We start from the raw sequence: 55259 nt of genomic DNA on the forward strand, positions 1-55259 counted from the left end.
GGAGTCCAGTGAGCGACAGCGAACGGGACTCAGGAGCGCCCGTGAACGAGCGCAGCGAGTGAGCGGGCACGACGGGAGTCCAGTGAGCGACAGCGAACGGGACTCAGGAGCGCCCGTGAACGAGCGCAGCGAGTGAGCGGGCACGACGGGATTCGAACCACGCGACGGCCGGATACGGGATCCGGTACTCTGTCCTGACTGAGTTACGTGCCCGCCTTCGACAGATGTGACAGAATGATATAACTATTGCGTAGTTGACCGCTTCGTGACGGGACCGATCAGCGCTCGTCGATCGGAACGAACTCCTGGTCCTCGGGGCCGACGTAGCGCGCCCGTGGGCGCATGATCCGGTTGCCCTCGTACTGTTCTGCGACGTGGGCCGTCCACCCGCCGACGCGCGAGAGCGCGAAGATCGGGGTGTACAGGTCGATCGGGACGCCCATCTGGTAGTAGGTGGTCGCGGAGTAGAAGTCGACGTTCGGGGCGATTCCCTTTTCCTCTTGCATGAACTCCTCAATGGCGACGCTGTAGTCGTACCACTTCATGTCGCCGGCCTCCTCGGCGAGCGACTCCGAGAAGTCCCCGAGGATATAGGCTCGAGGATCCTTGACGTCGTAGACGCGGTGGCCGAACCCGGCGACCCGCCGGCCCGAGTCGAGGGCGTCGCGAACCCATTTGACGGGGTCCTTGTCGCTCTCGTCGACCTCGAGCAGCATCTCCATGACGTTCTGGTTCGCGCCGCCGTGGAGCCCTCCCTTGAGGGTGCCGATCGCGCTCGTGACCGCGCTGTGGACGTCCGAGAGGGTGCTCGCGGTCACCATCGCCGAGAACGTCGAGGCGTTCAGCCCGTGGTCGGCGTGGAGGACGAGCGCCGCGTCGAACGTCTCGGCGGCGGTCTCGTCGGGTTCCTCGCCGTTGAGCATGTAGAGGAAGTTCTCGGCGTGGTTCAGGTCGTCGCGCGGAGGGACGGGGTCGTCCCCGTCACGGAGACGGGCGAACGCCGCGATGATCGTCGGGACCTTGGCCGTGATCCGTCGGCTCTTTTCCAGGGTGGCGTCTCGGTCCTGCGGGTCGGTCTCGCCGGCGGGGTCGGTCGTCGAGAGCTGTGAGACGATCGTGCGGAGGGCAGCCATCGGTTCGGCGTCGGCCGCGGCGAGCGCCTCCACGGTGTCGAGGATCGCGTCGTCGAGCGCCCGCTCGGCGACCATCTCCCGATTGAAGGCCTCGAGCTGCTCGCGCGTGGGGAGCTCGCCCTCCCAGAGCAGGTAGAGCACCTCCTCGTAGCTCGCCTCGCGGGCCAGGTCCTCGATGGCGTAGCCGCGATAGATGAGCGTCCCCTCCTCCCCGTCGATGTGGCTGAGTGAGGATTCGGCGACCAACACACCTTCGAGCCCCTCTTTCAGGTCGTCTGCCATACCCAGGGTTGATGACCATCCCGGTTAAGCATTATCGTTTCTCAGTCGATCGTCCGGGCGCGTCGAACCGCCGAGACGGCCGTGAGGACGACCGCGACGAGCGCCGCAACCGAGACCGCGAGCGTCACCGCGAGGACGCCGAAGAGCAGGGGGGAGCTCTCGACGCCGGGTGCGGGGTCGACGACGACGATCCGGTAGACGTACGCGAGGGTCGCGACGACGACGCCGACCGCCAGCCCGATCGCGGCGTTACGACGGACGTGGAGGGCGATCAGCAACGTCGCGAGCGACGGGTCCTCCGGTGTGCTGTCGCTCACGGTCGGCGTTGGCGACGAGCGGAGAAAGGCTCCCCGGTTCGTCACGCGAGTCGCCGTGAACGGTACTCGAGAGCCGCGGCGGGGACCCCGGACGGATCGTTACAGCTGAGTGTGTAATCGAACGGCTAAAGAGCGTGGCCCCGTCGTCTAGTGGTAATGACGAGCCTCGGAACGGCGGAGGCCGCCCCCGGCGAGACCGACACGGGGCGGCTCGTCGTCGGCGAGACGCGCGATGGCGGGGAGGTCGGCCTTCCGGTCGCGGTGATAAACGGCGACCGGGACGGAGGGACGCTCTATCTGCAGGCCGCGAGCGACGGCGACGAGTTGAACGGGATCGGCGTGATCCAGCGGGCCGTCCCACGGATCGACCCCGCCGAACTCTCCGGTACCGTACTCGCGGTCGGAATCGTCAACTACCACGGCTTTCAGGTCGCGGAACACAGGAACCCGATCGACGACACGAAGATGAACCGCACCTACCCCGGCGACAGCGAGGGGTCCTCCTCCGAACGCATCTCCGCCGCGACGTTCGACGTCGCACGGGAGGCCGACATGATCCTCGACCTCCACCAGGGCTCGACCAGCCGGATGCTGAACGAGGTCCGAGTGCGCTGTGGGACGCGCCACCGCCTCCACGAGCAGTGTCTCACGCTGGCGAAGGTGTTCGGCTGCGGGTACGTCCTCGACCAGAAGGGACCGAGCGGCCAGCTCGCCCGCGTCGGCCCCGACGAGGGGATCCCCACCGTCGACCCCGAACTCGGGGGATCGGTCGGCTGGGACGAACGGAGCATCGAGTACGGCGTCCGGGGGATCTTCAACGTGCTCCGGTACTACGGCTTTCTCGACGGCGAGGTCACCCCCGAAGAGCAGACCCGCGCCAGCGGGTTCGACCAGTACGGCTCGCCCTCCGGCGGGCTCGTCCGGTTCGAGAAGGACCTGGGCGAGCGGGTCTCCCGCGGCGAGACCCTCTTCACCGTGCGGGGCGTCTTCGGGACGATCAAGGCCGACGTGACCGCCGACGGAAACGGGATCTTCTGGCGCTCACGGCGACTCCCCCAGGTGGCGACGGGCGAGTACGTCTGCTCGGTCGCCACCGGGATCGACACCTACTGATGGTCTCGAACCTCGTCTGTCCGGTCTGCGAGCGGACCTACCCCGCGAGCGTCGACGAGCCGTGGCGCTGTTCCTGCGGGCACCCCCTCGAACTCGCCGATCGGCCGCTTCCGGACGGCCCGCCCCCGGCGATCGGCGACCTCGACACCCGCCGGGGACTGTGGGCCTTCTCGGCGTTCCTTCCGATCGCCCGCGAGGTCTCCCTCGGCGAGGGGTGGACGCCGCTGGTCCCGGCCCCCGAGTGGGACGCCGCGTTCAAACTGGAGTACGTCTTCCCGACGGGGAGCTTCAAGGACCGCGGGGCGACGATGGTCCTCTCGCGGACGGCCGAACTGGGCGTCGAGCGGGTGATCGAGGACTCCTCGGGCAACGCGGGCGCCGCGATCGCCACCTACGCCGCCCGCGCGGTGATCGACGCCGAGATCTACGTGCCCGCCTCGGTCAAGGCCTCGAAGGTCGCCGCCATCGAACGGGCCGGCGGAACCGTGGTGAAAATCGGCGGCGGACGGGGGGCGGTCACCGAGGCGTGCATCGAGGCCGTCGAGGCCGGTGACGGGTGGTATGCGAGCCACGCGTGGAACCCCGCCTTCTTCGCCGGCACGCAGACCGTGGCCTTCGAGATCGCCGCCCAGCGCGACTGGGGCGTGCCCGACGCGGTCGTCCTGCCGCTCGGCCACGGCACCCTCTTTCTCGGCGCGTACCGGGGCTTCCGGGCGCTCCGCGAGGCGGGCTGGACCGATTCCGTGCCTCGGCTGCTCGGTGCGCAGGCCGCCGGCTACGCCCCGATCGCCGGGGCGCTCGGCGACGAAACGGCGGGCGAAAACGACGTCGCCGACGGCGTTCAGATCCGCGAGCCGGTCCGTCGCGAGGAGATCCGCGAGGCGATCGCACAGACGGGCGGCGACGCGATCGCCATCGGCGAGCGCGAGACCGAACGCGAACTCGACCGGCTCCACCGCGCGGGCTTCTACGTCGAGCCGACGAGCGCGCTCGGCCCCGCCGCCCTCCGCGAGTACCGCGAGCGCGGCGTGCTCGACGGCGACGACGTGGTGGTCCCGCTGACCGGAAGCGGGTTGAAGGCCGAGTGGGGCTGATGGGGAGTATCGAGCCAGCCGGAGCCACGGCGTGTCCCGACTGGATCCGGTGTTCGAGTCTCACCGCGGGACTCTCTGCACTCCCATGAACTGCGGGTAGCGAGCGACGTGCAAGCTCAATCCTTATCAGTATAATTGCCCCTTAGTCGGACACAAGCAACCCTTACATGAGCACGACCAACTATTTCGAGCGGTCGGTGGTGCAGACGAAGCAGTTCGTTCGTCGGTACGGGCTCGGGCTCCTGTTCGCGGCGAACGTCTTCGGCGCGGGCTCGGTGTACATCCTCTCGGAGGCCGGCAGCGGCTTCGGCTTCGCCCTGCTGTGGGTCCTGCCGCTGGCGCTGCTCGCGGGCCTCGCGATGCACGAGATGTCGGCGCGGCTGGCCGCCGCCGACCGGCCGCTGATGGTCTTCATCAGGGACCGCATCGGCGAGACCGCCGCGAAGCCGTTCGCCGTGTTCGTCGCGTTCATCATGCACTTCTGGAGCGTCGCGAACTACGCGCTCGCGGGCGCGGCGTTCGTCTACCTCACGCCGCTTTCGAACCTCTACATCGGCACGATCGTCGTGGCGGCGCTCGGACTCGGGCTGGTCGAACTGCGCCTGTACGACCGGATCGAGGGGGTCATCTCGGCGCTCGTGCTCGCCATCTTCGGCTCGTATCTCGTGATCATTCTCGGGCTGGACTTCCCGGTCGGGAAGGTCGCGGGCGGGTTCGTCCCGTCGCTCGTCTCGGAGGTCGGCTACCTGACGATGGTGATCGCGCTGCTGGGGACGACCGTCTACTACCCCAACTTCTTCATCCAGACCAGCATGTCCGGGACGAAGGACTGGGACGTGGTCTCGCGCTATCGGCGCGATCACACCCTCGGGCTGGTCGCCGTGATCGCGCTGAGCATGGCCGTGATGGCCGTCGCGGCCTTGACGGTTCCCAGCGGGGAGCTGACGCTGACCGATCCCGGCGAGCCGCTCGCGTCGGCGATCGGCCCGTGGGCGCTCGACGTGTTCGTCATCGCGGCGGGGGCGGCCTCCTTTACGAGCGCCACCGGCACGCTGTTCGGCGCGGGGTTCATGCTCCCGCAGGCGTACGGCCACGAGACGCGCTTCGGCGACTACCGCTTCCGGCGGGTGGTCAACGTCCTGATCGTCCTCTCGGTGCTGCTCGCGCTGGCGCTGCTGGCGTTCACCGGCTTCACGCCGGTCACGCTCGCGATCACGATGCCGGCGATAAACGGCGTGATCGGGCTACCGATCACGGCCGTCGCGCTGTACGCCGCCGTCACGCGCTACTTCGATCCGTCCCGACTCGAGCGCGCCGCCTTCCTCGCGGTCGTGCTCGTGTTGTTCGTCGGGGCGGCCCTGACGGCACAGGACCTCGCGGGAACGATCGCCGGCTACCTCTAGTCGTCGATCGAGAGGGCGTAGGAGACGGTCCACAGCCCGGCGAGCGTGCCGAGCGCACAGACGAGGAAGACGAGGGCCGCCGGGAGCCCGGCGGTCGGGGCGAATCGCGGGGCGACGGCCGTCCCGAGAAGCCCGACCACCGCCGCCGCGAGGAGGGCGAATCGGTTCATGGGGGACGTGGACGGGGGAGGGATATAGTGCTTAGAGGTCGACGCGGTCGAACCGGATCAGCCCGACGGCCAGCGGGATCGCGGCCCACAGCGCCAGGAGGACGAGGCCGAACCACGGCTCCGCGACGATCGGCAGGCCACCCTCGATCAGCCCCTGCGTCTCGAAGGAGCCGGCGGTCGTGAAGCCGGTCTCGCCGAGGGCGGCACCGATCGCCGAGCCGTAGGCGGGTCCCGGCGGCAGCGAGAGGAAGGCGACGTACCAGCCGGGGATCGGCGGCTCGGGGAAGACCGACCCCGAGGTCAGATAGAGCAGCAGTTGGGCGATGACCCCCCAGAGCAGCCAGAACAGCCCGAGCAAGCCGAACGCGCCGATCGCGGCGCGCGTGGTCGAACGCGTCATCGACGAGAGGCCGACGCCGATGCAGACGTAGACGAAGCCCAGCCCGATGGTGAGCAGGGTGAACACGAGGTACTCGAGCGGGGAGATCGACCCGGTGAACGCGAAGATGGCGACGATACCGACGGCGAAGCCGATCAGGATCGAGACCGCGACGACCGCGGTTCGGCCCACGACCTTCCCGAGGACGACGTCACGGCGCGTGTGGGGCAGTCCCAGCAGGAACTTCAGGCTGCCGCTCTCGCGCTCGCCGGCGACCGCCCCGTAGCCGATCAGCAGGGCGATGATCGGGACCAGGAAGCTCGCGGGCGTCTGGAGGGCGACGATCAGGTCGAGCGTGCTCTCGCCCTCGCCGCCGAGCAGCCCCGCGATCTGCGTCGAGACGTACGCCCCGCCGACGGTGAACAGCACGAAAATCACGGTCAGCGCGATCAGCCCGCGGGAGCGAACCGCGTCCCGGAAGTCCTTCTTCGCGACGGCGATCGCGCTCACGCGGTCGCCTCCGTCGTGTAGCTGATGAAGAGGTCCTCGAGCGAGGACTCCTCGGTCTCGAAGTCCTCGACGGTCGCGCCCGCCTCCTCGAACGCCCTGAGGACCTTCGTCTTCGCGTCGTCGCGGCAGGTGACGGTCGCGACCGACCCCCGGGTCGTCACGCGCGAGACGCCGTCGAGCGCGGCGACCCGCTCGGTCGCCCCGTCGGGAAGCGAGTCGAGTTCGACCACCAGCGTCGTCTCGTCGGTGGTCGCGTCGCGCAGGCCGGAGACGGTGTCCTCGGCGACGAGTTCGCCCTCGCGGAGGATGCCGACGCGATCACAGACCGCGTCGACCTGTTCGAGGATGTGCGAGGAGAAAAACACCGTCGCGCCCCGATCGCGCTCCGCGCGAATGATCTCGCGCATCCGACGGGCACCCGCCGGATCCAGCCCCGTCGAGGGCTCGTCGAGGATCAGCAGGTCCGGTTCGCCCGCGATCGCCGCCGCGAGCGCGAGGCGCTGGGTCATCCCCTTCGAGTAGCCCCCGACCCGTTTGTCGGCGGCGTCCGGAATGCCGACGCGTTCGAGCAGCGCGTCTGGGTCGTCGCCCGTCCCCTTCGACTCGATGGCGAACTCGAGGTGCTGGCGGCCGGTCAGCCGATCGTAGAGCGAAAAGCCCTCGGGGAGGATGCCCGTCCGCTCCCTGATCGCGAGCCCCTCGTCCCCTGCGTCGTGACCGAAGACGCGGACCTCGCCCGAGGTGGGTCGGACGAAGTCCAGCAGGAGGTTGATCGTCGTCGACTTGCCCGCGCCGTTGGGCCCGAGAAAGCCGTATATCTCGCCCTCCTTCACCGCGAGATCCAGCCCCGAAAGGGCAGTCTCCTCGCCGTATCGTTTCGTGACGTCCGTGAGTTGGATTGCAGTCACAGTTTTAATCGCCTTGATGTTATGAAAGAAAATACATAGGTCTTGCCACTACTGTTACCGCCCTGATACCAAGTCCCGGAGATTGGAAACGGAGGCGTCGACGACGGAACCGATACCGTGCCTCGCATCACGAGGTCCCGGCGTCGATCGGTCGGGTGGCTATCGCTCGGGGTGGACCGGCCCGTCGAACCCGCCCCTGACGAGCGGTTTCGCGACGTGTCGCCGCGCGGTGGGCGGCACCTCGTACCACCCCCTGTCGAGGTCCCGATCGACCTCGATTTCTGCCTTCCGTTCGGCGCTCGTTCCACATCGCCGGCAGCGATAGCCCTGCCCGCGGCCTGCGCTCTCCATCGAGCGCCCGCAGTCGGGACACCGCGGGTTCCTGTACTCGATTCGGTTCAACTCCCGAACCGCGAACTTCTCTAGTTTCAGCGTGCCCTCCGAGACCTCCCCACAGACGGTGAGCCGGTCGCCCATCCGGAGCGCGCGCACCCGGTCGCGAAACCGTTTCGTGGGCTCGAACGCCGCACACCGCAGGCGGTCGTCACCCTCGCCGATCTCGAGGAAGACGTGGCCGCCACGTCGGGTCTCGGGCGGGTTCGAAACGGTCCCGTCGAGCCGATAGGCGTGGTCGTTCTCGACCGCACCGATCGTGCCCTCGCGGAGGTGGGCGTCGGTCCCCTGGTTCGTGACGAACAGCGTTCGGCGGGCGACCGGTTCGCTCTCGATTCGCTCGGCGACCCGCCCGATCGCCCCGGGATCGTCGCCGCGGATGCCGTAGAGGACGGGCCCCGGCGTGCGGGGCACGCAGACCGTATCGCCGGTTCCCCGGTCGACCGTGTCCCAGACGTCGGGGTACTCGGTCTCGGCGGCGGCGAAGACGGAGTCGGGGTCGACTTCTCGGGGGGTGCCCCACCGCTCGCGCTCGCGGTACGCGATCAGTTCGTAGGTCCGCTCGGAGAGGGCGCGGTGTGCGCCGACCGCGGCGAGCGCGCCGATCCGTCCCCGTCCGCCCGCCCAGCCCCGATGGGAGTAGCCCGCCTCGTCCAGTAGCACCAGCGCCTCCTCGAGCGCGAGATGCTCGCCGACCGCTCGGCGGGCGAACTCGACGACGGCGGAGGGGAGTTCCGCGGGGTCGCCCGGCGCGACGACGAGGCCGGGCTGGGTGTTCGGGTCGTCGGTTTCACTCAGGTTCCCGATCCGTTCGCGGGCGAGTTCGAAGGTCTGCTCGGGATCGCAGTCGGTGTGGATCGCGAGGGCGGCGTTTCCCCGCGTCTTGTGCTCGATCGCGGGGTTGAGCCGAACGAGCAAAAGGCGGTCGACGCTCGCGCCCTCGGCTACGAGCGCGTCGGCTACCTCGCTCGCGAGGTGGGTCGTACACATCCCGCGCATGCGCGAGTCGGTATCGTCGATGCCGACGACGGTCATCGCCGACCCTATTCCTCGAACCGGCTAACGGGTTTCGGCTCGAACGGAACATATACTTCCGGGGGAGGGAGAGAAAACCCGGCGCGGACGCGCCGCACCGTCACAACACATATATGGGTCGAATGACTTATATAGGAATATGTCTCGGTCAGCACTGGTCGGGAACGTGACCGCGATGCTCGAGGACGCGGGCTTCGCCGTGAGCGACCGGTGTGCGATCCGCCCGAAGAGTTTCGACGTCGCCGCCCGCCGTGGCGAGGACCTGATCCTCGTGAAGATACTGGGCAACGTCGACGGGTTCGACGGCGCGACCGGCGCGGAGATGCGCCGCCTCGGAACCTACCTGAACGCAACCCCGTTTGTCATCGGGCTGCGCACCCGCGACGAGGACCTCAAACCCGGCGTGGTCTACTTCCGCCACGGCGTGCCGGTGTTCAACCCCGACACCGCGATGGACCTGTTCGTCGAGAACGTTCCACCCCTCATCTACGCCGCCCCCGGCGGGCTGTACGTCAGCATCGACAGCGACATCCTCGCGGACGAGCGCGAGAAACGCGGCTGGAGCCTGGGCCAGCTCGCCACCGAACTCGGCGTTTCCAGACGAACGGTCTCGAAGTACGAGGACGGCATGAACGCCTCGATCGAGGTGGCGATGGCCCTGGAGGACCTCTTCGATGCGCCCCTCACGAGCCCCGTCGACGTGATGGACGGCGCGGAGACGGTCCGCGACGCCGAACCCACCCCCGAGGACCCTGCGGTCGACCCCGAGGACGAGGGAATCACCGCCGTGCTCACCCGGGCGGGCTTCGACGTCCACCCGACGACGCGCGCGCCGTTCAAGGCCGTCGGCGAGGACACGGGCGAGGAGGAGAGCCTTCTCACTGGTAACTCCACGTTCACGAAGACCGCCGAAAAACGCGCCCGGATCATGGGCTCGCTCGGGAGGGTCACGCTGACCCGCTCGGTCTACTTCGTCGACAAAGCTCCCAAAGAGGAGGTCGACGGAACGGCGATCGTCGAGCGCCAGGAGGCCGAATCGACGCGCGACGGCGAGGAACTCAGGGAACTGATCCGCGAGCGGACCACGCCCCCCGAGGAACACGCTTAGGCGTACGTCTCCTCGAGATAGGCGACGATGTCGTCGCTCTCTGCCATCCCCTCGACCCCGTGGTCGGGATCGACGATCATCGGCACCTCGGTCTGGCCGCTGATCTCTTTCACCTCGGTGCGCTCGGCGTGGCTGGCCGGGACCATGTGCGAGTCGTACTCGACGCCGAGTTCGTCGAGCTTGCCCTTCACTTTCGCACAGAACGGACAGCCCTGCAGTTCGTAGAGTTGGATGGGTGCCATCGACGGCGATAGGGTCCGAAGCCAAAAGAGCCCACGGGTACGCCGCGGACGGGACGGCCGACCCTACAGCAACATCCCGCTGGTCTGGACGTAGAAGTAGCCCACGAGCGCCGCCGCGAGGGCCCACTGGCCGGGGCGCACCTCGCCCGCGTCGCCCATCGCGGTCTTGATGACCGGGTAGGCGACGATCCCCGCCGCCAGTCCGTTCGCGATCGAGTAGGTGAGGGGCATCACGGTAATGGTGAGTCCGCCCGAGACGGCCCACGCGGGGTCGTTCCACCGCACGTCGAGGACGCCCTGGAGCATGATGATCCCGACCACCACGAGCGCGATGTAGGAGGCGTAGGCGGGGATCGCCGCGATCAGCGGGACGGCGACGAGCGAGACCAGAAAGAGCGCGGCGACGATCAGCGCGGTCAGCCCCGTCCGACCGCCCTCCTCGACGCCCGTCGAGGACTCGATGTAGGTCGTCACCGTCGAGGTGCCGAGCATCGCGCCGACGGTGGTCCCCACGGCGTCGGCCATCAGGGGCTTCTCGATCTCGGGCAGGTCGCCCTCCTCGTCGAGGAAGCCCCCGAACTGCGAGACGCCGATCAGCGTCCCGGCCGTGTCGAAGAAGTCGACGAAGAAGAAGGTGAAGACGACGAGCGCGAAGGTGAGGGGGTCGATGTCGACGAACCCGTCGAGGAAGGCCCCCGCGAGCGGGGTGATGTCGTACTGGGGGCTCGCGAGCGTCTCGGGGGTGACGACCCCCCGGGGAAAGACGCCCGCGAACGTGAGCGCCCACCCCGTCAGGGCCGTCCCCAGGATGCCGATGACGATCGCACCCTTGATTCCGCGCGCCCAGAGGACGAACGTGGCGGCCAGTCCGAGGACGCCCAGCCCGGCGACGGGGCTCGCGGCGACGTCCCCGAGGGTCACGAGCGTCGCCTCGTCGGCGACGACCAACTGCATCTCCTGGAGGCCGATGAACAGCAGAAAGACCCCGATCCCCGCGCCGACGGCGAACTTCACGGGTTCGGGGAAGAGTTCGATGACGTACTTGCGGGCGCCGACGGCGGTGATGGCGACGAAGATCAGCCCCTCGACGAACACCGCCGCGAGCGCGGTCTGCCACGGGACGCCGAGCCCGAGGACCACGGTAAAGGCGAAGAAGGCGTTGAGGCCCATGCCCGGCGCGAGCGCGAACGGTCGGCGCGCGTAGAACGCCATCACGAGCGTCGCGACGAACGCCGAGAGGATCGTCGCGATGGCGATCATCTGCTGGACGTCGGTCTGCGAGTACCCCTCGACCGTGATCGCCTCCGAGAGGATGGCCGGGTTGACCAGGACGATGTACGACATCGCCAGAAACGTCGTGATCCCGGCGATGGTCTCGGTCCGAACGTCGCTCCCCTGCCCCTCGACGTCGAAATGCGCGCTCAGGCGCTCACCGATCCCCATGATACACGAGTGAGCATAGCGTCAGAGGGTTATTTAACTATTTTCGTCTACGCCGGGCGCATCTATGCACAGGTATGGGTATCACTCGATCTGCGAGAGCGCGCCGACGGGCGCGTCGGTTCGGGCACGGGCGCGCTCGATCCCCTCGTCGCCGGCGGCGATCAGCGCGAAGACGCCGCAGACCCGGGCACCGGCCCCGGTGGCGATGTCGAGCAGGAGTTCCTGGGTCTCGCCCGAGCGGATGAGGTCGTCGACGACCAGCACCGTCTCGCCCGCCGCGAGCGCCGAGGCCGGCAGGTAGTAGGTGAGTTCGATCCCCGAGTCGAGGCGGTCGCGGGCCTCGATGAACTCCTCGATCGCCGTCTCCTTGGATTTCTTGGCGTAGGCACACCGGGCGTCGAAGTACCGCGCCATCGCCGCCGCGATCGTGATTCCATCGGTCGCGGCCGTCAACACCACGTCCGGGCGCTCGAAGCCGAACGACTCGGCGGCGACCGGCGCGAGCAGGTCGAGAAACGGCTGGTCGAAGACGATTCCCGAGTTGTCGACGTACCCCTCCGAGTCGAGTTCGATCCGCGCGTCGAGTTCCGCCGCGAGGGTGTCGCGGCCGACGCCGTCGATCACCGCCCGGGCGCGGTCCGTACCCGGCAGGACGTGCCCGTTGACGTACCGGTTGAGATCGCCCGCCGGCAGACCCGTCAGATCGGCGAGTTCGTCGTACGTGCGCGTCTCCTTCAGCATCCCCAACACGGAGACCGCCTGCAACTGGAGGGCGGCCTTCTCGGCGCGGTTCATATCCGGAGAGGTATCTACACGAACTTGAACATCTCGAATCGAACCGGCAGAAAAACACGCACGGGAGCGGATACTACCGGTCGAGGAGTTCCGTGGCCGTGAGCAGTGCATCGAGTTCGAGGGCGTGGTCGGCGAGCAGTTCCCGCGCGCCCTCCTCGCGGTCGACGACGACCAGCACGCGCTCGACGCGGGCGCCGGCCTCCCGGAGGGCTTCCGCGGCGTCGACGGCGCTTTGCCCGGTCGTCGCGATGTCCTCCAGAACGAGCACCTCCTCGCCCTCCTCCAGTTCACCTTCGATCAGGTTCCCCGTGCCGTACTCCTTCTGTTGCTTGCGCGCGATGACGTAGGGCAGGCCGGTCTCGACGCTCGTGACCGCCACGAGGGGAACGGCCCCGAGGGCGACGCCCGCGAGTTTCGGCTCGTCGATCCGCTCGGCGAACGCCGCCGCGATCAGCGAGAGGCATCGAGGATCGGTCTCGAAGCGGTACTTATCGACGTAGTAGTCGCTCGTCCCGCCGTGCGAGAGCTCGAACTCGCCGTACTGGACGGCGTCGGCCTCGCGCAGCGCCGCGATGAGTTCCGTGTCGGTCATGGTCGGGTTCTCGCATGGCAGGACAAAAGGGGTGCGATCCATCCAGCGGAACGTACGGGAAAGCAGGAATGGAGAGACGGGCACGATAGGGGTCCCGCGAGCGAACGAAGTGAGCGAGCGGCCTTTTTAGCGTAGCTTTTTACGGCGAGTGGTGCCCGCAGCGCGTCAGCGCGAGGACACCCGAACCGAAAAAAGGTGCATGGGCACGAGGGAATTCGAACCCCGGTCGGACGTGCTCGCTTCGCTGCGCGCGACCTCCCTGCTTCGAATCCATCTCGATTCGCTGTTCGCTCGTCGCGTCCGCTCCTCGCAGAACAGCGGGCACGATGGGATTCGAACCCACGACCGTCGGATTAGAAGTCCGACGCTCTATCCGGACTGAGCTACGTGCCCCGAGAGTCTCGCAGTCGGCGTCTACTCCTCGACCCGGTTTATACCCTTTGACTGGGCAGTTTCGGCCGGATCGGCCGCTCGTTCCCACTGTGGGATCTCACCCGAGCGAGATGTCGAGATAGAGCATGACGATCGCCCCGAGAATCGTCCCGAGAGTGGCGATGCGCTCGTTACCCTTCGTGTGCGTCTCGGGAACGATCTCGTCGGAGATGACGAACAGCATGGCTCCGGCGGCAAAGCCCATCGCGTACGGCAACAGCGAGGAGATCGTCTGGACCGCGTACGCGCCGAGAACGGCCAGGGGGACCTCGACGGCTCCCGCGCGGATCCCCGCGAGCACGGCGTAAAAGCGCTTGTCCAGTCCGGCGTTGATGGCGGCCACCGAGACGGCCAGCCCCTCGGGGACGTTCTGGATCCCGATGGCGAGCATCAGGGGGATCGCGGTGGCGACGTCGCCGCTGCCGAACCCGACGCCGACGGCGAGCCCTTCGGGCATGTTGTGGAGCGTGATCGCGAGGATGAACAGCACCACGCCGGCGAGACGCTCGTCGTCCACCGGGAGTTCGTCGCCCGGGTTCGCGGCGTCCCGTCGTCGCCGCCCCGAGAGGAGGAAGTGGGCGTGGGGAACGAGCAGGTCGGAACGGTCGAGAGCGAGCGCGCCGAGCGCCACGCCGAGGAGGACGGGGATCGGATTCCCGTCGGAGTAGACCTCGATGCCGGGGAGGATGAGGCTCGTGAAACTCGCGGCGAGCATCACGCCGGCGGCGAACCCGAGCGCGCCGTCCATCGCACGGACGGAGGGGTCGCGCCAGACGAATACCAGCGACGCACCGAGGAGGTTGAGGACCGCTATGAACAGCCCCCCGACGAGCCCGTGAACGACCGGGTTCTGCCCGAACAGTCCGACGAACGGTTCGGCTACCACCCGCCACACCTCGAGTCGGAAAGCGCCATGGGTGTACGCCGGAACGGTTTCCGGGCCACGATTATCGATCTATCGCCCTCGGCTGATACGCCCCTCGAACGATCACCGTCGGCGGTGAGGAGGTCACCGTTCGGAGAGCGGGCGGACCCGGAGGACTTATTCGCCGACCGCGTCTATCGCCGCCGAATGCGCGTCATCGGAACCGTCGGCCTGCCGGGCAGCGGGAAGGGTGAGGCCGCCGCCGTCGCCCGCGAGGAGGGGGTCCCCGTCGTCACGATGGGCGACGTCATCCGTCGGGAGTGCCGAGAGCGGGGCCTCGACCCCGCCGACCACCACGGCGAGGTCGCGAAGGCGCTGCGCGAGGAGGACGGCCCCCTCGCGATCGCCGAGCGCTCCCTGCCGCTGATCGAGGAGCGCCTTGAGGAGGGCGGGGTCGTCCTCGTCGACGGGCTTCGCTCGGGCGCGGAGGCGAAGCGTTTCGAGGAGGCCTTCGGCGAGGCCTTTTCGCTCGTCGCGATCGAGGCACCCTTCGAACTCCGCGAGGAACGTCTCGGAACCCGCGGGCGGGACAACCCCGAAACCGAATCGCTGGAGACCCGCGACGAGCGCGAACTGGGCTTCGGGATGGGCGAGGCGATCGAGCGTGCGGACGTGACCATCGAGAACACCGACTCGCTCGAACGCTTTCGCGAGCGGATCCGCGCGGTGCTCTCCGAGGAGGCGATCGAGCGGTGATCTACCGGATCGAGGCCACCGTTCGGGTGCCGGTCCGTGACACCGAGGTCACCGACAGAGTCAAAGACGCCGTGATGAACCTGTTTCCGAACGCCGAACTCGAGACCCGGGAGGGGGAACTCGCCGGGACGACCCACTCGCTGGATCACCTCTCCGAACTGCTCCACCGCCAGGAGATCCTCGACACGGCCCGAAGCGAGTTCTTCCGCCGCCAGTCGGGACGGTACTTCTCCTTCTCGCTCAAGAAACAGGCCGCCTTCCAGGGCGTCGTGAACTTCGCGGTCGGCGAGGAGGGCGAACTCGGCGAGATCGACGTCGAGGTCCGCGTGGACGACCCCGACGTGGAGTCGTACATCGATCACGTCGCGCCGCCGACCGAGGACGGACGGCCAGTCGAACCGTAGTCACTGGCCGTCCGACAGCCACCCGAAGAGCAGTTCCCTCGTCGTGTCGCTGGTTCCGACCGCGTCGTGGTCGGCCCCGTCCAGAACGACGTTCTCCGCCCCGTCGAGTTCGGGGCTAGTCGGTCGCGTCCGGAAGAAGTCGTCGTCGGTTCCCCGGATCGTGTAGTACTCGGTGGGGCCCGGCGTCTCGTCCGCGTTGAGTTCGTAGAGCGGTCGGCCCGGCGTATCGGCACAGGCGTGAGAGAGGAAATCACAGATCCGGGCTGAGCCGGGACCGGCCACACAGCCCGGTCCGCAGGTCCACGTCCCGTGGTTCGCGCCGGCGAGCCCCACCATCGAATCGACCCACTCGTAGCGGTCGTCCTCGGCCAGCCAGTAGCGAATCCCCGTGACGCCGAGGCTGTGGCCCACCAGATCGACGCGTTCCGTGTCCGTGTATCGACGGACCCGTTCAACGAACGAATCCAGTTGCTCGCGCATCTCGGCGTGCGTGCTCGTTTCGCGCCCGAACGTGATCGCCCAGAGCGCGTCGCCCGAGTAGCCGCGCTCGACGAAGTACCCGGCGTGTCCGTCGAAGTCACACGCGTCGCGGCCGTTACCGTGGACGAACACGATCGGCCGGTGGGAGAGACCGGCGGCCGTCCCGTGGTGCGTGTGGCCGCCCCAGCCGCCGTACTCCTCGCCCGAATCGAACGGCAGCGCGGCGTCGTCGGCTCGGTCGCGGGAGCACGACGAGGCGCTCTCGGGGAGGCCGGGGTCGGGATCGCCGCCGCCGTCGTCCAGACACCCCGTGAGCGGAGTCGAAACGCCGACTCCGCCGACCGCCCGCAGGAGGTCGCGGCGTCGAACTGCCCGCGGATCGCGCTCGCGCGCCCCGCCCTCGGCGCCCGTTCGGGAGGAGTCGCTCACGGGCGTGCGCTCAGAACAGCCCGCCCATGCCGCCGCCACCGCCGCCCTGTTTCTCCATCTGTTTCATCATCCGCTCCATGTCCATGTTGCCCTGGCCCATGCCCTGGAACTGCTTGAGGGTGCGCTCCATCATCTTGTGCTGCTGGAGCAGTTCCCTCACCGTCTCCTCGTCCGTTCCGGAGCCCCGGGCGATGCGCTCGATCTGGCTCTGGCCGATCGCGCGGGGATGTTCCATCTCGGCGTCGGTCATCGAGTCCATGACGTACTCGAAGCGTCGCAGTCGCTCCTGGGTGACGTCCATCGCGTCGTCCGGTAGCTGGTCCATGAGCCCGCCGCCCAGTCCGGGGATCATGTCCATGATCTGGTCCAGCGGGCCCATGCGGTTCATCGCGTTCATCTGCTTTCGCATGTCGTGGAGCGTAAAGGTGCCAGAAAGCAGGTCCTCGGGGTCCCAGTCCTCTTCCTCCTCCTGGGTTTCCGCCATCGCGCGCTCGACGCGCTCGGTGAGCTGTTTGAGGTCGCCCATCCCGAGCAGGCGAGAGATGAAGCCGTTTGGCTCGAAGCGCTCGATGTCCTCGACCTCCTCGCCGGTCCCGAGGAAGGCGATGGTCGAGTCGGTCTCGTTGACCGCGGTCAGTGCTCCACCACCCTTCGCGGTCCCGTCGAGTTTCGTGATCGCCACCCCCTGAATGCCGATCGACTCCTCGAACCGGCGGGCCTGTTCTTTCGCCCCCTGCCCGATGGCGGCGTCGAGCACCAGCAGCGAGCGGTCGGGCTGGACGACCCCCGCGATCGCCTCGATCTCCTCGATCAGGTCGTCCTCGAGGGCGTGGCGACCCGCGGTGTCGACGATGTGGACGTCGGCGTCGGCGGTCTCCTCCATGCCCGCGCGGGCGATCTCGACGGGGTCGTCGGCGTCGGGGTCGCCGTAGAACTCGACCTCGGCGCGTTCGCACATCTGTTTGGCCTGGTCGTACGCGCCCGGGCGGAAGGTGTCGGTCTGGATCACCGCGGGCCGGAGCCCCTTCTTCGAGAACCACCACGCCATCTTCGCCGCGGTCGTGGTCTTCCCCGACCCCTGCAGGCCCGCCAGCAGGATCGTCTGCTCCTCGAGCGGGAGGTCCGTCGAGTCGCCCACGAGCGCGACGAGTTCCTCGTAGACGATCCGCAGGACGTGATCGCGGGCCGTGGTACCGGCGGGCGGGTCCTCTTCGAGCGCCCTCGTCTTGATCGAGTCGGAGAGGCCCATCACCAGCGAGACGTCGACGTCGGCCTGCAACAGCGAGCGCTGGATCTCCTTGACGACCGCCTGCACGTCGTCCTCGGTGAGCCGGGACTTCCCGCGGAGGTCCTCCAGAGTCCCCCTGAGCGAGGTCCCGAGGTCGTCGAGTACCATTTGCTTCGAGTAGGCGACCGAGGCGCTAAAGGCTTTGTTCGTTGGCCGCGTCGGCCTCACCGCTCACAGAGGGTGACGTCGCCGTTGTCGTAGCCGATGGTGCGGGTGCCACACATCTCCTCGATGTTCGTCTGGCGGACGTGGTCCCGGCCGTCGGCGGTCTCGAAGCGCGGCGCGCCGTCGCGCTGGTAGTCCCGATAGACGATGGTCTCGTGGTCGGGTGGCTCGCCGTCGACGGTGGCCGAACTGAATCGCTCTTCTCCGCCGTAACGGTTCAGCACGCTGGTGTAGGGGCTGTCGCTGTAGATGGGGTTCTCGGCGCTACTGTCGGTCGTCTCGACGAGCGTCTCCATCGCCGTCACCTCCGCGGGCGAGTAGCCGTAGCGGACGTTCTCCTCGGGGAAGGCGGGGGCGTCCTGCGTCGCGTCGCTCGCCAGCACCATCCCCCCCGAGAACGTGAGCGCGAACACGAGCACGACCGCCGCGAGCACCTGTGGGGAACAGTCCCGGCGCAGGCGGTCGAAGCCGACGGCGGTGAGTATCGCCATCACCGCGTAGAGGAAGGCGAACCACCGCCCGGGCAGGAAGTTCCGCAGGCCGAACAGCGGCGGGACGAGCGTGAAGACCATCATGACCCCGGCGGCGACGATGAGCGTGAGTCCCGGCTGGCTCGTGCGCTCGCGCCCGAGGAGGTAGAGGCTGCCGACGACGGTCCCGAACAGGAAGACGAGGAAGCCGGTGTGGTCGATCAGCGGGATGAGCGTCTCGCCCAGGAACGAGCCGGGTTCGCCGCCGCTGGCCGCGCCCGCGGCGTCGCTGCGGTCGAACAGCCCGCTGCCCTCGATCGACCCCCAGAGGACCACGACGACCGCCTCGGTGAACGTCCGCTCGCCCCAGGGGGTCATGCTCCAGACCAGCATGAGCAGGCCGAGCGCGAACGCCGAGTAACCGTGGACGCTGTGGATGCTGATCGAGGAGCCCTCGCCGGAGAACAGCCGCCGTCGGAGGCCGCCGGCGTTCAACCCGATCTGGGCGAGCGAGCCGGCACCGAACAGCACGAGCATGATGAACGCTGACACCTGGTGGGTCAGCGCCATCGCGAACATGAGGCCGATCAGCAGGGCGATCTCGGCGGGCCGGGCCCCGTGCTGTTGGATCCGAACGAACAGCAACAGGATGGCGAGAAAGACCAGCAGTCCGAGGCTCGTCGGGATGATGTGGATCGACCAGACCACGACGAAGTCGCTGATCGAGTAGGCCGCCGTGGCGAAGACCGCCCAGCGCGGGTCCGCGAAGCGGGCGGCCGTCAGGTAGACCAGCAGGGGCGCGACGACCATGGCGACGCCGATCGATCCGAAGAGCGCGAGCCGTGGCGTCACGCCCGTCAGGAGCGTCGCCGCGACGACCGAGAGGTGATAGAGCGGCGCGGCGCTGTACTTCGTCCGCCCCATCCCTTCGAGGGACTCGGCGGCGAGGATCCCCTGGACGTACTGGGGCATGTGGACCCAGACGTCGATCCCGACGTAGCCCGCCGATCCGAGCAGGCCGGCGAAGCGCACGACGAACCCCAGCGCGAGCACCTGCCCGAGCAACAGCCCGACCGAGAGGTCGCGTTCCGGGACGAGGGCGATCTGGACGAACACCAGCACCGAGAGGAGGATCGTGATCGCGTAGAAGGCGGGGCCGCGCCCGCCGGTCAGGACCGAGAGAGCGATCAACCCGGCCGCGCCGAGGAAGACGACGCCCGGTAGGGCGTGGACGGCCCACCGTGGGAGGGTCGCGATCCGATCGACCGACGGGGTCCGCGTCGCGGCCAGATAGAGCAGGCAGGCGACCGCGAGCACCGGCGGGACGGTCCGCACCAGCATGTGTGTGAGATAGAGGTTGAGCGGGGTCAACAGCGCCGCGAGCACCAGTCCCGCGACCGCCCCGAGGGTGCCGAAGCTGACCCGGTAGCCGCCCATCGAGAGGTGCATCTACGGGCACCCCTCCGCGAGCGCCGGACCCGAACCGCGCCGCTGACACCGACCCCTCCCTCGCATCGCTCACCCCTCGAAGCCACGGCCGCTTTATTATGTCGAATCTAACGGCGCGCCGCGTTACACAGCCACACGACGGCCGATCGGGAACGATCCGAAATCGCTGATACCGGAAAAGAGCGCCCGAGACGCGATATATCGACGGGTTAAAGTCAGCCGTCCTGAACGAAAGGCCGGATCAGGGGCCGAGGCTCGCCGGCTCGCCGTCGATCGCGACGTCGACCGGTGCGCTGGCCTCGAAGTCGGTGACCTCGCCCGTGAAGACGAACGAATCGGGTTCGCGCGTCGTCCGACCGGTCACGCGCGAGCCGTCGACCGAGTCGTAGTCGTTGATCGTCCCCCCGTACTCGGTGGACTTCCCGACCTCGCCCGAAACCGAGAACTCGTAGTGGGCCGTCGTCCCGCGACCGGAGACGGTGAGGATGCGCTCTAGGTCGCCGAACTCGTCGGGATCGACGGTCTCGCCGTCGAGACGGAGGTCGATCGGCCCCGCGGCCTCGAACTTGGTGACCTCGCCCGTGAAGGCGTACGAGTCGGGTTCGCGCGTCGTCCGACCCGTCACGCGCGATCCCGCGATCGAGTCGTAGTCGTTGATCGTCCCCCCGTACTCGGTGGACTTCTCGACCTCGCCGGAGACCGAGAACTCGTAGTGGACGGTCGAGCCCCGACTCGCGACCGTGAGCACGTCGCGGCCGGCCCCGAGGTCGGCGGGATCGACCGCCTCGCCGTTGACCCAGACGTCGACCGGTGCGCTGGCCTCGAAGTCGGTGACCTCGCCCGTGAAGGCGTACGAGTCGGGTTCGCGCGTCGTCCGACCCGTCACGCGCGAGCCGTCGATCGAGTCGTAATCGTTGATCGTTCCCCCGTACTCGGTGGACTTCTCGACCTCGTCCGAGACCGAGAACTCGTAGTGGGCCGTCGAGCCCCGGCCCGCGACCGTGAGCACGTCGCGGTCGTCGTCCGTCTCGCGGGGATGGCCGACGTCGGCGGGCGGTTCGTCGCTCCCGAAGTGGTTGCCCGAGAGCGTGACCTCGTCCCACCCGCTGCCGCCGGCGTCGGTGTAGTACTGGATGACGGGCGAGCCGTCGGCCAGACGGTCGCCGCCGGGATCGGTCGGGTTGAAAAACCAGTTGTCGGTCACGCGAGCGCCCGAACCGGGCGTGCCGCGGATGGCGACCGCCGCGGTGGTGTTCCCGCTCCGGTTCTCGACGAGTTCGAACGTGTTGTGGTGGACGTCGATCCGGTCGCCGCCGGGACGGTGCATCTCGAAGCCGAAGATCAGGCCGTTGGGCCCCTGCAGGTTGTAGCGGGCCTCGTAGCTACACCCGGGACCGCCGCCCCCGGCGATGCTGTGGCGATTGCCATCGAAATAGTTGTGCTCGATCAGCGGGTCGCCCCGGTAGACGACGACGCCGTAGCCCAGCCCTTCCATCATGTTGTCGTGGATCGAGCAGTGATGGACGTGCGCGTCGCTGTCCAGCGGGTCCGAGCCGTGGCGGCCGATCCCGATCGCGGCGTGGGTCCAGCCGTAGAGTTCGCAGTTGTCGATCTCGCAGTCGGCGTAGGCACGCAGCGCCAGCGAGTCGTTGTCCCAGGCGCTCCCCGCGGGGTCGTAGTAGCCGACGCGGTGGCCCCGAAAGCGCAGGCCCGTGATCCGGACGCCCTCCTCGTAGATCTGGAAGAGTCGCGAGGCGCGTTCGTCGGCGGTGATCAGCGCGCCCGGCGAGCCCTCCCTCCCCCGGCCGCTGGCGAGGGTCACGCCGCCGGGGATCGTGATCCGACGGGCGCTCAGGTCGATGACCGCGTCGTCGGCGACGTAGATCGTTTTCGAGCCCCCTTCGAGCGCCGAGAGCAGTTCCTCGCGCGTCGAGACGACCACGTCCGCGTCGGCGGGCGAGACCGTCCGGTCGTAGCCCTCGCCGCCGCCTACTTCCCCGCTCGGTGCCGGATCCTCGCTCGCCATGGCTGGAGCGGACCCCACGCCGACCGCGCTCGCGGCGGCGGCGAGTCCGAGCGTGAGATAGGCGCGCCGGCCCATCGTCCTGTCGTCGTGTCCGTGATGCATAATTCCGAAGTATATAGATTAATAATAAGTTTTGTGTAATTATTGTTGAAAGCATCGTTCGGCCGGCAGGCTTTTCGGCGCGGTCGCTCAGGTCCCGGTATGGACCGGCTCGTCCGCTCCCTCGAGAGCGCGCCCGTCGTCTCGCGCGGGGAGTACGACTACTTCGTCCACCCGGTGACCGACGGCATTCCGGCGGTCGAGGCGCCGTTGCTCCGCGAGATCGCCGAGGGGATCGCTCGCGTCGCGGATCTGGAGCGGGTCGACCGGATCCTCACCGCCGAGTCGATGGGGATCCACCACGCGACGGCGCTCACCCTCGAGACCGAGATCCCCTTCAGCGTCGCCAGAAAGCGCTCCTACGGGTTCGAGACCGAGGTCGCCGTCCACCAGGAGACGGGGTACTCGGAGGGGGATCTCTACATCAACGGGATCGGGGCCGGCGATCGCGTCCTGCTCGTCGACGACGTCTGCTCGACCGGCGGCACCCTCCGGGCGCTGTGTGAGGCGCTCGGCGAACTCGGGGCGGAACCGACGGAGGTCGTCGTCGTGATCCGGCGCGTCGGCGACCCCGTCGACCTCCCGGTGGGGCTCACGTCGCTGGTCGAGGTCGACGTCCGGGACGGACGGGTCGTCGTCCACGAGACGTCCTAGAGGAGCCGCTTTGCGAGCGTCTTGGCCGGACCGAGATCCACGCCCAGCCGTTCTTCGAGGTCGAGGACGAGGACGATCTCCTCGCGTTCGATCCCGCCGAAGCGGAGGGTTACGACGGCGTGGATCGCGAGAAAGAGCGCGAACAGCACGAGGAACACCGGGAGCGTGACGGTCACGAGCGATGTGACGAGCGCGTAGATTCCGCCGATCGCAACGACGGCGGCCGTCGCGGGTCGCAGGAGCGACGTGCTGAACGGATGGATGCCGGACCGGGTGTAGAGTTGGACCGAGTAGGCCACGTTGAGCAGGAGGTAGGAGATCACGGTGGCGACCGCAGCGCCGAGATACGAGTAGCGGGGGATGAGGACGACGTTGAGCGCGACGTTCAGCCCCGCGGCCCCGGCGTTGTCGAGCATGATGAGGCGGGTGTGGCCCATCGCGGTCAGCGTCTTGTAGTTCGGGCCGACGACCGCGTGGACGAAGAAGCCGACCGCGAGGACCGAGAGCGCGAGCGCGCCCTCGGTGTACTGCGGGCCGAACGTGTAGCGGATCAGCAGTTCGGGGAACAGCGCGATGACCACGAAGATCGGCAGCGACGCCATGAATATCCACTTCGTGACCAGCCGGTAGACGTGGGCCATCTCCCCGACGTCACCCTCGGCGTGCAGTTCCGAGAGGATCGGGACGAACAGAAAGCCGAAGGAGGCGAGCACGACCGTCAGCATCGTCGCGAGCGGGTAGAGCACGTTGTAGACGCCGACGTCGGCGGTCGAGACGAAATACCCCAGCAGGAAGGTGTCGATGTCGGCGAGGATCTTCACCATGATCGCCGAGACGATCAGCGGCGCCGAGAAGGCGAGCAGTTCGCGGTGCATCGGGGCCGCCGCGACCCGCGTGAACAGCGGCGTGTCCCGATGGAGGTAGTACGTCCCGAGCCCCGCGGCGGCGGCGTGGCCGACGACGTACGCCCACGCGACGCCCGCGGCGCTGTAGCCCAGTCGGAGGACGATCACGGCCAGTACCAGCCGGGTGACGTGGGCGGTGACGTTCTCGACGAGCACCTTCGGGACGGTGCGTTTCGTCCCTTGAATCCCGCCGATGGAGAGCTTCTCGACCGACGCGAACGGCATGGCGAGGCCGAACACCCGCAGGACGGGGACGACGCTCGGATCCCCGAAGGCCCGGGCGGCGATCGGTTCGGCGAGGACGATCAGCCCGATCCCCGAGAGCACCGAGAGGGGGAGCACGAGCTGGAAGGCGGAGACGAGGACGCCCCGTCGCCGTTCGGGGTCGTCGTATCGCGGCAGGTACCGTCCGACCCCGGTGTGCATCCCGAGAAGAACGACCGTCGAGACGGTCGCGAGCGCCGCGGCGCCGAGCGAGATCGCGCCGTAGCCCTCGGGGCCGAGCAGGCGGCCGATGACGAGCGCGGAGAGAAACGAGATCCCCAGCCCGAACATCTCGCCGACGAAGACGACGCTGCCGCCGGCGAACAGCTTTCGAAAAGGCTCCTCGCTCGCCATTATCGGAGGTCACGCCGGGCGGGAAAACGGGGGATATTCGGGTCCTCGGCGGAACACGCCCGCGGCCTCACGGGGCGGCCACCATCACTCACCCAGCAGTTGATCGACGAGCCAGTCGGGGTCGAACCGCTCGACGTCGTCGTAGCCCTGTCCGGTCCCCAGAAAGAGGATGGGCTTGCCGGTGACGTAGGCGATCGAGATCGCCGCCCCGCCGTTGGCGTCGGCGTCGGCCTTCGTGAGGATCGCGCCGTCGATCTCGGCGGCGTCGTTGAACTTCTTCGCGCGCTGGACGGCGTCCTGGCCCGCGACCGCCTCGTCGGTGAACAGGGTCATGTCCGGGCCGACGACCCGGTTTATCTTCTCGAGTTGGTCCATCAGCCCCTCGTTGGTGTGGAGCCGTCCCGCGGTGTCGCCGAGCACCACGTCCACGTCGTGGGCCTCGGCGTACTCGACGGCGTCGTAGATCACCGCCGCCGGATCGCCGCCCTGCTCGTGGGAGATGAGCTTCGTTCCCAGCCGATCGGCGTGCTCTCGGATCTGCTCGTTGGCGCCCGCACGGTAGGTGTCGCCGTTCGCGAGCACCGTCGAGTAGCCGCGCTCCTCGAGGTAGCGCGAGAGCTTGGCGATCGAGGTGGTCTTGCCGACGCCGTTGACACCCGTAAAGATGATCGTGACGGGTTTTTCGGCCGCGGCGATCCGCTCGTCGAAGTCGAACTGGCCGACGCTGATCACCTCCAAGAGCGCCTCCCGGAGCGCCTCGTCGATCCGCTCCTCGACCGTCTGGGTCATCCCCCGGGTCGCGTTCTCGAGGTCGTCGCGCAGGTTCGAGACGATCTCTTGGGCGACGGTGAATTCGACGTCGCTCTCGAGCAGCGCGAACTCGAGGTCGTCGAGCGGCCCCTCGATGACTTCCGGGTCGATGACGATCTGCCCCGTCGCGAGCGACCTCGCGCGGTGCATGAACCCGCCCGAGGAGCGATCGGTCGTCGGCTCCTCGGATCCGGGTTCGGGTTCCGCGGCCGCGTCCGGTTCGGTCGTTACCTCCCCCGGTTCGGCCGTCGCCCCTTCGATCGGTTCCTCGGTGTCGACGGGTTCGCCCGAACCGGCCGGTTCGGGCTCGGCGTCGGGTGCTGCGGCCTCGGCCGGCTCTTCGGGCATCTCCTCGGTCTCGGCGTCCCCCTCGACGTCCGCCGCTTCCGCCCCCTCCTCGACGTCGTCACGGAAGCGCCCGAGCTTCTCTTTCAGCCCGTCGAACATGTCACTGCTCGTCGTTCCCCTGTTGCTGGAGCTGCTGCATCGCCTGCTGTTGGGCCTGCTGTTGGACCTGCTGGGCGCGCTGTTCGACCTCGTCGATCTCGGACTCTAGCTCGTCGATCTCGGACTCTAGCTCGTCGATCCGCTCGGAGAGCGTGTTGCGTTTGGTCTGGAGCGTCTCGGTCGCGTCGTCGCGTTCCTGTTCGGCGGCGAAGCCGCCGCCGACGTCGACGATCACCTCGTCGATGTCGTCGACCGTCGCACGGACGTACGCGCCGCCGCCGACCGGCACCTGTACCGTCGAGCCGGTCTCGAGCGATTCGAGCGCGGAGACGGCCTCGGTGATCTCGGCCTGTTCGTCCTGGAGGGCCTCGACCTCGTCTTCGAGCGCCTCCTGCTGGGCGTCGAGCTCCTGGAGCTGCTGGGAGAGCTCCTGGAGTTCGGGGCTTGTGCCGCCCATGCTCATCGCGCGATCACCGTGTTGAGAGAAACGAACGTCATGCCTACGACTGGGGCAGCGAGTCGGAAGTATCTTCCTAGTCGAGGTAGCCCAGTGCGTCCTCGATTCGCCCGAGTTCGGGCCCCGTGGTGTCCTGACCGGCGACGTAGCCGAAGGCGTTCGCCACCAGGCCGGAGCCGACGAGCGGCCCGCCGTAGTTGATCGTCCCGATGTCGGCGTAGGCGTCGAGGAGCTCCTCGAGGAAGTCGAGTTCGCCGTCGGTCGCCTTCGGGTGACAGAGCACGCCGTCGTTCGTCGCCACGGCCGCGGTCCCGACGGTTCTGAGACCCGCGAGTTCGCCCCGTTCGACCGGGACCCCGAGACCATCGTTCACGGCCCGGACGGCCTCCCGGGAGAGGTCGGGGTGGACGTACGCGCCGCTGTCGTTCGCGAGCACGACGTTGCCCGCGGCGTTGATCCTCCCCGGCAGTTCGGTGACCGGCAGGTCGACGACGTCGGCGATCGCCTCGCGCTCGGCGTCGGTGATCCGGCTACTGACGAGCAGGCCGTTCGAGTTGCCGACACAGAGCGCGCCCACGGTGGAGGAACCGCCGATCGTGGTCGGGATCGCCGGGACCGCGAGTTCCTCCTCGAGTCCCTCGCGCAGGTCGTCCTCGACGTCGTTGCGCACGAGGACCGCGTCGTCGGTCGCACGGGCGAAGACGCCGACCGACGACGACCCGAAAAAGGCGGTGCGAAGCACTATCGGGCGAGCTCGGCCTCGACGAGCGCCTCGCCCTCCTCGGTGAACCGAGCGGCCCGCACGCGGAGCTTGCTCGGGGGCTTTCGTCGGCCCCGTTCCCAGACCGCCTCGTTGATCGAGGGGTCCAGACGTACGGCGTCCTCCTCGACCGAGAAGTGTTTCGCGAGGTGCTCGCGGACGATCGACATCGCCTTGTCGGCGCGCTCGTGGCTGGCCTGTGCTTTCGCGTCCCGCAGCGGGACCGTCACCACGCGCTCCTCGAAGTCGCTCGCGCTCATTATTCGTCGGTGTCGCTACGGCGCCAGTTTCGCCGCTTGGGGTTTCGCGTCACGTCGCGGTCGGTCTTGAGCATCACCCACGCGGGGATGCGCGAGTTCTGGCGATCCAGCTTCGCCAGGCGCTTCTTCTTCGCCTTCGATTTCTTGCCCATAGTACCCGGCAGTACCCCGGCGGCGCATAAAATCCTGTCCTTTTCAGAACAGCCCCGAGACCGCCCTGCCGACGCGACCGAACCGGGAACCGCCGTCGGTCGTCTCCGAACCCGCGGAATCGGAGGGCACGGGAGCGTCCCCGGATCCCGAAGCGGTGTCGGACTCGAACTCGCTCATCCTGAAGGTCACCTTGCGCTCGGAACGCTCCTCGTCGGCCTCCGTGCCGTCGTCCCACCCCGTCTGGCAGTTCGGACAGGAGGTGACGCAGTCGTGGTTGTCCCCGAACACGCGCGCGTAGTCCCGCGAGACGTATCCATCACAGCAATCACATCGAACCATACGGACATATCGTATCTAAAACATAATAAATATAATATATTGTTTCAACGGTATCGAATCCGATACCGGGGTTAGCGACCGGCTAATCGGCGTCGAGCGGGTACGAGCGGACCGTCGAGTAGACCGATCCCTCGGGGCCGAGTTCGCTCTCTTTCAGCGTCACCGCCTCGACCGTCGGCCGGCCGATGGTCGGATCGCGCTCGCGGACGAGGCGCTGGACGAGTTCCTTGCCGCCGGCGTGGTCCATCCGCGCGACCGTGGCGTGGGGCGTGAAGTCGTGATCCTCGGGATCGAACCCCATCTCGACCGTCTCGCGTTCGATGGCCTCGTGGAGGCGGGTCATCTCCGTCGTCCCGTCCCGGACCCCGATCCAGACGACGCTGATGTACTCGATCGAGGGAAAGACGCCGAGGCCGCCGTACTCGGCCTCGAAGGGCGAAACGTCGGAGTCGGCGACGGCGGTTTCGAGGGCGGATTCCAGTTCGGGCAGGCGGTCCTCGGGGATCTCGCCGAGGAACTTCAGCGTGACGTGGGTCTGGGTCGGATCGGTGGGCCGGATCCCCTCCGCCTCGTCGAGGTCCTCCTGGACGGCCGCGATCCGTTCTGCGAACTCCTCGGGGAGGTCGATGCTGACGAACAGGCGCATGGCGGGCGTTCGACGCCCAGCGGGTAATCGCTGTGGGTGCAGTCGGGTGGCCGTTGCTGTTGCTGTGGTAGTGCGGTACTGGGGTAGTGGTGCGGTGGCCGGCGTGAGCGTGGCTGCCACGTCCGGCAGCCACACGAGCGGGACGGGGAAGGGCTGGTTCACTAAGCGAGCAGTTCGGGCCCGAACTGCTCGCAATGCGGCCTGGAGGAAATGAAAGGGGCGAGGCCGGACTGCCAAGTCCGGCCGAGGGCTTTCGTGCGTAGGGCTTAACACCGCATCGCCCCTATCCCATCCATGACCGATCCAGAGGACCGAGACCACCGCTTTTCCGAGGGACAGGGCTTCTCCGACGCCTACGAGGAGTTCGACCTCGATCCCCCCGAACTCCGGGTCGACCCCGAGAAGGTCGATCCCGTCGACTCGCGCGTGCTCACCGACCTGCTCGACGAGCACAACGTCTCGCGCGAGGACATCGACGTCGAGTCGCTGGTCGAGGTCGGCCTCTCGTACATGGGGATCAACCGCCACGAGCAGGCGACCACGACCTTCGAGCGCGCCGCCCGGTTCGCCGAGGACGACTCGCTGCTCGCCCAGGAGGCGTGGGCGAACAAGGGCGTCGCCCACGCCGAACTCGAGGAGTACGACGAGGCGATCGGCGCCTACCGGGAGGCGCTGCGGATCGACGATCGCTCCGAACACGCCGCGGTCGCCGAGACCAACCTCGCGTACGCGCTCTGGGAGACCGGCAAGACCGAGCAGGCGCTCGAACACGCCGAACGCGCCGTCGAGATCGACAACCGCTTCCCGCAGGCGTGGTACAACCGCGGCTTCTTCCTGCTCGAACGCGGTCTCGCCGAGGAGGCGGTCAACTGCTTCGACAACGCGATGCGCCTCGGACTCAGGAGCGCCGACCTGCTCGAGGAGAAGGCCCGCGCCCACGAGGAACTGGGCGAGGACGAACGCGCCGAGGACCTCGCCGAGGAGGCCGAGGAGCTACGCGCCGAGAGCGAACAACAGTTGATGGAGCGATGATCGTAAACGAGCGCGAGACCCCGAAGGGGCTGTTGGTCTCGGTCTGCGATCGCGAGGTCCTCGGGGAAACCTTCGAGAACGGCGAGGTCTCGATCACCGTGACCGAGGAGTTCTACGGCGGCGACGAGGCCGCGGAATCGGAGGTCGCGGCGACGCTCGCGCGCGCGAGCGTCGCGAACCTCGTCGGCGAGCGGGCGGTCGCGCTCGCCATCGAACGGGGCCACGTCGACGAGACGAACGTCCTCGACATCGACGGCACGCCCCACGCGCAGTTCCTGCGGATGTGATCAGTCGATCCCGAGGAGTTTCGAGGGGTTTTCGTAGACGATCGCCCGAACGTCCTCGCGGTCGACGCCGAGACGACACAGGTCCATGATCGTCCGCTTCATCGCGAAGGCGTCGTGTTCCATCGCGCCGATGAGGTCGGTGTCGAGGACGATCCTGTCGGCTCCGTACGCCTCGATGGCGCTCGCGACGTCGGCGGGGTCGAACCCGCGCAGCCACGGCGCGCTGACGCTGAAGCTCAGGTAACAGTCCGTGTTCTCCAGGACGAGCGGGACGATCTCGGGGCTCGCGTGGTCGATCACGACCTGCTCGTCGGACAACCCCGTCTCGTCCGCGAGTTCGAGGTCGATCTCGACGGCCTCGCGTTTCGCGGTCGCGGGACCCAACAACGGCTCGGTGAAGCTCGCGTTCGCCTCCTCGTAGCTGTGGCTATATCTCGCGGAAAGGCCGCCCTTGCTCGATCCGGGGGTGTGGATCAGGATCGGCAGGCCCGTTTCGCGGGCGACGTGCATCTGTTCGCGCACGACGTCGCGCTGTTCGTCGATCCCCCACCCGACCGTGTGGTGGGTCGATTCGATTCCCGTCTCGCCGATGGCGACCACCCGCTCGTCCGCACAGTAGTCCGGAAGCGCCGCGAGCAGTTCCTCGCTCCCCTCCACGCCGGCCCAGGTGTGGACGCCGACGGCGACGTACTGGTCGTAGAAGTGCCGGTGATCGAAACACGCCGCCCGCCGGAGGGCGTCGTCCCAGAGGAACCGGACGTCGTCGGCCGAGACGGGGCGATACGGCGCCCAGTAGTAGCCCGCGGCGATCATCACCGCCGCGCGAGCGCCGCTCAGATCGAATCGTTCCCTGTCGTTCCACGTGAGCGACTGGGTGTGCTGGTGGATGTCGATCCACGGGATCTCGAGCGGTTCGGGCGTCTCCCCGGCGGGCGTACCGCCGAGTGGCCGGTTCGTAAACGACGTCATGGATCGGATTACGCGTACAGCCACAAGTAATGGTGCGAAACGTCGTACCGCGGGTGGTGAAACCGACTTCGGTTACGTCCGCCCGTGAGGACCGAAGGAATGTTCTCCCTCGAACCCCTCTCCCTCCTCAATGGGAGTTCAGGAATCCGCACCGCTCGACGTCGAACGCATCAGGGAGGACTTCCCGATTCTCGAACGGGAGTTCGACGGCAATCGGCTAGTGTATCTCGACAACGCCGCCACCACGCAGACGCCGAACCAGGTGGTCGACGCGATCGCGGAGTACTACCGGGAAACGAACGCGAACGTCCACCGCGGGATCCACCACCTCAGCCAGGAGGCCTCTATTCGCTACGAGGAGGCCCACGATAGCTTGGCAGAATTCGTCGGCGCCTCGGGCGGGCGCGAGGAGATGGTCTTCACGAAGAACACCACCGAGGCCGAGAACCTCGTCGCCTACGCGTGGGGGCTGAACGAGCTCGAGGAGGGCGACGAAGTCGTCCTCACCGAGATGGAACACCACGCCTCGCTGGTGACGTGGCAACAGATCGCGAAGCGAACGGGCGCGAAAGTGCGCTACGTCCGGATCACCGACGAGGGCGAACTCGACATGGAGCACGCCCGCGAACTCATCGGCGAGGACACCCGAATGGTCTCCGTGGTGCACGTCTCGAACGCGCTCGGGACGATCAACCCCGTGAGCGAACTCGCCGACCTCGCCCACGAGAACGGCTCGCTGATCTTCGTCGACGGCGCACAGGCCGTCCCGAACCGCCCGGTGGACGTCGAGGCGATCGACGCCGACTTCTACGCCTTCTCGGGCCACAAGATGGCCGGCCCCACGGGCATCGGCTGTCTCTACGGGAAGAGGGCGATCCTCGAGGGGATGGAGCCGTTCCTCTACGGCGGCGAGATGATCCGCAAGGTCACGTTCGAGGACACCACCTGGAACGACCTCCCGTGGAAGTACGAGGCCGGCACCCCGCTGATCGCGCAGGGAATCGCCCTCGATAGGGCAGTAGAGTACCTCGAAGGCATCGGCATGGACCGGATCCGCGCCCACGAGGAGTGGCTCACCGAGTACGCCCTCGATCGTCTCTCCGGGTTCGACGACATCGAGATCTACGGGCCGAAGGAGGCCACCGAGCGTGGCGGCCTCGTCGGCTTCAATCTGGAGGGGGTTCACGCCCACGACATGGCCTCGATCATGAACGACCACGCGGTGGCGATCCGCGCGGGCGACCACTGCACCCAGCCGCTGCACGACAAACTCGGCGTCGCGGCCTCCGCGCGGGCCTCCTTCTACCTCTACAACACCCGCGATGAGGTCGATCGGTTGGTGGAGGCGGTCGGCGACGCCCGACAGCTGTTCGCGTGAGCGAACGCCGACCCCACGGGGGTCACGGTGTACGAGCGTTCCCGCTCGATCCGGAGCGGTACGGACCAGCGACTCGATCTACCCCCGAAACAACAGCACGCCGGCGGCCAGGAGCGCGAGCGGGCTCGCGGCGACCAGCGTGATCCCGAGCCCCGGATAGCCCGCGAAGACCAGGCTCGTGCCGACGGTCAGGAGGATGACGAACAGGCCGACGAGTCCGAACAGCAGGCGCCTGCGGCGAGTCACCCGGGCGAGGTCCCCGTTCGAAGTCATACCGATACGTACGTGATCGGGCGCTTTAGTGTCCACCTTTTGTCGTGCTGCGGGCTGAGCGAAACACTCAGGGCCGCTCGGCGAGACGGCCCCGCCATGAGCGGAACTCCCGATACGAGACGGCGGCGGCTACTCCGGGCGCTTGGGGTCGGCGCGTTCGGCGGTCTCGCCGGCTGTACCGACGCCGGAGACGAGGACGGGCAGGACCCATCGGGCGACGGACCACCGGACGGCGGGGACGGTGGGGGCGACGAACCTCTGGAGGACGGGGGTGACGCCGGATCACAGGCGGCGGACTGGCCGACCTACCGCGCCGACCCGGCGAACACGGGCCACCGACCGGACGCGAGCGGCCCCGACGACCCCGAGGTCGCGTGGACGGCCGAGACCGGTGACGCGATCTACGCCTCGCCGACCGTCTTCGACGGCGTGGTCTACGTCGGCAGCTACGACGACACGCTGTACGCGCTCGACGCGGAGTCCGGCGAGGAGAACTGGGCGTTCGACGCGGGGGGCAACGTCTTCTCGTCGGTCGCGGTCGCGGGCGGGTTCGCGTACGTCGGGAGCTTCGACAACGGGGTCCACGCGATCGACCCCGCGGACGGCACGGAGGCGGAACGCTTCGAGACGGGCGATCCCGTCGGTTCCTCGCCGGCGGTCGTCGAGCGGGAACTGTACGTCGGCTGTGACGACGGGCGCGTCTACGGACTGGGCGAGAACGAGTGGCAGGCCGAGACCGGCGCGGAGGTCGTCGCCAGCCCCGCCGTCGGCGAGGGGACGGTCTTCGTCGGGAGCTTCGACGGCGTCTTCTACGCGCTCGACGCCGCCTCGGGCGAGGAACGCTGGACCGTCGAGGGAAGCGGGGAGTTCGAGGGCCCCGCGGCGGTCTCGGACGGGACGGTCTTCGTCGGCGACCGGGGCGGCGCGTTCCACGCGCTCGACGCCGCCTCGGGCGAGGAACGCTGGCGGCTCGATGTCGGCGACTGGACCGGGTCGGGGCCGGCGATCACGAACGACACCGTCTACGCCGCCAACCGCGACGGGAACGTCCACGCGCTCGACGCCGCCTCGGGCGAGGAGCGCTGGCGGTTCCAGACCGGCGCGGAAGTGTGGTCCTCGCCGACGGTCGCGGGCGATCGGGTCTACGTCGCCAACCGCGACGGGAACGTCTACGCGCTCGACGCCGCCGAGGGCACGAACGAGTGGAGCCTCTCGGTCGGCGAGGTCACGTTCTCCTCGCCGGCGGTGGTCGGCGACACCCTCTACGTCGGCAGCACCGACGGGGGCCTCTACGCGCTCAGATAGGCCCTGCGGAACCCTTTTGGCCGCCACTCCCGTACTCGCTCGCAATATGAGCATGGGATCGGACATGTACCGCGAGCAGATCCTCGATCACTACAAGAACCCCCGGAACTACGGCGAACTCGAGGATCCCACCTTCTCGCACGTCGGCGAGAACCCGATGTGCGGCGACGAGATCTCGGTCGACGTCGTCCTCGAAGGGGACGGCGAGACCATCGAGTACGTCGCCTTCTCGGGCGACGGCTGTGCGATCAGCCAGGCCAGCGCGAGCCTCCTCACCCAGAAACTGCCCGGCATGAGCCTCGACGAACTCGCGGAGATGGACCGCGACGACGTCACCGAGATGCTCGGCATCGAGATCAGTCCGATGCGGATCAAGTGCGCGGTGCTCGCCGAGAAGGTCGCCCAGGACGGCGCGGAGATCTATCGGGGGGAAACCGAGATCGAGAAGACCACGACCGAGGACTGATCACTTCCAGGGGTTCTCTACCAACCCCGACTGGACGTCGGCACCGACCCTGATCCGACACGGCGCTCGGGGACGGGCGATACACAACAACACGTAGCCCGCTTCGAGGTGACGGTCCTTGAGCGCCCGCGGCGGCCGGGAGTGATGGACCTCGCCGGCGAGAAGTCGTCCAACGCAGGTCGCGCACGCGCCGGTCAGACAGCCAAAGGGGAGGGCGATCCCCGCCCGCTCTGCGGCGTCGAGCACGGTCTCGGTCCCCGGCACGTCGATCGTTTCGACGCGATCGGACCGTTCGAGGACGACCTCGTGGCTCACTGCCAGACGTCGCTGGTGCAGTCGCCGTCGGGCCAGCGGATCTCGTGGGCGCGCGCCGGCCCCTCGGGGAGGTCCCCGAAGTCGACGAGGAACTCCTCGTCGAGGCTCATCGTCCCCTTCCGGGGGTCGACGTCGGCCTTCAGCATCACCGACCCGCGCTCGCCTTCCTCGGGGAAGAACTGGTTGTCCCAACTCGAAAACAGCGAGGTCGTCCAGTAGAGGCGCTCGCCGTCGAGCGAGAGTTGGAGCATCTGTGGCCCGCCCGCGAGTTCGCGGTCCCCCACCGGCGCGGGGTCGCCGAAGTAGCCGCCGGCGCGGATCCGGTCCGCGAGCCGCGGGTTGGCCGGGTCGGAGATGTCGTACATCCGCACGTCGCCGTGGAGCCAGTTCGAGAAGAAGAGGTAGCGGTCGTCCATCGAGATCAGGAGATCGGTGACGAGACCAGGGACTGGAAAGTCCCATCCCTCGTGCTCGCGGGACTCGATATCGATGACCTTCTCGGCGTGCCACTCGCCGCCCTCTTCGAAGAAGTGAAACACGTTCGAGGAGAGCGCCGCGCCGACGTAGCCGTGGGCGGCTTCGGGACTGTGCAAAAAGCGTACCTCCAGGGGGATCTGTCCCTCCTCGCCGAGATCGATCGTCTGCTCGACGTACCCCTCCTCCCAGTTCCAGAAGTGCAGTTTCCGCCCGTACTTGCCGGCCTCGACGTCCTCGAGGTCGAACCCCGGATAGTAGGTCTCGGGTGCGGCCCACTCCGAGGAGACCATCACGTTGTGGCGGGGCTGGTACCAGTAGTCGTAGTTCATCTCGATCTCGCCGGGCGGGTCCCACCGGCCGTCGATCCCGAACTCCTCGTTGAGTTCGAGAAAGCCCCCCGGCAGCTCCCCGTCGGCGTTCCCGAGCATGCTGATGACGATCTGGCCGTCGGGGATGCAGTGGACGGTGTGGGGCGCCGAGAGGTCGTACTCGAAGACCTCCTCGGGTTCGATCACCCGCACTATCTCCGGGTTCCGGCGTTCTTTCGTGTCGACGATATGGATCCGCGAGGAGCGCTGGCCGGGCACCACGAGGTGGCGTCGCTCCAACCCCTCGACGTGGCACGACGAGGAGCAGGCGTTCCACCCGAAGTGGTGGAGTTCGTCGCCCCGGTTGGGCATCTCGACCCGATCGACGATCTCGGTGTAGGTCTCGGAGTCGGGATCGACGTCGACGACCGCGAGGAAGTCGGGCGCGTCCACATCCGTTCCGACGTACAGCCCCATCACGTAGGCGACCTCCTCGGGGTCGCTCTCCTCGATGGCGGCCTGGGGGGTCGCGTATCCCGGTCCCTCGGCGGCGTGGTGCTCGTGGTCCGCGTGCGTCTCGGTCGGTCGGTCTGCGTCGCTCATGGACGGTCCATCGACGCCGATCCTAATAGTGGTATGTGGTACCGTAGGTGGGCGGGAGAAGCTACCCCCACGGGCTCGAGCCGAGTTCGGCCTGGATGCGCGAACCGGTTCGGATGCGACAGTCCTCGCGCGGAACGGCGATGCACAACAGCGCGTAGCCCCCGGCCAGATCGTCGGATTCGAGCGCACGCGGCATCCGCCGGTGTTCGATCGCTCCGTCGAGGACCTGTCCGACGCATTCGGCACAGGTGCCGCTCCGGCAGTCGTAGGGGAGGCGGATCCCCGCGCGGGCGGCGGCTTCGAGTACGGTTTCGTTCGACTCGGCCGAAAACGTCTCGACGCGGTCACCGGGCCATTCGAGCGTTATCTCGTGGGCCACGATCCCAGGATAGGGGACGCGGCCTCACATACCCATCGAAGCGAGGGTCGAACGGGTCTACTCGGGCTTCAGTCCCGCGCCCTCGACGCGCATGACCGACTCGCCGTCCGGGAGGTTCGGCGCGTCGACGAGGCGAACGATTCGTTTATTGCCCTTCGACTTGCGCAGGTACATCCGGAATGTGGACTTGTGCCCGAGGATGTTCCCGCCGATGGGCTGGGTCGGGTCGCCGAAAAAGGAATCGGGGTTCGAGGCGACCTGGTTGGTCACGAGGATCGCGGTGTTGTAGAGGTCGGCGATCCGCGAGAGATCGTGGAGGTGTTTGTTGAGCTTCTGCTGGCGTTCGGCGAGCTGGCCACGCCCGACGTACTCCGCACGGAAGTGCGCGGTGAGCGAGTCGACACAGACGAGGCGAACCGGCCACTCGCTCTCCTCGTTGTCGGCGACGAGCTCCTTCGCCTTCTCGGCGAGCAGCATCTGGTGGTTCGAGTTGAACGCCTTCGCGACGTGGATCTTGTCGAGGACGTCCTGAACGAGCGCGTCGAGCGCGGCCTCGTCCCCCGCGTCCCCTTCGATCTCGCGGTCTGCGAGCATCGCTTCGAGGACGTCGTCGTCGAGTCCGCGGACCATGTCGTCGATCCGCTCGGGCCGGAAGGTGTCCTCCGAATCGATGAAGATCGCACTCCCCTCGAGTCCGCCCTGCTCGCGGGGGAGCTGGACGTTGACCGCGAGCTGGTGGGTGACCTGTGATTTTCCGGCCCCGAACTCGCCGTAGACCTCGGTGATCGACTGGGTCTCGACGCCGCCGCCGAGCATCTCGTCGACCTCGGGGATCAGCCACGAGAGCTTGCCGATCCGCTCGCGGCGTTCGAGCACCGCCGAACCGGTCTCGAACCCGCCGACGTCGGCGGCTTTTCTGGCTGCGCGGATGATGTCGGCGGCGCTCGACTCGCCGACGTCCGCCGTGTTCGATAGCTCCGCGGGGCTCGCGACCGCGAGGCTCGTGTAGGAGTCGTAGCCGTTGTCGAGGAGTTTCTCCGCTGTCGCGGGGCCGACGCCGGGGAGGTCTTCGAGATCTGACTCTGCTGCCATGTCCGTTCGTTTCGCCCGTACCCGTATAAACGCTCGTTAACAGGGAGGTGGAAGTGAAACTGGCGGACGGGAACGAGGTCCGATCGACGGCACACGAACGTTTAAACGGTTACTGCCACGGATGACGGCCCGGGCTCTCGGGCCAGAGGGGGTACCAGTAGGCCGTGTCGTCCTCGACGCCGAGTTCGCCGTCGAGGACGCTCTGGAGTTTGAACTCGGCGGACTGGTCTCGCTCCCGCCCGCGCGTGGGCGCGAAGGGGTAGTACGCGCCCCGGCGGAACGAGTAGACCCAGTAGACGTACCGGGAGTCCTTTTCGAAGGCGAACAGCGCGGCGAGTAGCCGCGAACCGTACCCGCGCTCGATGAACGTGTCCGCGGCGAAGTGGATGCTCGTGACGAGGTCCTCGGGATCCGAATCCTCGAGGACGACCCAGTGGTAGCCCTGCTGATCCATGCGGATCGAGGCCGTGGTACCGGTCTCGGCCTCGCCGGCCTCGAGGATGTCCCTGACCTCACGGAGGGCGTCCTCGAAGTCGGTGCTGTCGACGCTCGAGAAACAGAGCGCGGCCGCACCCGCGTTCGGGTAGCCCAGGTCGGCCTCCATCGTCATGTAGGCCGTGCTCATCCCGAAGAGGTCCTCGGGGTCGGCCTCGCGGGTGGCGTCGTGCTCGGCGCTGCTGCCGAAGACGGCGCGGATGGTGTCCATGATGCCCATGTCCCTCGATGGGACACCCGAAGTAAAGACGTTGAGGTCCCGACCCCGATCGATCGGCCTCAGGCGGTCTCGAGTTCGCGTTCGAGGTCGCGCAGGCGCTCGATGCGCTTCTCGGTCGGGGGGTGGGTGCTCGCGATCCGGCCGATGAAGCCCCTGTTGATCGGGATGATGAAGAAGGCGTTCATCTCGGCCTCCTCGCGCAGGTCCTCCTTTGGCACCTTGTCCATGCGCCCGGAGATCTTCATCAGCGCGCTCGCGAGCGCCGAGGGCTTGCCCGTGATCATCGCCGCCCCACGGTCGGCGGTGTACTCGCGGTACCGCGAGAGCGCCCGGATCAGCAGGAAGCTAATGACCCACACCAGCAGCGAGACCACGATTGCGACCCAGACGGGCGCCTGGTTCCTGCTGTCGCCGCCGCTGAACAGCCAGCCCCATCGGACGACGATGAACGCGAGCGTCGAGAGGAACGACGCGATGGTCATCACCATCATGTCCCGGTTCTTGATGTGGGCGAGTTCGTGGGCCAGCACGCCCTCGAGTTCCTCCTGATCGAGCGTGCTCATGATGCCCGTCGTCACGCAGACGACGGCGTTCTTCTGGTTGCGACCCGTCGCGAAGGCGTTCGGGACCCGCGAGTCGGTGACCGCCACCGTCGGCTTGGGCAGGTCGGCCTGCCGCGAGAGGCGCGTCACCGCGTCGTGCAGCTGGGGGTACTCCTCCTCGCTGACCTCGTGGGCGCCCATGCTCCAGAGGGTGAGCTTGTCGCTGAAGAAGTACTGCACCAGCGAGAACCCGCCGAGCATGATCAGGGCGAACAGCATGTTGCCGAAGTAGGCCGCGATGACCCCGACGAACACGAGATACAGGGCGAACAGCAGGAACATGGTGAACATCATGCGCCCGCGCAGGCCCCAGTCCGTTTTCCACTCCATATGCGAACTCCTACGTTCCCGGACAGTTAAAGTGTTGAGATCGGCTCGAAGGGTGACCGCGCGGGTACTACTATGGGACTGTGGGCCGACGTCCCGAACGGAGGATCACCATGGGAGACATAGACGTCGCGATCGGGATCGACGTGGACTGCGTCGCGGGGTGGCTCGGTACCTACAGCGCACACGACTCGCCATCGGACCTGACGCGGGGCCTGCTCGCCGGGAAGGAGGGCGTCCCGCGCATGCTACAGGTCTTCGAGAACGCCGGGATCGACACCTCGTGGTACGTCCCGGGCCACACCATCGAGACCTTCGAGGAGGAGATCGGGGCCGTGGCGGACGCCGGCCACGAGATCGGCGTCCACGGCTACACCCACGAGAACCCGACGGACCTCACGCGCGAGCAGGAGGAGACGATCCTCGCGAAGTCGATCGACCTCGTCGAGGACCTCACCGGCGAGCGGCCCGCGGGCCACCGCGCGAGCTGGTGGGAGTACAGCGAGAACACCCCCGAACTCGTCGAGGAGTACGGGTTCGAGTACGACAGCAGCCTGATGGAGAGCGACTTCGAGCCGCTGTACATGCGCATCGGCGACAGCTGGGAGTCGATCGACTACGACAAGCCCGCCGAGACGTGGATGCACCCCTACGAGTACGGCCAGCAAACCGACGTCGTCGAGATCCCCATCTCGTGGTACCGCGACGATGTGCCGCCGATGCTCTTCATGAAACAGCCCAACTACAACTACGGCTACACCAGCCCGCGGATGGTCTACGAGGAGCTCTACGAGGCGCACTTCGACTACCTCTACGAGCGCCGCGGCGCGGGCGTCTACACACTGACGATCCACCCCGACGTCCACGGTCGCCCGCAGATGATCCCGCTTCTGGAGGAGTTCATCGAGTACATGGACGGCCACGACGGCGTCGAGTTCACCACCCTCGAGACGGTCGCCGAGAAGTTCGAGGAGGATCCGACGAGATACGAGAGCGAGGGCGAGTTCGTCTGAGTCGATCGAACAGCGCGACGCTTAACCGATTCAAGCGGGTACGATCGGTGATGAGCCGATCCGCGTTCTGTCCCCGCTGTGGCGATCCCGTCGAGGGCAGCGAGCGCCCGGAGCTACCGGGCGCGCCCGCCGCCGACGAGACGGGGCTGTGTGACGCCTGCTACTTCGAGGACTTCGAACTCGTTTCCGCACCCGAGAAGCTCACTATTCGAGTGTGTGCCCGGTGCGGGGCCGTCCACCGCGGGAACCGCTGGGTCGACGTCGGCGCCGAGGACTACACCGACGTGGCGATCGACGCCGTCAGCGAGTCGCTGGGGGTGCACCTCGACGCCGAGGACGTGGCGTGGCAGGTCGAACCCGAGCAGGTCGACCAGAACACGATCCGGATACACTGTCTGTTTACGGGCGTCGTCCGGGAGGAGGTGATCGAGGAGGAGGTCGTCGTCCCGGTGACGATCTCCCGGGAGACGTGCACGCGCTGTGGCCGGATCGCGGGCAGCTACTACGCGAGCGTCGTCCAGCTTCGAGCGCGGGATCGGGAGCCCACGAACGAGGAACGCGAGGCGGCGAAGGAGATCTCCCACGCCGTGGTCGCGGAGATGGAGGCGACGGGGGATCGAGACGCGTTCGTCACCGAGATCGACGACACCGCCGACGGCGTCGACGTGAAGGTGTCGACCACGAACATCGGCAAGAAGATCTCCCAGCGACTCGTGAACCGGTTCGGCGGCTCTTTCAGCGATTCGGAGACGCTCGTCACCGAGGACGAGGACGGCAACGAGGTGTACAGGGTCACCTACGCGGTGCGACTGCCGCCGTTCACCAAAGGGGACGTCATCGACCCCGAGGACGGCGAGGGGCCGGTGCTGGTCAGGAGCGCGCGAGGGACCGTCAAGGGCCGGCGCCTCGCGACCGGCGAGCGCTACGAGTCGAGTTTCGAGGAGGGCGATTCGCCCGACGCCCGCCGGCTCGGTCGGACCGACGACGCCCAAGAGACCACGCTCGTGAGCGTCGAGGACGACCGCGCAGTGCAGGTGCTCGACCCCGAGACCTACGAGTCGAAGACGATCCCGCGACCCGACTTCCTCGACACCGAGTCGGGGACCGTCTCGGTGCTCAAGAGCCGCGCCGGCCTGCACGCCGTCCCCGAGGACGGGCCGGAATGAACGACGATCCGCTCGCGGCGATCGTCTCGAAGGAGGAGGGAGAGGAGACGATCGCCGCGCTCCGCGAGGAGGGGGTCTACGACGATTCGAGGAGCGTGCGCGAGGCGGGCGAGGGCGCGCTCGCCCTGCCCGTGGTTCGTCCCCCGGTAGAGACCGACGTCCACGAGGTGATCCACCAGTCCGACCCAGAACCGCGCGCGCCCGGACTCGAGGGTCTACTGGGCGAGCGTGGCTGGAGCGACGGGGAACGCTCGCGTGCGCCCAAATCGTGGGCCGTGATCGGGGGCGTGATCCTCGCGGATTTCGAGGGGTGTCCGCGCGAAGGGGAGGTCGGCGAGGCGCTGTTGGAACTCCACGGCGGCGCGGACACGGTCCTCGCCCGCGAGGGGATCGCCGGCGAGCACCGCGTGCCCTCGGTTCGAGTGGTGGCCGGCACCGGCGACACCGAGACGGTCCACACGGAACACGGGACGAGGTACGCGCTCGATCTCTCGAAGGTGATGTTCTCGCCGGGCAACAAGCGAGAGCGCGCGCGGATGGGCGAGGTCGTGGAGGCCGGCGAGCGCGTCCTCGACATGTTCGCCGGGATCGGCTACTTCACCCTGCCGATGGCGCGGGCGGGCGCGTGCGTGACGGCGGTCGAGCGAAACCCCGTCGCGTTCCGGTACCTGCTCGAGAACGCCGTTCTCAACGAGGTCGAGGAGCGTATCGACGCCTACCGGGCGGACTGTCGGGACGTCGAGGTGCAGGGGATCGACCGCGTGGTGATGGGCTACTACGACGCCTCGGAGCCACGCACGGACGGGGCGGGATACGAGTACCTCCCGAGCGCGCTCGACGCGCTGCGCGATGGCGGCGTCCTCCATATGCACGAGGCAACCCCCGAGGCTCACCTGTGGGAGCGCCCCGTCTCGCGGCTCCGCGAAGCGGCCGCAAACGCCGGTCGGGAGGTCGAGGTCCTCGACAGACGTCGGGTGAAAAGCCACAGCGCGGGTGTCGCCCACGTCGTGGTGGACGCGCGGATCGGCCGGAGCGATTAACTCGATCGAACGACTGGGAGGGGTATGGACAGACAGCAGGTCATCGCGCTCGTCCTCGTGATCCTGATGGTCGGCTCGATGATCGGCAGCCTCGCGCTGATCTAGCCGTCGCCCCACACGTCGCTGAGCGGGTGGTTCGACCGCGTCGAGGGGGTCGACTCCGTCGCGGTCCGCGTCGTCCGATCCGTCCGCGACCGTGTCGGTGGATCGCCTCGCGACCCCGTACTCGCCTCGAACGGCGGTAGGTCGGGCGATCTCATCCGCTGGACCTGTGCGTCGAACCACGGCGGCATCTCCCCCCGTGTGCGCTCGAAGAGGTCGAGCAGGCTCGAATCCGCCAGATAGGTCGCGCCGTAGTCCTCTGGCGAACGGACGACCCGCCCGCAGGCTTGGATCACGGTGCGGAGCGCGGCGCGGTGGTACCACGCCCACTGGCCGCGTTCGAGGCGATGGGCGACCCGCGAGTCGTTCGTGTTGAGATACGGCGCCTTGCAGAGCACCTGCCATCGTGCGAGATCTCCCTCCAGATCGAGCGCCTCCTCCATCTTCACCGCCAGAAACACGTCCTGGCCGTCGCTCGTCTTCCACGCTTCGAGCGCGGCGTCGCGGTCCTCGCGGTCGTGGGTCCGCACCCGATCGCCGACGCCGAAATCGGCGAGGAGGTCGGCGAGTCGCTCCTGAATCGCATACGAGTGGGCGTGGACGATCCCCTTCTCGTCCTCGTGTTTCGCCATGATCCGGACGAGGACGCGCGCGATCCTCGGCAGCGTTTCGTCCCGTTCGTCGTAGGTCATCTTCCCCTGCGCCACGTCGAACAGGGGTCGGTTCTCGACGGGAAACGTGTGGCCGACGTCCACGAGCGCGACCCGGTCGGGATCGAGGCCGACGCCCCGACAGAACGCCTCCTTGTCCAGGATGGTCGCCGAGAGGAGGGCGAAGCGGTTCGCCCGCTCCCAGACCGTATGCGAGAGGTAGCGCTCGGGGTTCATCGGCTTGATCGACAGCGAGCGGTCCGCCGCCTGGTCGATCGCCCACGTCGTCGGACTCTCGGGGTCGCGGTAGTCCTTCACGAACCAGTCGAGTTCGGAGACGAGTTCCTGGAGGCGGTCGCGTTCGGCGGCCTCGTCGGGCGTGAGTTTCTCGCGCGCGAGGAGGTCGTCCTTCCGGCGGGCGCACGTCTGCGAGAGGGAGTCGGCGTACCGGGCCGCACGGGAGAGGGAGTCGATCTCGGGTACCGAGAGGTCGTCCCACATCGGGACGGTCCGGGGACCGAGGTCGATGGTCGCGTACATCTCGGCCCACTCCGCCAATCCGTGGGCCTCGTCGATCACGCAGACGTCGCGCCGGCGAAACACCTCCGAGCCGGCGGTGTGCATGAAGTAGGCCAGCGTCATCGCCGCGATCGCGCGGTTGGAGGCGATCGCCCGATCCGAGAAGTACGGACAGCGGTGTTTGACCGCACAGTCGTAGCCCCGTTCTCGCACACAGGGTGCGCGGTTCACTTTCGTGTTCTCCTCGCCCGGCAGGATACACGTGTAGTTGCCCTTCCCGCGGATGATCTGGAGATCGGAGAGGAGCGGTTCCGTGGCTACGTCGTCGAGTTGGGATACTTGGGGAGTGGTGTAGTACGCGCCGGTCGCCTGTTTGGGTTCGGCCTCCTCGGGGGTCCTCGCGGCCCCACAGATCGCGCGCGCGAGCAGGGACTTGCCGCTGCCCGTCGGCGCGCGAACGAGAACCACGTCGTTTCCGGCCTCGAACGCGCGTCGGATCTCGGAAAGGGCTTCGCGCTGGTTGCCCCGGTAGGAGGGCGCGGGGAACTCGCTCTCGATGCGGGCGGGCTGCACTATCGGAGACGGGGTCGGAACGATCCTAAAGCTAGCGGCTCTCGGAGAGCGCGGCGACGTCGCTCGCGTCGGGGTGGTCGGGCAGGCGCTCGATACACTCGTAGCAAAGAAAATGTTCGGTGCCGTCCTCGAACTCCAGGGTCATCCCGCCGGTCGGTTCCTGGGAGAACGACCACATGTCGGCGATACCGCCCGCGATGTGGACGTCCTCGCCACAGCCGTCACAGGGTTCGGAGGCCATACCCGATAGCTGGCACGCCCGGACTAAACGACTGTCGTGTCACCCAAGAGACGGGGAAGCGATTCCGGACAGTCCGTCGGGCCGATAGATCGGTCGGGCGTCGAACGGGACGGACGGTTCGATCGGTCGACATATGTGAGGGGCGATCACCAGTCGTGTCCGATAGCGACCATTGTCGAACACCGAATCCGTCCCCGAGGACCGGGATACGGCCCCCGAAACGTCCGCGTGGACTGTTCAAATTTCAAGATGATTAATAGGTAGGAATATGTTTTTTCCGAAATGGGATAAAATAAACGCGAATACGAATATATTAGCGGTATTTTACCCGCTTCGTCTCCTTCTACTCGAGAGAGGTGACCATCTTTTCGACAAGTTTTTATTCAACTATCTGAAACAGAGGGTATCGCAGCGGAAAACGAATCATGAAAGACACTATTCGAAACCACGACACTCTCGATCGTCGGAGCCTTCTGAAGTACGTCGGTGCCGCTGGCGCCGTCGGTCTGGCCGGCTGTGCCGGCGGCGGAGGCAATGGCGGCTCGAACGGCGGCGGTGGCGGCGGGGGCACCCCGGGCGAACTCTACTTCGCGCAGGTAAAGGGCGCGCTCGACTTCGACCCGATCGTCCTCAACGACGTCCCCTCCCAGCAGATCGTCGGCCAGATGTTCGAGGGACTCTATACGTACAACGAGGACGCGACCGGGATCGAACCCCAACTCGCCGCGGGCGAGCCCGAAGTCGAGAACGACGGCCAGCGCTACACCGTCGAACTCGTCGAGGACGCGACGTTCCACAACGGCGACCCGGTGACCGCCGAGGACGCCGCCTACTCGTTCGTCGCGCCCCTCGAGGAGGAGACCGAGAACGCCGGCGAGGTCGACATGATCGAGACGGCGGAGGCCATCGACGAGCGGACCGTCCAGTTCGACCTCTCGTACCCCTTCGGCGCGTTCGACTACACGCTGATCCGGGAGGTCGTCCCGCAGGCCGTTCGCGAGGAGGACCCCGACGCGTTCAACCACGAGAACCCCGTCGGCTCGGGTCCCTTCGAGTTCGGCGAGTGGCAGGAGGGCGAGTACGTCCGAATCGAGCGCCACGACGACTACTGGGGCGAGAACGCGGCCGAACTCGACTTCGTCGAGTTCAGCGGCGTCGAGGAGCAGTCGACCCGCGTGACGACGCTCCAGACAGGCGAGAACGACGTCATCGAGACCATCCCCCCGCAGCTGTACGACCAGGTCGAGGGGATGGGCGACGTGACCATCGACGAACAGCCCGGCATCGGCTACTTCTACCTCGCGTTCAACTGCGGCGAGGGGCCGACCGCCGACCCGCTGGTGCGCGAGGCGGTCGACTACTGCTTCTCGATGGACCAGGAGGTCGCCAACTACGTCGAACCCGCGGGCGTCCGCCAGTACAGCCCGTTCCCCGAGTCCATCGTCGAGGGGTGGGACTTCCCGGTCGACGACTGGGCCGAGATCCCCCACGACCCGGACATCGAGCAGGCCCAACAGCTCTTCGAGGAGGCGGGCGTCCCCTCGGATTACGACTGGCGGATCATCGTCCCGCCGGACGACATGCGCGAGCAGATCGGCGTCGGCGTCGGCAACGGCCTGCAGGAGGCCGGCTTCGAGAACGTCGAGGTCCAGCGCCTCGACTGGGGGGCCTTCACCGACGCCTACACATCCGGGGCCGAGGACGACTTCAACATGTACGCGCTCGGCTGGTCCGGGTCGCCCGACCCCGAGGCGTTCACCTACTACATGTTCGCCCAGGAGAACGAGGGCGTCACGCAGGGCGTCTTCTACCAGAACGACGAGGTCAATCAGCAGATCATCGACGCGCGCCGGTCGACCGACCGGGACGAACGCCGCCAGCTCTACATCGACTCGACGACGACGATCCTCGAGGACCGTGTCCACCTGCCCGCGTACAACCTGCTCAACAGCTACGCGTTCAAGGACTACGTCTCGGGCTTCCAGTCGCACCCCGTGTCCAGCACCGTCCCGCTGGCGACGGGCTACGCGACCACGTCGGTCGAGTAGACGAGTAGACGAACGGTCACCGTATCGGGATTTCGTTTTCGGATCGACGCGGTTATAATCCCGGCTCCGTTGAATCGAACTCATAGCACGCAGAACGACAGCGAGACACACAGACAGCACAACCAATGGGACTCCTCCGATACACGGTCTGGCGGTGTCTGCAGGCGATCCCCGTACTTGTCGGCATCCTGACGATCACCTTCTTCCTCACCAACGCGATCCCGGGCGACCCCGTCAGCATCATGCTCGGACCGACCCCGAGCGCCGAGATGGTAGAACAGGTACAGGCGCGCTACGGACTCGACAGACCACTGCACGAACGGTACTTCAACTACATGATCGGCGTCGCGCAGGGCGATCTGGGCCACAGCATCTACTACGACGTGCCCGTCCTGACGAAGATCATCGAGCGCCTGCCGGTGACGGCGTATCTCGTCTTCTCGGCGTTCGCCTTCGCCCTGCTGACGGCGATCCCGCTGGGCGTGATCTCCGCCGAGCGGCGAAACGAACCGGTCGATCACGTCTCGCGGATCGTCGCGCTGATCGGCGTCTCGACGCCCTCGTTTTGGATCGGGCTGCTGCTGATCATCCTCTTCTCGTTCCAGCTGGGGCTGTTGCCCGCGACGGGGCTGTTCCTGCCGTGGGCCGATCCCGCGAGCATCCGGGGGGCGAGCACCCAGCTGGACGTCGTCATCAAGTCGTTCAGACGGTTGGTGATGCCGATGGTCGCGCTCGGAACGCTCCAGATGGCCTCGATCACGCGCATCGAGCGCTCCTCGATGGTCGACTCACTCCAGAACGAGTACGTGAAACTCGCGCGCGCCTACGGCGTCGGCGAGCGCGGCGTGGTCTGGAAACACGCGTTCAAACCGGCCCAACTGCCCGTGATCACCATCGTCGGGCTCGGCCTGAGCACGGCGCTCGGCGGGGCGGTCCTGATCGAGACCGTCTTCGAGATAAACGGGATGGGGCGGCTCGTCATCCAGGCGATCAACAACCAGGACTACCCGCTGGTGATGGGCACGACGTTCATGCTCGGGGCGCTGTACCTCGTCGGCGTCATCATCACCGACATCTCCTATGCGTACATCGACCCGCGGGTCAGCTACGGTGAGAAATGATGGCGACACACGAACCACAGGGAGAGGAGGAGTTCGCCGACGAACCCACGGAGGGCGGCGTCGACGAGGTGGAGGCGCGCGTCGGACTGTCCTACACCCTGCGGCAGGTCAAGCGCGACTCGACGGCCCGGATGGGCTTTTACGTCATCGCGTTCATCACGGCGGTCGCCGCCTTCGCCAGCGTCGACTACTACCTGCTCGATTACGCGATGGCGGAGGCGATCCCGTTCCTCCACCACCCCGAACGTGACCCCGACGTGATCGAGGCACTCCTCCCGCCGGTGGGCATGGAGAACGGCCTCGGCGCGGGCACGTGGGAGTACCCGTTGGGCACCGACCACCGCGGTCGGGACATCCTCTCGCGGATGGTCTACGGCACGCGCATCGCCATCACCGTCGGGCTGTCGGCGACGGCGATCGGGCTGGTCGGCGGCACCCTCGTCGGCGCGGTCTCGGGCTATTACGGGGGATGGATCGACGACGTCCTCCAGCGGATCACCGACACCATCTACGCCATCCCGTTTCTCGTGCTGGTCATCGCGTTCATGTCGGCGTTCGGCCGCGACATCAGCTACGCGATGGTCGGCGTCGGCATCGCCTCGATCCCGGTGTTCAACCGCCTGATCCGCTCGCGTGTCGTGAGCATCCGCGAGGAGGAGTACATCGAGGCGGCCAAGGCCGCCGGGGTGAAAGACAGGAACATCATCCTGCGTCACGTCATCCCGAACAGCTTCGCGCCGGTGCTGGTCCAGGCGACCCTGCAGGTCGGCGTCAGCATCCTCATCGTCGCCGGGCTCTCCTTCCTGGGCTTCGGCGCACAGCCGCCGACGCCGTCGTGGGGACAGATGCTCGCGGCGTCGCGCAACTACATGCTTCCGGCACCGACGTTCAGCGTCTGGCCCGGCATCGCCATCCTCGTCACCGTGGTCGCGTTCAACCTCCTCGGTGACGGGCTGCAGGACGCGCTCGACCCGCGGATCAACAACTGACCATGAACGAGGAACCACTGCTGAAAGTCGAGAACCTGAAGACCCAGTTCTTCACCGAGGACGGGACCGTTCGGGCCGTCGACGGCATCTCCTTCGAGGTCTACGAGGGCGAACTCGTCGGCCTCGTCGGCGAGTCGGGGGCCGGAAAGAGCGTCGCCGCGATGAGCATCATGCGGCTGGTCGACAGCCCCGGCGTCATCGTCGACGGCGAGGTGACGTTCAAGGGACGGACGCTGATCGGCTACGAGGAGACCCCCGAAGAGCCGGGCGAACCGCCCGAACTGGTCGAGCTCGAGGAGATGCTCTCCGAGGAGGAGATGCGGACCGAGATCCGCGGCCGCGAGATCGCCATCATCTTCCAGGACCCGATGGAGAGCCTCAACCCGGTCTTTACGGTCGGCTCGCAGCTCCGGGAGTTCATCGAACTCAACCGCGACGTCTCGGACGAGGAGGCGAGGGTCGAAGCGGTTCGGATGCTCCGGGAGGTCGGCATCCCCGAACCCGAGAAGCGCTACGAGCAGTACCCCCACCAGTTCTCGGGCGGGATGCGCCAGCGCGTGCTGATCGCGATGGCGCTGGCCTGTGAACCCAGCCTGATCATCGCCGACGAGCCGACGACGGCGCTCGACGTCACCGTCGAGGGACAGATCCTCGATCTGGTCGAGGAGCTTCAGGAGAAGTACGACACCGCCTTCGTCTGGGTGACCCACGACATGGGCGTCGTCGCGGAGATCTGCGACCGCGTCAACGTGATGTACCTCGGCGAGATCATCGAACAGGCCGACGTCGAGGAGCTGTTCTACGACACCAAACACCCCTATACGGAGGCGCTTCTGGCTTCGATGCCCCGGCCCGACAGGACGACCGGGGAACTCGAGCCGATCAAGGGCGTCATGCCCGAGGCGATCAACCCGCCCTCGGGCTGTCGGTTCCACTCGCGGTGTCCGGACGCCCGGGAGGTCTGTCGGCGCGTCCATCCCGACCTCCGAGCGGTCGATGGCGACGAGGGCGGGCGCGTCCACCGCGCGGCCTGCGTCAAACACGACGCGTTCGACGTGGGCTACGAGGGGAGCAAACCGCTCGAGAACGAGGCGACCGGCGGGTTCGAGGTCGGCCTCACGCAGGAGGGGAGCCGATGAGCGACGCCGAGGAACCGCTCGTGCGCGTCGAGGGGCTGACGAAGCACTTCTCGAACGACGAGGGGCTGTTCGGCGGGTTCAAGCGCAACCCCGACGGGTTCGTTCCGCCGGTGGTCCACGAGCCCGAGCGGGTCCGAGCCGTCGAGGACGTCTCGTTCGACATCCGAAAGGGCGAGACCCTCGGGCTGGTCGGCGAGTCGGGCTGTGGGAAGTCCACCCTCGCGCGGAACATCCTCCAGCTCATCGAGCCCACGGACGGAACCGTCTACTTCAAGGGCGAGGACATCACCGCGATGGGCGGCGAGAGCCTGCGGAAGAAACGCCGGGAGATGCAGCTCATCTTCCAGGACCCCCAGTCCTCGCTCGACCCGCGGATGAAGGTCGGCCAGATCGTCGAGGAGCCGATGGAGGCCCACGGCATGCTCGACGACGAGGGACGGGAGGCCCGCGCGAAGGAACTACTGGCGAAGGTCGGGCTCGACCCCCAGCACTACAACCGCTATCCCCACGCGTTCTCGGGGGGCCAGCGCCAGCGCGTCAACCTCGCGCGCGCGCTGTCGGTCAACCCCGACTTCATCGTCTGTGACGAACCCGTGAGCGCGCTCGACGTCTCCATCCAGGCGCAGGTGCTGAACACGATGAAGGGCCTCCAGGAGGAGTTCGACCTGACCTACCTCTTCATCGCCCACGATCTCTCCGTGATCCGGCACATCTCGGACCGCGTCGCGGTGATGTACCTGGGCCAGTTGGTCGAACTCGCCGACAAGGAGGAGCTCTACGAGAACCCCCAGCACCCCTACACGCGGGCGCTTCTGGACTCGATTCCCGTCCCGGACCCGCGCACGAGGGGCGAACGCGGCGTGCTCGAAGGCGACGTCCCCAGCCCGATCGACCCGCCCTCGGGCTGTCGGTTCCGAACGCGCTGTCCGGAACTCATCGCCCCCGACGAGTACGACCTCTCGACTACTGAATGGGAGGAGGTGCGGGCGTTCATGCGCGCGGTCGACCGCCGGACCGTCGAGACGAACGACCCCGCCGAACTCCGGCGGCGCTTCTTCGACGACGTGCCCTCGGGCGAGGCGGGCGAGGTCGTCGAGGAGGCGCTCGATCGGATCGGACGCGAGGAGTGGGAGGCGGCCGGCGACCTGCTGGTCGCGGAGTTCGCCGAGAAGAGCATCTGTGCGCGGGAAGTCCCGGCGTACGAGATCACGCCGGAGTACGGCACCGACGCCCATTATGCGGCCTGTCACCTGCACCGCGAAGACGGGATTCGTCTGGATCCCGAGACCGGTGAACCGGTCGAGCCGGGGACGGCCCCTCGGGAATCCGAGAGCGGACCGTCGGAACCGGCCGTCTCGGACGACTGAGCCGTCACGCGGTTTTCGATCGGCCCACCGAGCGGTCGCTACTCGACGGTGATGGTGGTGGAGTCCTCGGGCCGGTCGTCGCGATCCGTCGTCAGCGAGACGCTGATGGTGTGTTCGCCGGGGGCGGCGGGCTCGAACGCGGGAAGGCCATCGACGCCCTCCGCCCGTCGGAAGCGACCGTTCCACCGGTTGACGACGCGCTTTCGCTCGCCCCCACGAAACGCGATGGAGCCGGGCGATCGGTCCACGTACCGGGGCTCGTCGGTGGCCTCCAGTACGTCGTCGACGCGCCACTCCCAGAGTCGGCGCTCGGCGGTCGGCACCGAAACCGGTAACGGGAGACGGTTTTTGAACTCGACGACGATCTCGACGGGTTCTCCCCGCCGGTAGCTATCCTTTGGGGTATCGACCGAAACGCTCACGGCGCGGCGGGCGAGCCAGTTGGGAACGAGTTTCGAGAGCGCGCTCGTGAGGTAGTTGGTGGTCTCGTCGAACCCGTATCGGTCGTCCTCCGAGCGCTGGCGCGGTTGGGGCATTCGCGGTCAGCGGCCGCGGTCGGTGTCGGTCGTGGACGATGCGTCGCTCATGGGGGTACTCCGGTGGCGAGGGTCTTTTCCGTGTCGGTCCCACGAATCAGGAGAGCGAAACCACAGCGTCTCGATAGGGGAAGTCGGGAGGAGTGCGCCAGCGGGGGGACGCGAGATACCGGTCAGTCGTCGGCCGACAGCGGCGTGCCGTCGGCGGTCGTGGGTGCGGGGCTTTCCCCCTCCGCGAAGGGATACCACGAGCCCTTCGCGTCGTACATCCACGGGTCTTCGTAACTGCTCTCTTCGGGTTCGGCGAGTTCGACGAGCGTCTCGATTCCAGTGGCATCGACCCACTCGCGAAAGGACTGGCCCGGAGTGCGGTGGGCCGCGTAGCCCTCGACGAGTTTCTTGATGACCAGCGGGGCCTCGTCGGCGGGCACGCGCTGGTGGACCCACTCGATGAAGGATGGGTCTTCCCCTATTCCGCCGCCGACGCCGATGTCCAGTGCCTCGACCATCTGCCCGTCCTTGCGCGCGCGCATCCCCTGTAAGCCGATGTCGGCGGTCAGCGCCTGCCCGCAGTCGGCCGTACAGCCCGAGTAGTGGATGTGGATGTCCGCGACGTCCTCGGGTAGCTCGCAGTTCTCGCGCAGCCAGCGGATGGTGCGAGCGAGGCGGGCCTTCGTCTCGGTCAGTGCCAGCGGACAGAACTCCGTCCCTGTGCACGCGATCGAACCCCGCTGGAACGGGTGGGGTTCAGGAGAATGGGTCTCCAGTACCGGCTCGGCGAGTAGCGGATCGAGGTCTTCCTCGGGGACGTCCATGATCAGCGGGTTCTGCCGACGGCTCAGGCGCACCTCGCCCGAACCGTACTCGCTCGCGCAGTTCGCGATCGCGATGGCCTCCTTGGCGCGAAGCCTCCCCACTGGGACGCTCAGCCCGACGTAGTACTCGCCGTTTTTCTGCTCGTGGACGCCGACGTGGTCGCCCCCGCGACAGGTCCCGGCGTTGTAGGTGTACTCTTCGCGCAGATCCGCACCCGCGGTTCGAAGGTCGAAGTCGACGTAGTCGTTCTGGAGGGTCTCGCGGATCTCTTCGACGCCCCAGTCGTCGACGAAGAAGCGCGAACGGGACTTCTGGCGGTTCTCGCGCTCGCCGTGTTCCTGATAGAGGGAAACGAACCCTCGGACGACGTCGTAGGCCTCCTCTTCGGTGACGAACACGTCGAGCGGGCGGGCCTCGCGGGGCTGTCTCCCTCCGAGGCCGCCGCCGACCCGGACGTTGTACCCCTTCGTTCCGTTTTTCTCGGCGGGTTCGAGCCCGATGTCGTTGATCGAGTCCTGGGCACAGCCCTCCCGACACCCCGTCACCGAGACGTTGAACTTCCGGGGGAGGTCGGCGAGCGAGTCGTCCTCGCGCAGGTCGGAGTTCAGCCGTTCGAGCAGGTCCCGTGAGTCGATGAACTCCTCCTTGTCGCGCCCGGCGACCGGACAGCCGGCCATGTTGCGCATCGAGTCGCCGCCCGAGGAACGACTAGAGACGCCCACTCCCTCCAACTTCTCCCAAATTTCAGGGATGTCCTCGAGTTTGAGCCAGTGTAGTTGGATCGACTGGCGCGTCGTCAGGTCGAGAAACCCGTTGCCGAACTCGGGGTTCTCGACGGGGCCGGTCGCGTAATCGCGTGCGACCTCGCCGATGGCCCGGAGTTGGCCCGGGCGGAGGACGCCCCCGGCGTTCTGGAGACGCATCATAAAGTAGCTCTCCTGGCCGTCGCGCTGGTGGAAGACCCCCCAGTGTTTGAACAGCGAGAACCACTTCTTGCGTTCGCCCTCGGGGATCGACTCCCAGCCGCCCTCGGCGAACTCGAGGATCCTCTCGCGGAGTTCCTCGCCGTAGCACTCGTCCTTCCACTGCTCGATCTCAGGCGCCACGCCCGATCACCTCGTTTGAATGAATGTCCGATAGTTCAGCCATGTGAATCACCTTGAGAGATTCTTACGCTGATTACTGGTTGGATCCCACTAATAACGCTGTCCACTAGAGTGTCTATTCATTTCCCCACTCACCCGGTGTCCCCCTACTTCCATTATCCGACTTAGCATATATAAGGTGAGTCGGCGAGAAAAACGAGTGTTCGTAGGGTACATACCGGTAATAACCGGATGTTTTCGTTTTTGTCGCCTTTTTCGAGAGAACTATCGAAACGAGTTCCGTGGCGGGACGGCGGACCGCAACGGGACGTTCCGGGTCCTTATACGTCTTATACCACACCCCATCTCACCCGGTTCATGGGAAGACTGATCCATGTTTATTAATACTACTATCGAAGGCGTTATTACGTATAGATGGCCAGATTAGGCCGAGATTCAGTATGTATTCAGTGATAATTGGACTATGGGTGGACGTTTGTAAAACAGAGGGCGCGTCGGTCGGGTCAGAGAGGGGGTCCCCGTGATCGACGGCAAGTGGAAGAACCTGATCCTCGCGACGGTCATGTTCAACCTCGGGTTCGTGATCTGGTTCTCCTTCGCCCCGTTTACCGGCGGGATCGCCGAGGAGTTCGGGCTCTCGGTGGCCGAATTGGGGATCGTCTCGAGCGCGGCCGTCATCGCCGTCCCGCTCGGTCGCATCGTTATCGGGCCGCTCACCGATCGTCTCGGCGCGCCGGTGACGGCGGGCTGTACGATGGTGCTCGTGGGCACGTTCTCGATCGTCAGCGCGTTCGCGGGGAGCTACGAGGTGTTTACCGCCTCGCGGATCGTCGCGTCGCTGGCGGGGATCACCTTCGTCATCGGCATCCAGCACGTCGCCGAGTGGTTCGAGGAGGAGAACCTCGGGACCGCCGAGGGGATCTTCGCCGGGGTCGGCAACGCCGGCGCGGGGCTCGGTGCGTACTTCACGCTCCCGCGGATCTTCGGCGAGGACTACGCCGGGCCGCTGTTCTCGACGAACTGGCGGGCCGCGTTCTTCTACACCGGCGTGCTGGCGATCGGCGTCGGGGTCGTCTACTTCTTCATCGGTGACGCGGCCAAAAGCGAGGCGAAACGGCGGGCGACCCGGGAGGGGACGAGCCTGAACCAGTGGCTCTACATCGCGACGCGCTACGGCGCGGTCGTCCTCGCGGCCGCCTACGTCATGACCTTCGGGCTCGAACTCGCGATGAACGGCTGGCTGGGCACCTACTACCGCGAGGCGTTCGGTCAGGGCGACATCGTCATCGCGGCGACGTTCGCGGCGACGTTCTCGGTCGCCGCCGGACTGCTGCGGCCGATCGGCGGCTACGTCAGCGACCGGATCGCGCGCGATGAGATCGAGCTGCTGCCGTGGTTCGATGGGCGCTACCGCGAGCAGTGGACGTTCGCGACGCTCGTTTTCGTCACGGTCGCCATGGTCGGAATGACCGCCGCCGGCCTGACCGGCAACATCTACGTCGCCGTCGCCGCCGGATTCCTCGTGGGGCTGGGCTGTGCGTTCGCCGAGGGGGCGATCTTCGCGCAGGTCCCGGCGATGTTTCCCAACAGTTCGGGGAGCGTCACCGGGATCGTCGGCGGGATCGGGTCGTCGGGCGGATCGATCTACCCGCTCGTGTTCTCGGCGGCGTTCCTCCCGAACCTCCACCTGGGCTACGCCGTCGTCGCCGCGACGATGCTCCCGATCCTGGCGCTGTGTGCGTGGGTGTTCCAGCCACATATCGCAGAGCAGGCCACGACGGGCGGCTGGTTCGTCGAGAAGCCGGACGCAGGCGCTACTCCCGTCGCGAGCGGCGACGACTGAAGGGCGCGTCGATCCCTATTTCGGGCGGGTTCGAATCTGCAGACCGATATCGTGGACGTTCGTCTTCCGTACTCGAAAATCATCTGAAATACAGCGAATTAGTGCCACAGTAAGTTTACGTATATGGGGATAATACGGGGCGTATGGCGACGAAGTCACAAGTATCAGCGGCGACGCTGTACGGATGTGGAACCCTTACGTTAGAACAGGCGGCCCGGGCGGCGGGAGTGTCGAGCGAGCGGATGCGGGCATGCGCTCGCAGCCTCGGGTTCTAGTCGTCGCCGACGGCCGCCGGCCGGTCGACGGGCTTCGAGGGAGCGAGCAGGCCGACCGCACACTGTTTGTAGTTCGGTTCGTCCGAGCGGGGATCGGTCTCGGGGAGCGTGAGTTCGTTGACTGCCGGGTGGTGGATCGGCAGCCAGACCATCCCCTCCGGGATCCGGTCGTCGGCCTCGACGCGAGCGGTGATCGTCCCGCGCCGCGAGCGCACTGCCACGAGGCCGTCACGAACGCGTTCCTCGGCGTCCTTCAGGGTGTCGGGGTGCACTCTGGCGGTCGGCGGCTCCAGCGCGCCTGTCCGGGTCCGAACCCCGGTGTTGTACTCGTCGGCGTTTCGGGCGGTTGTCAGCGTCA

58 protein-coding genes and 2 tRNA genes (1 of these 60 cut by a window edge) are annotated in these 55259 nt (G+C 67.2%); 22 read left to right on the top strand and 38 right to left on the bottom strand.

The annotated features are described in order from the left end of the window. Positions 1–137: 137 nt before the first annotated feature. The 3 genes from QRT08_RS12230 to QRT08_RS12240 form a co-directional block, all read right to left on the bottom strand. Positions 138–213 (bottom strand) — tRNA-Arg (locus QRT08_RS12230). Between the two features lie 65 nt (positions 214–278). Continuing rightward, positions 279–1415, bottom strand: coding sequence for a citrate synthase (gene citZ, locus QRT08_RS12235; RefSeq protein WP_286046250.1), 1137 nt, complete (start codon positions 1413–1415; stop codon positions 279–281). Between the two features lie 41 nt (positions 1416–1456). Next, the gene (locus QRT08_RS12240; RefSeq protein ID WP_286046251.1) at positions 1457–1732 is read right to left on the bottom strand and encodes a DUF7536 family protein; all 276 of its coding nucleotides are present in this window, start codon (positions 1730–1732) and stop codon (positions 1457–1459) included. Positions 1733–1888: 156 nt separating this feature from the next. Between QRT08_RS12240 and QRT08_RS12245 the strand changes: the two genes are divergently transcribed. The 3 genes from QRT08_RS12245 (at position 1889) to QRT08_RS12255 (ending at position 5342) form a co-directional block, all read left to right on the top strand. Next, positions 1889–2845 carry a succinylglutamate desuccinylase/aspartoacylase family protein gene (locus QRT08_RS12245; protein ID WP_286046252.1) on the top strand — a complete coding sequence of 319 codons (957 nt, stop codon included), beginning with the start codon at positions 1889–1891 and terminating at the stop codon, positions 2843–2845. Continuing rightward, positions 2845–3939: a pyridoxal-phosphate dependent enzyme gene (locus QRT08_RS12250; RefSeq protein WP_286046253.1), complete on the top strand. Its 1095-nt coding sequence runs from the start codon at positions 2845–2847 to the stop codon at positions 3937–3939. Before QRT08_RS12245 ends, QRT08_RS12250 begins: the two co-directional genes overlap by 1 nt. Positions 3940–4106: 167 nt before the next feature. Then, positions 4107–5342 (top strand): NRAMP family divalent metal transporter, encoded by a 1236-nt coding sequence (locus QRT08_RS12255; RefSeq protein WP_286046254.1) that lies wholly within the window; start codon positions 4107–4109, stop codon positions 5340–5342. On the opposite strand, the gene QRT08_RS12260 is transcribed toward QRT08_RS12255, so the two are convergent. From QRT08_RS12260 to QRT08_RS12275, 4 genes are all read right to left on the bottom strand, one after another. Next, a complete protein-coding gene (locus QRT08_RS12260) occupies positions 5339–5512 on the bottom strand; it encodes a hypothetical protein (RefSeq protein WP_286046255.1) in 174 nt (57 codons plus the stop codon). The two genes, QRT08_RS12255 and QRT08_RS12260, sit on opposite strands and share 4 nt — an antisense overlap. Positions 5513–5543: 31 nt before the next feature. Beyond that, on the bottom strand, positions 5544–6401 hold the full coding sequence (locus QRT08_RS12265; RefSeq protein WP_286046256.1) for an ABC transporter permease: 858 nt from the start codon (positions 6399–6401) through the stop codon (positions 5544–5546). Continuing rightward, complete coding sequence (locus QRT08_RS12270; RefSeq protein ID WP_286046257.1) at positions 6398–7309, bottom strand: ABC transporter ATP-binding protein; 912 nt, start codon at positions 7307–7309, stop codon at positions 6398–6400. The genes QRT08_RS12265 and QRT08_RS12270 overlap by 4 nt, the downstream gene beginning before the upstream one ends. Positions 7310–7468: 159 nt before the next feature. After that, positions 7469–8737 carry a tRNA(Ile)(2)-agmatinylcytidine synthase gene (locus QRT08_RS12275; RefSeq protein WP_286046258.1) on the bottom strand — a complete coding sequence of 423 codons (1269 nt, stop codon included), beginning with the start codon at positions 8735–8737 and terminating at the stop codon, positions 7469–7471. 139 nt (positions 8738–8876) lie between these two features. On the opposite strand from QRT08_RS12275, the gene QRT08_RS12280 reads away from it, so the two are divergent. Beyond that, positions 8877–9845: a transcriptional regulator gene (locus tag QRT08_RS12280; protein WP_286046259.1), complete on the top strand. Its 969-nt coding sequence runs from the start codon at positions 8877–8879 to the stop codon at positions 9843–9845. Here QRT08_RS12280 and QRT08_RS12285 read toward each other — a convergent pair. From QRT08_RS12285 to QRT08_RS12310, 6 genes are all read right to left on the bottom strand, one after another. Further along, positions 9842–10087, bottom strand: a complete 246-nt coding sequence (locus QRT08_RS12285; protein WP_286046260.1) for a glutathione S-transferase N-terminal domain-containing protein — start codon at positions 10085–10087, stop codon at positions 9842–9844. The genes QRT08_RS12280 and QRT08_RS12285 overlap by 4 nt on opposite strands. A gap of 63 nt (positions 10088–10150) precedes the next feature. Then, positions 10151–11530 (bottom strand): NCS2 family permease, encoded by a 1380-nt coding sequence (locus QRT08_RS12290; RefSeq protein WP_286046261.1) that lies wholly within the window; start codon positions 11528–11530, stop codon positions 10151–10153. Positions 11531–11611: 81 nt separating this feature from the next. Next, entirely contained in the window at positions 11612–12325 is a 714-nt protein-coding gene (locus QRT08_RS12295; protein ID WP_286046262.1) for a phosphoribosyltransferase family protein, read from the bottom strand. Positions 12326–12398: 73 nt separating this feature from the next. Beyond that, positions 12399–12917: an orotate phosphoribosyltransferase gene (gene pyrE / locus QRT08_RS12300; protein WP_286046263.1), complete on the bottom strand. Its 519-nt coding sequence runs from the start codon at positions 12915–12917 to the stop codon at positions 12399–12401. Between the two features lie 318 nt (positions 12918–13235). Beyond that, a tRNA-Arg gene (locus QRT08_RS12305) sits at positions 13236–13310 on the bottom strand. Positions 13311–13407: 97 nt separating this feature from the next. Further along, the gene (locus QRT08_RS12310) at positions 13408–14235 is read right to left on the bottom strand and encodes a ZIP family metal transporter (RefSeq protein ID WP_286046264.1); all 828 of its coding nucleotides are present in this window, start codon (positions 14233–14235) and stop codon (positions 13408–13410) included. A 186-nt stretch (positions 14236–14421) separates the two neighbouring features. Between QRT08_RS12310 and QRT08_RS12315 the strand changes: the two genes are divergently transcribed. Both QRT08_RS12315 and QRT08_RS12320 read left to right on the top strand, forming a co-directional pair. Further along, on the top strand, positions 14422–14970 hold the full coding sequence (locus tag QRT08_RS12315) for an AAA family ATPase (RefSeq protein ID WP_286046265.1): 549 nt from the start codon (positions 14422–14424) through the stop codon (positions 14968–14970). After that, positions 14967–15374, top strand: a complete 408-nt coding sequence (locus QRT08_RS12320; RefSeq protein ID WP_286046266.1) for an RNA-binding domain-containing protein — start codon at positions 14967–14969, stop codon at positions 15372–15374. The genes QRT08_RS12315 and QRT08_RS12320 overlap by 4 nt, the downstream gene beginning before the upstream one ends. On the opposite strand, the gene QRT08_RS12325 is transcribed toward QRT08_RS12320, so the two are convergent. The 4 genes from QRT08_RS12325 to QRT08_RS12340 all read right to left on the bottom strand — a co-directional run bounded on the left by QRT08_RS12325 (position 15375) and on the right by QRT08_RS12340 (position 21783). After that, entirely contained in the window at positions 15375–16322 is a 948-nt protein-coding gene (locus QRT08_RS12325) for an esterase/lipase family protein (protein WP_286046267.1), read from the bottom strand. After that, entirely contained in the window at positions 16294–17679 is a 1386-nt protein-coding gene (locus tag QRT08_RS12330; protein ID WP_286046268.1) for a signal recognition particle protein Srp54, read from the bottom strand. Before QRT08_RS12330 ends, QRT08_RS12325 begins: the two co-directional genes overlap by 29 nt. Positions 17680–17735: 56 nt before the next feature. Beyond that, complete coding sequence (locus QRT08_RS12335) at positions 17736–19655, bottom strand: hypothetical protein (protein ID WP_286046269.1); 1920 nt, start codon at positions 19653–19655, stop codon at positions 17736–17738. Positions 19656–19896: 241 nt separating this feature from the next. After that, positions 19897–21783, bottom strand: coding sequence for a right-handed parallel beta-helix repeat-containing protein (locus QRT08_RS12340; RefSeq protein WP_286046270.1), 1887 nt, complete (start codon positions 21781–21783; stop codon positions 19897–19899). A 99-nt stretch (positions 21784–21882) separates the two neighbouring features. Between QRT08_RS12340 and hpt the strand changes: the two genes are divergently transcribed. Continuing rightward, the gene (gene hpt / locus QRT08_RS12345) at positions 21883–22434 is read left to right on the top strand and encodes a hypoxanthine/guanine phosphoribosyltransferase (RefSeq protein ID WP_286046271.1); all 552 of its coding nucleotides are present in this window, start codon (positions 21883–21885) and stop codon (positions 22432–22434) included. On the opposite strand, the gene QRT08_RS12350 is transcribed toward hpt, so the two are convergent. The 8 genes from QRT08_RS12350 to thpR all read right to left on the bottom strand — a co-directional run bounded on the left by QRT08_RS12350 (position 22431) and on the right by thpR (position 27829). Then, complete coding sequence (locus tag QRT08_RS12350; RefSeq protein WP_286046272.1) at positions 22431–23957, bottom strand: flippase; 1527 nt, start codon at positions 23955–23957, stop codon at positions 22431–22433. The genes hpt and QRT08_RS12350 overlap by 4 nt on opposite strands. A gap of 84 nt (positions 23958–24041) precedes the next feature. After that, positions 24042–25214 (bottom strand): signal recognition particle-docking protein FtsY, encoded by a 1173-nt coding sequence (gene ftsY / locus QRT08_RS12355; protein ID WP_286046273.1) that lies wholly within the window; start codon positions 25212–25214, stop codon positions 24042–24044. A 1-nt stretch (position 25215) separates the two neighbouring features. Then, positions 25216–25671, bottom strand: coding sequence for a prefoldin subunit alpha (pfdA, locus tag QRT08_RS12360; protein ID WP_369684840.1), 456 nt, complete (start codon positions 25669–25671; stop codon positions 25216–25218). A 76-nt stretch (positions 25672–25747) separates the two neighbouring features. Further along, positions 25748–26413, bottom strand: a complete 666-nt coding sequence (locus tag QRT08_RS12365) for a translation initiation factor IF-6 (RefSeq protein ID WP_286046275.1) — start codon at positions 26411–26413, stop codon at positions 25748–25750. Further along, positions 26413–26691, bottom strand: coding sequence for a 50S ribosomal protein L31e (locus QRT08_RS12370; protein WP_286046276.1), 279 nt, complete (start codon positions 26689–26691; stop codon positions 26413–26415). The genes QRT08_RS12365 and QRT08_RS12370 overlap by 1 nt, the downstream gene beginning before the upstream one ends. Next, positions 26691–26843 carry a 50S ribosomal protein L39e gene (locus tag QRT08_RS12375; protein ID WP_066379730.1) on the bottom strand — a complete coding sequence of 51 codons (153 nt, stop codon included), beginning with the start codon at positions 26841–26843 and terminating at the stop codon, positions 26691–26693. Before QRT08_RS12375 ends, QRT08_RS12370 begins: the two co-directional genes overlap by 1 nt. A 43-nt stretch (positions 26844–26886) precedes the next feature. Continuing rightward, positions 26887–27183 (bottom strand): DUF7563 family protein, encoded by a 297-nt coding sequence (locus tag QRT08_RS12380; protein ID WP_286046277.1) that lies wholly within the window; start codon positions 27181–27183, stop codon positions 26887–26889. Positions 27184–27265: 82 nt separating this feature from the next. Beyond that, the gene (gene thpR / locus QRT08_RS12385) at positions 27266–27829 is read right to left on the bottom strand and encodes an RNA 2',3'-cyclic phosphodiesterase (RefSeq protein ID WP_286046278.1); all 564 of its coding nucleotides are present in this window, start codon (positions 27827–27829) and stop codon (positions 27266–27268) included. A gap of 294 nt (positions 27830–28123) precedes the next feature. On the opposite strand from thpR, the gene QRT08_RS12390 reads away from it, so the two are divergent. After that, positions 28124–28861 carry a tetratricopeptide repeat protein gene (locus QRT08_RS12390; RefSeq protein WP_286046279.1) on the top strand — a complete coding sequence of 246 codons (738 nt, stop codon included), beginning with the start codon at positions 28124–28126 and terminating at the stop codon, positions 28859–28861. Beyond that, positions 28858–29148, top strand: coding sequence for a DUF424 domain-containing protein (locus tag QRT08_RS12395; RefSeq protein WP_286046280.1), 291 nt, complete (start codon positions 28858–28860; stop codon positions 29146–29148). Before QRT08_RS12390 ends, QRT08_RS12395 begins: the two co-directional genes overlap by 4 nt. Here the strand turns inward: QRT08_RS12395 and QRT08_RS12400 are convergent, their stop codons facing one another. Continuing rightward, a complete protein-coding gene (locus tag QRT08_RS12400; protein ID WP_286046281.1) occupies positions 29149–30117 on the bottom strand; it encodes a TatD family hydrolase in 969 nt (322 codons plus the stop codon). 130 nt (positions 30118–30247) lie between these two features. Here QRT08_RS12400 and QRT08_RS12405 point away from each other — a divergent pair, with 130 nt between their 5' ends. Beyond that, a complete protein-coding gene (locus QRT08_RS12405) occupies positions 30248–31495 on the top strand; it encodes an aminotransferase class V-fold PLP-dependent enzyme (RefSeq protein ID WP_286046282.1) in 1248 nt (415 codons plus the stop codon). Between the two features lie 78 nt (positions 31496–31573). Here the strand turns inward: QRT08_RS12405 and QRT08_RS12410 are convergent, their stop codons facing one another. Then, positions 31574–31768 (bottom strand): hypothetical protein, encoded by a 195-nt coding sequence (locus QRT08_RS12410; RefSeq protein ID WP_286046283.1) that lies wholly within the window; start codon positions 31766–31768, stop codon positions 31574–31576. Between the two features lie 96 nt (positions 31769–31864). Between QRT08_RS12410 and QRT08_RS12415 the strand changes: the two genes are divergently transcribed. Together QRT08_RS12415 and QRT08_RS12420 are read left to right on the top strand one after the other, a co-directional pair. Further along, the gene (locus QRT08_RS12415; RefSeq protein WP_286046284.1) at positions 31865–33073 is read left to right on the top strand and encodes an outer membrane protein assembly factor BamB family protein; all 1209 of its coding nucleotides are present in this window, start codon (positions 31865–31867) and stop codon (positions 33071–33073) included. Positions 33074–33119: 46 nt separating this feature from the next. Next, on the top strand, positions 33120–33539 hold the full coding sequence (locus QRT08_RS12420; protein ID WP_286046285.1) for an iron-sulfur cluster assembly scaffold protein: 420 nt from the start codon (positions 33120–33122) through the stop codon (positions 33537–33539). Here the strand turns inward: QRT08_RS12420 and QRT08_RS12425 are convergent, their stop codons facing one another. From QRT08_RS12425 to htpX, 6 genes are all read right to left on the bottom strand, one after another. Further along, complete coding sequence (locus tag QRT08_RS12425; RefSeq protein ID WP_303650336.1) at positions 33540–33860, bottom strand: 2Fe-2S iron-sulfur cluster-binding protein; 321 nt, start codon at positions 33858–33860, stop codon at positions 33540–33542. Next, positions 33851–35242, bottom strand: coding sequence for a selenium-binding family protein (locus tag QRT08_RS12430; RefSeq protein ID WP_286046287.1), 1392 nt, complete (start codon positions 35240–35242; stop codon positions 33851–33853). Before QRT08_RS12430 ends, QRT08_RS12425 begins: the two co-directional genes overlap by 10 nt. Positions 35243–35303: 61 nt before the next feature. Then, positions 35304–35621 carry a 2Fe-2S iron-sulfur cluster-binding protein gene (locus QRT08_RS12435; RefSeq protein WP_286046288.1) on the bottom strand — a complete coding sequence of 106 codons (318 nt, stop codon included), beginning with the start codon at positions 35619–35621 and terminating at the stop codon, positions 35304–35306. 57 nt (positions 35622–35678) lie between these two features. After that, a complete protein-coding gene (radA, locus tag QRT08_RS12440) occupies positions 35679–36713 on the bottom strand; it encodes a DNA repair and recombination protein RadA (protein ID WP_286046289.1) in 1035 nt (344 codons plus the stop codon). Positions 36714–36822: 109 nt separating this feature from the next. Beyond that, positions 36823–37428, bottom strand: coding sequence for a PspA-associated protein PspAB (pspAB, locus tag QRT08_RS12445; RefSeq protein WP_286046290.1), 606 nt, complete (start codon positions 37426–37428; stop codon positions 36823–36825). A gap of 59 nt (positions 37429–37487) precedes the next feature. Then, positions 37488–38360, bottom strand: coding sequence for a zinc metalloprotease HtpX (gene htpX / locus QRT08_RS12450; protein WP_286046291.1), 873 nt, complete (start codon positions 38358–38360; stop codon positions 37488–37490). A gap of 110 nt (positions 38361–38470) precedes the next feature. Here htpX and QRT08_RS12455 point away from each other — a divergent pair, with 110 nt between their 5' ends. The 3 genes from QRT08_RS12455 to QRT08_RS12465 are packed head-to-tail and all read left to right on the top strand — an operon-like array spanning position 38471 to position 41576. Further along, the gene (locus tag QRT08_RS12455; protein WP_286046292.1) at positions 38471–39370 is read left to right on the top strand and encodes a polysaccharide deacetylase family protein; all 900 of its coding nucleotides are present in this window, start codon (positions 38471–38473) and stop codon (positions 39368–39370) included. A 50-nt stretch (positions 39371–39420) separates the two neighbouring features. Further along, the gene (locus tag QRT08_RS12460) at positions 39421–40536 is read left to right on the top strand and encodes a 60S ribosomal export protein NMD3 (protein WP_286046293.1); all 1116 of its coding nucleotides are present in this window, start codon (positions 39421–39423) and stop codon (positions 40534–40536) included. Next, positions 40533–41576 carry a class I SAM-dependent methyltransferase gene (locus tag QRT08_RS12465; protein WP_286046294.1) on the top strand — a complete coding sequence of 348 codons (1044 nt, stop codon included), beginning with the start codon at positions 40533–40535 and terminating at the stop codon, positions 41574–41576. The genes QRT08_RS12460 and QRT08_RS12465 overlap by 4 nt, the downstream gene beginning before the upstream one ends. A 101-nt stretch (positions 41577–41677) precedes the next feature. Here the strand turns inward: QRT08_RS12465 and QRT08_RS12470 are convergent, their stop codons facing one another. Together QRT08_RS12470 and QRT08_RS12475 are read right to left on the bottom strand one after the other, a co-directional pair. Beyond that, positions 41678–43420 carry a helicase C-terminal domain-containing protein gene (locus QRT08_RS12470; RefSeq protein ID WP_286046295.1) on the bottom strand — a complete coding sequence of 581 codons (1743 nt, stop codon included), beginning with the start codon at positions 43418–43420 and terminating at the stop codon, positions 41678–41680. Between the two features lie 31 nt (positions 43421–43451). Beyond that, entirely contained in the window at positions 43452–43661 is a 210-nt protein-coding gene (locus QRT08_RS12475) for a DUF7561 family protein (protein WP_286046296.1), read from the bottom strand. Between the two features lie 425 nt (positions 43662–44086). On the opposite strand from QRT08_RS12475, the gene QRT08_RS12480 reads away from it, so the two are divergent. The 5 genes from QRT08_RS12480 (at position 44087) to QRT08_RS12500 (ending at position 50325) form a co-directional block, all read left to right on the top strand. Beyond that, a complete protein-coding gene (locus QRT08_RS12480) occupies positions 44087–45709 on the top strand; it encodes an ABC transporter substrate-binding protein (protein WP_286046297.1) in 1623 nt (540 codons plus the stop codon). 125 nt (positions 45710–45834) lie between these two features. Continuing rightward, positions 45835–46830: an ABC transporter permease gene (locus QRT08_RS12485; RefSeq protein WP_286046298.1), complete on the top strand. Its 996-nt coding sequence runs from the start codon at positions 45835–45837 to the stop codon at positions 46828–46830. Continuing rightward, positions 46830–47819, top strand: a complete 990-nt coding sequence (locus QRT08_RS12490; protein WP_286046299.1) for an ABC transporter permease — start codon at positions 46830–46832, stop codon at positions 47817–47819. Before QRT08_RS12485 ends, QRT08_RS12490 begins: the two co-directional genes overlap by 1 nt. Before the next feature lie 2 nt (positions 47820–47821). Continuing rightward, positions 47822–48958: an ABC transporter ATP-binding protein gene (locus QRT08_RS12495; RefSeq protein ID WP_286046300.1), complete on the top strand. Its 1137-nt coding sequence runs from the start codon at positions 47822–47824 to the stop codon at positions 48956–48958. After that, positions 48955–50325 (top strand): ABC transporter ATP-binding protein, encoded by a 1371-nt coding sequence (locus QRT08_RS12500; protein WP_286046301.1) that lies wholly within the window; start codon positions 48955–48957, stop codon positions 50323–50325. The genes QRT08_RS12495 and QRT08_RS12500 overlap by 4 nt, the downstream gene beginning before the upstream one ends. Before the next feature lie 38 nt (positions 50326–50363). Here the strand turns inward: QRT08_RS12500 and QRT08_RS12505 are convergent, their stop codons facing one another. Then, positions 50364–50861, bottom strand: coding sequence for a DUF7974 family protein (locus tag QRT08_RS12505; RefSeq protein ID WP_286046302.1), 498 nt, complete (start codon positions 50859–50861; stop codon positions 50364–50366). A 173-nt stretch (positions 50862–51034) separates the two neighbouring features. Further along, a complete protein-coding gene (locus QRT08_RS12510) occupies positions 51035–52783 on the bottom strand; it encodes a nitrite/sulfite reductase (RefSeq protein WP_286046303.1) in 1749 nt (582 codons plus the stop codon). A gap of 520 nt (positions 52784–53303) precedes the next feature. On the opposite strand from QRT08_RS12510, the gene QRT08_RS12515 reads away from it, so the two are divergent. Continuing rightward, positions 53304–54626: an MFS transporter gene (locus QRT08_RS12515; RefSeq protein WP_369684841.1), complete on the top strand. Its 1323-nt coding sequence runs from the start codon at positions 53304–53306 to the stop codon at positions 54624–54626. A gap of 143 nt (positions 54627–54769) precedes the next feature. After that, on the top strand, positions 54770–54901 hold the full coding sequence (locus QRT08_RS19030; RefSeq protein WP_483299958.1) for a DUF7317 family protein: 132 nt from the start codon (positions 54770–54772) through the stop codon (positions 54899–54901). Here QRT08_RS19030 and nasA read toward each other — a convergent pair. Then, positions 54898–55259, bottom strand: partial view of an assimilatory nitrate reductase NasA gene (gene nasA, locus QRT08_RS12520; RefSeq protein WP_286046304.1) — the final stretch only. It continues 1708 nt past the right edge of the window; the window shows 362 of its 2070 coding nt (coding positions 1709–2070); its start codon lies off the right edge, out of view — the gene reads right to left on this strand; it ends in the stop codon at positions 54898–54900. The two genes, QRT08_RS19030 and nasA, sit on opposite strands and share 4 nt — an antisense overlap.

The organism is Halalkalicoccus sp. NIPERK01 (assembly GCF_030287405.1).
Lineage (GTDB): Archaea > Halobacteriota > Halobacteria > Halobacteriales > Halalkalicoccaceae > Halalkalicoccus.

Coding starts and splice junctions, on each gene's coding strand:
- citZ (WP_286046250.1), bottom strand. CDS start 1,415: ATGGCAGACGACCTGAAAGAGGGGCTCGAAGGTGTGTTGGTCGCCGAA.
- QRT08_RS12245 (WP_286046252.1), top strand. CDS start 1,889: ATGACGAGCCTCGGAACGGCGGAGGCCGCCCCCGGCGAGACCGACACG.
- QRT08_RS12250 (WP_286046253.1), top strand. CDS start 2,845: ATGGTCTCGAACCTCGTCTGTCCGGTCTGCGAGCGGACCTACCCCGCG.
- QRT08_RS12255 (WP_286046254.1), top strand. CDS start 4,107: ATGAGCACGACCAACTATTTCGAGCGGTCGGTGGTGCAGACGAAGCAG.
- QRT08_RS12260 (WP_286046255.1), bottom strand. CDS start 5,512: ATGAACCGATTCGCCCTCCTCGCGGCGGCGGTGGTCGGGCTTCTCGGG.
- QRT08_RS12275 (WP_286046258.1), bottom strand. CDS start 8,737: ATGACCGTCGTCGGCATCGACGATACCGACTCGCGCATGCGCGGGATG.
- QRT08_RS12280 (WP_286046259.1), top strand. CDS start 8,877: ATGTCTCGGTCAGCACTGGTCGGGAACGTGACCGCGATGCTCGAGGAC.
- QRT08_RS12285 (WP_286046260.1), bottom strand. CDS start 10,087: ATGGCACCCATCCAACTCTACGAACTGCAGGGCTGTCCGTTCTGTGCG.
- QRT08_RS12290 (WP_286046261.1), bottom strand. CDS start 11,530: ATGGGGATCGGTGAGCGCCTGAGCGCGCATTTCGACGTCGAGGGGCAG.
- QRT08_RS12295 (WP_286046262.1), bottom strand. CDS start 12,325: ATGAACCGCGCCGAGAAGGCCGCCCTCCAGTTGCAGGCGGTCTCCGTG.
- pyrE (WP_286046263.1), bottom strand. CDS start 12,917: ATGACCGACACGGAACTCATCGCGGCGCTGCGCGAGGCCGACGCCGTC.
- QRT08_RS12315 (WP_286046265.1), top strand. CDS start 14,422: ATGCGCGTCATCGGAACCGTCGGCCTGCCGGGCAGCGGGAAGGGTGAG.
- QRT08_RS12330 (WP_286046268.1), bottom strand. CDS start 17,679: ATGGTACTCGACGACCTCGGGACCTCGCTCAGGGGGACTCTGGAGGAC.
- QRT08_RS12335 (WP_286046269.1), bottom strand. CDS start 19,655: ATGCACCTCTCGATGGGCGGCTACCGGGTCAGCTTCGGCACCCTCGGG.
- QRT08_RS12340 (WP_286046270.1), bottom strand. CDS start 21,783: ATGCATCACGGACACGACGACAGGACGATGGGCCGGCGCGCCTATCTC.
- hpt (WP_286046271.1), top strand. CDS start 21,883: ATGGACCGGCTCGTCCGCTCCCTCGAGAGCGCGCCCGTCGTCTCGCGC.
- QRT08_RS12350 (WP_286046272.1), bottom strand. CDS start 23,957: ATGGCGAGCGAGGAGCCTTTTCGAAAGCTGTTCGCCGGCGGCAGCGTC.
- ftsY (WP_286046273.1), bottom strand. CDS start 25,214: ATGTTCGACGGGCTGAAAGAGAAGCTCGGGCGCTTCCGTGACGACGTC.
- pfdA (WP_369684840.1), bottom strand. CDS start 25,671: ATGGGCGGCACAAGCCCCGAACTCCAGGAGCTCTCCCAGCAGCTCCAG.
- QRT08_RS12370 (WP_286046276.1), bottom strand. CDS start 26,691: ATGAGCGCGAGCGACTTCGAGGAGCGCGTGGTGACGGTCCCGCTGCGG.
- QRT08_RS12375 (WP_066379730.1), bottom strand. CDS start 26,843: ATGGGCAAGAAATCGAAGGCGAAGAAGAAGCGCCTGGCGAAGCTGGAT.
- QRT08_RS12380 (WP_286046277.1), bottom strand. CDS start 27,183: ATGGTTCGATGTGATTGCTGTGATGGATACGTCTCGCGGGACTACGCG.
- thpR (WP_286046278.1), bottom strand. CDS start 27,829: ATGCGCCTGTTCGTCAGCATCGACCTCCCCGAGGAGTTCGCAGAACGG.
- QRT08_RS12390 (WP_286046279.1), top strand. CDS start 28,124: ATGACCGATCCAGAGGACCGAGACCACCGCTTTTCCGAGGGACAGGGC.
- QRT08_RS12395 (WP_286046280.1), top strand. CDS start 28,858: ATGATCGTAAACGAGCGCGAGACCCCGAAGGGGCTGTTGGTCTCGGTC.
- QRT08_RS12400 (WP_286046281.1), bottom strand. CDS start 30,117: ATGACGTCGTTTACGAACCGGCCACTCGGCGGTACGCCCGCCGGGGAG.
- QRT08_RS12405 (WP_286046282.1), top strand. CDS start 30,248: ATGGGAGTTCAGGAATCCGCACCGCTCGACGTCGAACGCATCAGGGAG.
- QRT08_RS12410 (WP_286046283.1), bottom strand. CDS start 31,768: ATGACTTCGAACGGGGACCTCGCCCGGGTGACTCGCCGCAGGCGCCTG.
- QRT08_RS12415 (WP_286046284.1), top strand. CDS start 31,865: ATGAGCGGAACTCCCGATACGAGACGGCGGCGGCTACTCCGGGCGCTT.
- QRT08_RS12420 (WP_286046285.1), top strand. CDS start 33,120: ATGAGCATGGGATCGGACATGTACCGCGAGCAGATCCTCGATCACTAC.
- QRT08_RS12430 (WP_286046287.1), bottom strand. CDS start 35,242: ATGAGCGACGCAGACCGACCGACCGAGACGCACGCGGACCACGAGCAC.
- radA (WP_286046289.1), bottom strand. CDS start 36,713: ATGGCAGCAGAGTCAGATCTCGAAGACCTCCCCGGCGTCGGCCCCGCG.
- pspAB (WP_286046290.1), bottom strand. CDS start 37,428: ATGGGCATCATGGACACCATCCGCGCCGTCTTCGGCAGCAGCGCCGAG.
- htpX (WP_286046291.1), bottom strand. CDS start 38,360: ATGGAGTGGAAAACGGACTGGGGCCTGCGCGGGCGCATGATGTTCACC.
- QRT08_RS12455 (WP_286046292.1), top strand. CDS start 38,471: ATGGGAGACATAGACGTCGCGATCGGGATCGACGTGGACTGCGTCGCG.
- QRT08_RS12460 (WP_286046293.1), top strand. CDS start 39,421: ATGAGCCGATCCGCGTTCTGTCCCCGCTGTGGCGATCCCGTCGAGGGC.
- QRT08_RS12465 (WP_286046294.1), top strand. CDS start 40,533: ATGAACGACGATCCGCTCGCGGCGATCGTCTCGAAGGAGGAGGGAGAG.
- QRT08_RS12475 (WP_286046296.1), bottom strand. CDS start 43,661: ATGGCCTCCGAACCCTGTGACGGCTGTGGCGAGGACGTCCACATCGCG.
- QRT08_RS12480 (WP_286046297.1), top strand. CDS start 44,087: ATGAAAGACACTATTCGAAACCACGACACTCTCGATCGTCGGAGCCTT.
- QRT08_RS12485 (WP_286046298.1), top strand. CDS start 45,835: ATGGGACTCCTCCGATACACGGTCTGGCGGTGTCTGCAGGCGATCCCC.
- QRT08_RS12490 (WP_286046299.1), top strand. CDS start 46,830: ATGGCGACACACGAACCACAGGGAGAGGAGGAGTTCGCCGACGAACCC.
- QRT08_RS12495 (WP_286046300.1), top strand. CDS start 47,822: ATGAACGAGGAACCACTGCTGAAAGTCGAGAACCTGAAGACCCAGTTC.
- QRT08_RS12500 (WP_286046301.1), top strand. CDS start 48,955: ATGAGCGACGCCGAGGAACCGCTCGTGCGCGTCGAGGGGCTGACGAAG.
- QRT08_RS12505 (WP_286046302.1), bottom strand. CDS start 50,861: ATGCCCCAACCGCGCCAGCGCTCGGAGGACGACCGATACGGGTTCGAC.
- QRT08_RS19030 (WP_483299958.1), top strand. CDS start 54,770: ATGGCGACGAAGTCACAAGTATCAGCGGCGACGCTGTACGGATGTGGA.